The 56,506-nt window shown below is 67.5% G+C and carries 49 protein-coding genes (2 of these 49 running past the window's edge); 27 read left to right on the top strand and 22 right to left on the bottom strand.

Going from position 1 to position 56,506, the window contains the following annotated elements; translation table 11 throughout:
• The 4 genes from gltA to gluQRS all read left to right on the top strand — a co-directional run.
• Positions 1 to 259: the 3' portion of a citrate synthase gene (gene gltA, locus ACZ9AQ_RS08425; protein WP_429203310.1), read on the top strand. 1,043 nt of this gene lie to the left of the window's left edge; 259 of the gene's 1,302 nt are visible here — the last part of the coding sequence; its start codon lies off the left edge, out of view; the stop codon is at positions 257 to 259.
• A gap of 656 nt (positions 260 to 915) precedes the next feature.
• Positions 916 to 1,323 carry a nucleoside diphosphate kinase regulator gene (gene rnk / locus ACZ9AQ_RS08420; protein ID WP_429203309.1) on the top strand — a complete coding sequence of 136 codons (408 nt, stop codon included), beginning with the start codon at positions 916 to 918 and terminating at the stop codon, positions 1,321 to 1,323.
• Between the two features lie 77 nt (positions 1,324 to 1,400).
• Positions 1,401 to 1,895, top strand: coding sequence for a nuclear transport factor 2 family protein (locus tag ACZ9AQ_RS08415; protein WP_429203308.1), 495 nt, complete (start codon positions 1,401 to 1,403; stop codon positions 1,893 to 1,895).
• A gap of 104 nt (positions 1,896 to 1,999) precedes the next feature.
• Positions 2,000 to 2,911, top strand: coding sequence for a tRNA glutamyl-Q(34) synthetase GluQRS (gene gluQRS, locus ACZ9AQ_RS08410; RefSeq protein ID WP_429203307.1), 912 nt, complete (start codon positions 2,000 to 2,002; stop codon positions 2,909 to 2,911).
• A 154-nt stretch (positions 2,912 to 3,065) separates the two neighbouring features.
• On the opposite strand, the gene ACZ9AQ_RS08405 is transcribed toward gluQRS, so the two are convergent.
• A complete protein-coding gene (locus ACZ9AQ_RS08405; protein WP_429203306.1) occupies positions 3,066 to 3,668 on the bottom strand; it encodes a CHRD domain-containing protein in 603 nt (200 codons plus the stop codon).
• Positions 3,669 to 3,834: 166 nt separating this feature from the next.
• On the bottom strand, positions 3,835 to 4,299 hold the full coding sequence (locus ACZ9AQ_RS08400) for a DUF421 domain-containing protein (protein WP_429203305.1): 465 nt from the start codon (positions 4,297 to 4,299) through the stop codon (positions 3,835 to 3,837).
• Between the two features lie 147 nt (positions 4,300 to 4,446).
• On the opposite strand from ACZ9AQ_RS08400, the gene ACZ9AQ_RS08395 reads away from it, so the two are divergent.
• Positions 4,447 to 5,382: a LysR family transcriptional regulator gene (locus ACZ9AQ_RS08395; RefSeq protein ID WP_429203304.1), complete on the top strand. Its 936-nt coding sequence runs from the start codon at positions 4,447 to 4,449 to the stop codon at positions 5,380 to 5,382.
• Positions 5,383 to 5,411: 29 nt separating this feature from the next.
• On the opposite strand, the gene ACZ9AQ_RS08390 is transcribed toward ACZ9AQ_RS08395, so the two are convergent.
• From ACZ9AQ_RS08390 to ACZ9AQ_RS08335, 12 genes are all read right to left on the bottom strand, one after another.
• Positions 5,412 to 6,500 carry a porin gene (locus ACZ9AQ_RS08390; protein ID WP_429203303.1) on the bottom strand — a complete coding sequence of 363 codons (1,089 nt, stop codon included), beginning with the start codon at positions 6,498 to 6,500 and terminating at the stop codon, positions 5,412 to 5,414.
• A 36-nt stretch (positions 6,501 to 6,536) separates the two neighbouring features.
• On the bottom strand, positions 6,537 to 7,988 hold the full coding sequence (locus tag ACZ9AQ_RS08385) for an aldehyde dehydrogenase family protein (RefSeq protein WP_429203302.1): 1,452 nt from the start codon (positions 7,986 to 7,988) through the stop codon (positions 6,537 to 6,539).
• A 17-nt stretch (positions 7,989 to 8,005) separates the two neighbouring features.
• Complete coding sequence (locus tag ACZ9AQ_RS08380) at positions 8,006 to 8,812, bottom strand: enoyl-CoA hydratase/isomerase family protein (protein WP_429203301.1); 807 nt, start codon at positions 8,810 to 8,812, stop codon at positions 8,006 to 8,008.
• Between the two features lie 30 nt (positions 8,813 to 8,842).
• On the bottom strand, positions 8,843 to 9,457 hold the full coding sequence (locus ACZ9AQ_RS08375; RefSeq protein ID WP_429203300.1) for a UbiX family flavin prenyltransferase: 615 nt from the start codon (positions 9,455 to 9,457) through the stop codon (positions 8,843 to 8,845).
• A complete protein-coding gene (locus ACZ9AQ_RS08370) occupies positions 9,454 to 10,923 on the bottom strand; it encodes a UbiD family decarboxylase (protein ID WP_429203299.1) in 1,470 nt (489 codons plus the stop codon). The genes ACZ9AQ_RS08375 and ACZ9AQ_RS08370 overlap by 4 nt, the downstream gene beginning before the upstream one ends.
• Positions 10,920 to 12,479, bottom strand: a complete 1,560-nt coding sequence (locus tag ACZ9AQ_RS08365; RefSeq protein ID WP_429203298.1) for an AMP-binding protein — start codon at positions 12,477 to 12,479, stop codon at positions 10,920 to 10,922. The genes ACZ9AQ_RS08370 and ACZ9AQ_RS08365 overlap by 4 nt, the downstream gene beginning before the upstream one ends.
• 38 nt (positions 12,480 to 12,517) lie before the next feature.
• Positions 12,518 to 13,111 carry a (2Fe-2S)-binding protein gene (locus ACZ9AQ_RS08360; protein ID WP_429203297.1) on the bottom strand — a complete coding sequence of 198 codons (594 nt, stop codon included), beginning with the start codon at positions 13,109 to 13,111 and terminating at the stop codon, positions 12,518 to 12,520.
• On the bottom strand, positions 13,108 to 13,926 hold the full coding sequence (locus ACZ9AQ_RS08355) for an FAD binding domain-containing protein (RefSeq protein WP_429203296.1): 819 nt from the start codon (positions 13,924 to 13,926) through the stop codon (positions 13,108 to 13,110). Before ACZ9AQ_RS08355 ends, ACZ9AQ_RS08360 begins: the two co-directional genes overlap by 4 nt.
• The gene (locus ACZ9AQ_RS08350; RefSeq protein ID WP_429203295.1) at positions 13,923 to 16,946 is read right to left on the bottom strand and encodes a xanthine dehydrogenase family protein molybdopterin-binding subunit; all 3,024 of its coding nucleotides are present in this window, start codon (positions 16,944 to 16,946) and stop codon (positions 13,923 to 13,925) included. The genes ACZ9AQ_RS08355 and ACZ9AQ_RS08350 overlap by 4 nt, the downstream gene beginning before the upstream one ends.
• A 4-nt stretch (positions 16,947 to 16,950) precedes the next feature.
• Positions 16,951 to 18,306 carry an MFS transporter gene (locus ACZ9AQ_RS08345; protein WP_429203294.1) on the bottom strand — a complete coding sequence of 452 codons (1,356 nt, stop codon included), beginning with the start codon at positions 18,304 to 18,306 and terminating at the stop codon, positions 16,951 to 16,953.
• An 88-nt stretch (positions 18,307 to 18,394) separates the two neighbouring features.
• A complete protein-coding gene (locus tag ACZ9AQ_RS08340) occupies positions 18,395 to 20,161 on the bottom strand; it encodes a GMC family oxidoreductase (protein WP_429203293.1) in 1,767 nt (588 codons plus the stop codon).
• A gap of 112 nt (positions 20,162 to 20,273) precedes the next feature.
• Positions 20,274 to 21,089: an alpha/beta fold hydrolase gene (locus tag ACZ9AQ_RS08335; RefSeq protein ID WP_429203292.1), complete on the bottom strand. Its 816-nt coding sequence runs from the start codon at positions 21,087 to 21,089 to the stop codon at positions 20,274 to 20,276.
• Positions 21,090 to 21,562: 473 nt separating this feature from the next.
• Here ACZ9AQ_RS08335 and ACZ9AQ_RS08330 point away from each other — a divergent pair, with 473 nt between their 5' ends.
• The gene (locus ACZ9AQ_RS08330; RefSeq protein ID WP_429203291.1) at positions 21,563 to 21,898 is read left to right on the top strand and encodes a KGG domain-containing protein; all 336 of its coding nucleotides are present in this window, start codon (positions 21,563 to 21,565) and stop codon (positions 21,896 to 21,898) included.
• Positions 21,899 to 21,959: 61 nt separating this feature from the next.
• Here ACZ9AQ_RS08330 and ACZ9AQ_RS08325 read toward each other — a convergent pair whose 3' ends face one another.
• The 5 genes from ACZ9AQ_RS08325 to ACZ9AQ_RS08305 are packed head-to-tail and all read right to left on the bottom strand — an operon-like array spanning position 21,960 to position 26,451.
• The gene (locus tag ACZ9AQ_RS08325) at positions 21,960 to 23,303 is read right to left on the bottom strand and encodes a sulfite reductase subunit alpha (protein WP_429203290.1); all 1,344 of its coding nucleotides are present in this window, start codon (positions 23,301 to 23,303) and stop codon (positions 21,960 to 21,962) included.
• Positions 23,300 to 24,310: an FAD:protein FMN transferase gene (locus tag ACZ9AQ_RS08320; RefSeq protein WP_429203289.1), complete on the bottom strand. Its 1,011-nt coding sequence runs from the start codon at positions 24,308 to 24,310 to the stop codon at positions 23,300 to 23,302. Before ACZ9AQ_RS08320 ends, ACZ9AQ_RS08325 begins: the two co-directional genes overlap by 4 nt.
• A 5-nt stretch (positions 24,311 to 24,315) precedes the next feature.
• Positions 24,316 to 25,131 (bottom strand): DUF4198 domain-containing protein, encoded by an 816-nt coding sequence (locus ACZ9AQ_RS08315; protein WP_429203288.1) that lies wholly within the window; start codon positions 25,129 to 25,131, stop codon positions 24,316 to 24,318.
• Between the two features lie 29 nt (positions 25,132 to 25,160).
• Positions 25,161 to 25,673 (bottom strand): DUF2271 domain-containing protein, encoded by a 513-nt coding sequence (locus tag ACZ9AQ_RS08310; RefSeq protein ID WP_429203287.1) that lies wholly within the window; start codon positions 25,671 to 25,673, stop codon positions 25,161 to 25,163.
• Between the two features lie 40 nt (positions 25,674 to 25,713).
• Complete coding sequence (locus tag ACZ9AQ_RS08305) at positions 25,714 to 26,451, bottom strand: PepSY-associated TM helix domain-containing protein (RefSeq protein ID WP_429203286.1); 738 nt, start codon at positions 26,449 to 26,451, stop codon at positions 25,714 to 25,716.
• Between the two features lie 309 nt (positions 26,452 to 26,760).
• On the opposite strand from ACZ9AQ_RS08305, the gene ACZ9AQ_RS08300 reads away from it, so the two are divergent.
• The 6 genes from ACZ9AQ_RS08300 (at position 26,761) to ACZ9AQ_RS08275 (ending at position 34,847) form a co-directional block, all read left to right on the top strand.
• Entirely contained in the window at positions 26,761 to 29,616 is a 2,856-nt protein-coding gene (locus ACZ9AQ_RS08300; RefSeq protein WP_429203285.1) for a 2-oxoglutarate dehydrogenase E1 component, read from the top strand.
• Between the two features lie 83 nt (positions 29,617 to 29,699).
• On the top strand, positions 29,700 to 30,968 hold the full coding sequence (odhB, locus tag ACZ9AQ_RS08295; RefSeq protein WP_429203284.1) for a 2-oxoglutarate dehydrogenase complex dihydrolipoyllysine-residue succinyltransferase: 1,269 nt from the start codon (positions 29,700 to 29,702) through the stop codon (positions 30,966 to 30,968).
• Between the two features lie 69 nt (positions 30,969 to 31,037).
• Entirely contained in the window at positions 31,038 to 31,406 is a 369-nt protein-coding gene (locus ACZ9AQ_RS08290) for a PspC domain-containing protein (RefSeq protein ID WP_429203283.1), read from the top strand.
• Between the two features lie 15 nt (positions 31,407 to 31,421).
• Positions 31,422 to 32,858: a dihydrolipoyl dehydrogenase gene (gene lpdA / locus ACZ9AQ_RS08285; protein WP_429203282.1), complete on the top strand. Its 1,437-nt coding sequence runs from the start codon at positions 31,422 to 31,424 to the stop codon at positions 32,856 to 32,858.
• Between the two features lie 163 nt (positions 32,859 to 33,021).
• Entirely contained in the window at positions 33,022 to 34,119 is a 1,098-nt protein-coding gene (gene zapE / locus ACZ9AQ_RS08280; RefSeq protein ID WP_429203281.1) for a cell division protein ZapE, read from the top strand.
• A 14-nt stretch (positions 34,120 to 34,133) separates the two neighbouring features.
• Positions 34,134 to 34,847 (top strand): hypothetical protein, encoded by a 714-nt coding sequence (locus ACZ9AQ_RS08275; RefSeq protein ID WP_429203280.1) that lies wholly within the window; start codon positions 34,134 to 34,136, stop codon positions 34,845 to 34,847.
• Between the two features lie 171 nt (positions 34,848 to 35,018).
• On the opposite strand, the gene ACZ9AQ_RS08270 is transcribed toward ACZ9AQ_RS08275, so the two are convergent.
• Positions 35,019 to 35,816, bottom strand: a complete 798-nt coding sequence (locus ACZ9AQ_RS08270) for a PP2C family protein-serine/threonine phosphatase (RefSeq protein WP_429203279.1) — start codon at positions 35,814 to 35,816, stop codon at positions 35,019 to 35,021.
• Between the two features lie 206 nt (positions 35,817 to 36,022).
• On the opposite strand from ACZ9AQ_RS08270, the gene ACZ9AQ_RS08265 reads away from it, so the two are divergent.
• Positions 36,023 to 36,223 carry a YdcH family protein gene (locus ACZ9AQ_RS08265; protein ID WP_005666222.1) on the top strand — a complete coding sequence of 67 codons (201 nt, stop codon included), beginning with the start codon at positions 36,023 to 36,025 and terminating at the stop codon, positions 36,221 to 36,223.
• A 34-nt stretch (positions 36,224 to 36,257) separates the two neighbouring features.
• Complete coding sequence (locus ACZ9AQ_RS08260; protein ID WP_429203278.1) at positions 36,258 to 38,336, top strand: DNA repair helicase YoaA; 2,079 nt, start codon at positions 36,258 to 36,260, stop codon at positions 38,334 to 38,336.
• A gap of 8 nt (positions 38,337 to 38,344) precedes the next feature.
• Here the strand turns inward: ACZ9AQ_RS08260 and ACZ9AQ_RS08255 are convergent, their stop codons facing one another.
• Complete coding sequence (locus tag ACZ9AQ_RS08255; protein ID WP_429203277.1) at positions 38,345 to 39,319, bottom strand: NADPH:quinone oxidoreductase family protein; 975 nt, start codon at positions 39,317 to 39,319, stop codon at positions 38,345 to 38,347.
• 176 nt (positions 39,320 to 39,495) lie between these two features.
• Here ACZ9AQ_RS08255 and ACZ9AQ_RS08250 point away from each other — a divergent pair, with 176 nt between their 5' ends.
• The 9 genes from ACZ9AQ_RS08250 (at position 39,496) to ACZ9AQ_RS08210 (ending at position 52,011) form a co-directional block, all read left to right on the top strand.
• Positions 39,496 to 40,104 (top strand): toll/interleukin-1 receptor domain-containing protein, encoded by a 609-nt coding sequence (locus tag ACZ9AQ_RS08250; protein WP_429203276.1) that lies wholly within the window; start codon positions 39,496 to 39,498, stop codon positions 40,102 to 40,104.
• 8 nt (positions 40,105 to 40,112) lie between these two features.
• Positions 40,113 to 42,599, top strand: coding sequence for a tetratricopeptide repeat protein (locus tag ACZ9AQ_RS08245; protein WP_429203275.1), 2,487 nt, complete (start codon positions 40,113 to 40,115; stop codon positions 42,597 to 42,599).
• Positions 42,600 to 43,188: 589 nt separating this feature from the next.
• Complete coding sequence (gene surE / locus ACZ9AQ_RS08240) at positions 43,189 to 43,938, top strand: 5'/3'-nucleotidase SurE (protein ID WP_429203274.1); 750 nt, start codon at positions 43,189 to 43,191, stop codon at positions 43,936 to 43,938.
• Entirely contained in the window at positions 43,935 to 44,801 is an 867-nt protein-coding gene (locus ACZ9AQ_RS08235; RefSeq protein WP_429203273.1) for a protein-L-isoaspartate(D-aspartate) O-methyltransferase, read from the top strand. Before surE ends, ACZ9AQ_RS08235 begins: the two co-directional genes overlap by 4 nt.
• A gap of 36 nt (positions 44,802 to 44,837) precedes the next feature.
• Positions 44,838 to 45,713, top strand: coding sequence for a peptidoglycan DD-metalloendopeptidase family protein (locus tag ACZ9AQ_RS08230; RefSeq protein WP_429203272.1), 876 nt, complete (start codon positions 44,838 to 44,840; stop codon positions 45,711 to 45,713).
• Between the two features lie 7 nt (positions 45,714 to 45,720).
• Positions 45,721 to 46,761 carry an RNA polymerase sigma factor RpoS gene (rpoS, locus tag ACZ9AQ_RS08225; protein WP_429203271.1) on the top strand — a complete coding sequence of 347 codons (1,041 nt, stop codon included), beginning with the start codon at positions 45,721 to 45,723 and terminating at the stop codon, positions 46,759 to 46,761.
• Positions 46,762 to 46,906: 145 nt separating this feature from the next.
• Entirely contained in the window at positions 46,907 to 48,319 is a 1,413-nt protein-coding gene (gene rlmD / locus ACZ9AQ_RS08220) for a 23S rRNA (uracil(1939)-C(5))-methyltransferase RlmD (protein WP_429203270.1), read from the top strand.
• 145 nt (positions 48,320 to 48,464) lie between these two features.
• A complete protein-coding gene (locus tag ACZ9AQ_RS08215) occupies positions 48,465 to 50,384 on the top strand; it encodes a hybrid sensor histidine kinase/response regulator (RefSeq protein ID WP_429203269.1) in 1,920 nt (639 codons plus the stop codon).
• A gap of 34 nt (positions 50,385 to 50,418) precedes the next feature.
• Positions 50,419 to 52,011, top strand: a complete 1,593-nt coding sequence (locus ACZ9AQ_RS08210; protein WP_429203268.1) for a PQQ-dependent sugar dehydrogenase — start codon at positions 50,419 to 50,421, stop codon at positions 52,009 to 52,011.
• A gap of 46 nt (positions 52,012 to 52,057) precedes the next feature.
• On the opposite strand, the gene ACZ9AQ_RS08205 is transcribed toward ACZ9AQ_RS08210, so the two are convergent.
• Positions 52,058 to 52,744, bottom strand: coding sequence for a Bax inhibitor-1/YccA family protein (locus ACZ9AQ_RS08205; protein WP_429203267.1), 687 nt, complete (start codon positions 52,742 to 52,744; stop codon positions 52,058 to 52,060).
• Positions 52,745 to 53,001: 257 nt separating this feature from the next.
• On the opposite strand from ACZ9AQ_RS08205, the gene ndk reads away from it, so the two are divergent.
• The 4 genes from ndk to ACZ9AQ_RS08185 form a co-directional block, all read left to right on the top strand.
• Positions 53,002 to 53,427, top strand: a complete 426-nt coding sequence (gene ndk / locus ACZ9AQ_RS08200) for a nucleoside-diphosphate kinase (RefSeq protein ID WP_005666240.1) — start codon at positions 53,002 to 53,004, stop codon at positions 53,425 to 53,427.
• A gap of 124 nt (positions 53,428 to 53,551) precedes the next feature.
• A complete protein-coding gene (rlmN, locus tag ACZ9AQ_RS08195; protein ID WP_429203266.1) occupies positions 53,552 to 54,721 on the top strand; it encodes a dual-specificity RNA methyltransferase RlmN in 1,170 nt (389 codons plus the stop codon).
• Positions 54,721 to 55,542: a type IV pilus biogenesis/stability protein PilW gene (gene pilW / locus ACZ9AQ_RS08190; protein ID WP_429203265.1), complete on the top strand. Its 822-nt coding sequence runs from the start codon at positions 54,721 to 54,723 to the stop codon at positions 55,540 to 55,542. Before rlmN ends, pilW begins: the two co-directional genes overlap by 1 nt.
• 49 nt (positions 55,543 to 55,591) lie before the next feature.
• Positions 55,592 to 56,506, top strand: partial view of a helix-turn-helix domain-containing protein gene (locus ACZ9AQ_RS08185; RefSeq protein WP_429203264.1) — the 5' portion only. It continues 174 nt past the right edge of the window; only the first 915 of its 1,089 coding nucleotides appear in the window; the start codon lies at positions 55,592 to 55,594; its stop codon lies off the right edge, out of view.

Below are 56,506 nucleotides of genomic sequence, written 5' to 3'. Positions count from 1 at the left end.
GGAAAAGATCGCCCTGAACGACGAATACTTCGTGTCGCGCAAGCTGTACCCGAACGTCGACTTCTACTCGGGCATCGTGCAGTCGGCCCTGGGTATCCCGGTCTCGCTGTTCACCGGCATCTTCGCCATGGCCCGCACCATCGGCTGGATCGCCCAGTGGAACGAAATGATCGCCGATCCGGAGCAGAAGATCGGCCGTCCACGTCAGCTGTTCATCGGTTCGCCGGTGCGCGACGTGCCGAGCATCGACAAGCGTTAATCACAACGCGGTGTCATCGGAAAGCGGGCCTTGGCCCGCTTTTTTTTTTATGGTGCTGTCCTGTTTAGCTGTGGATGAGCATTGATCTACTGAGCTGATGCGCGGTCCAATTCCGGTCGTCATCGATCGGGAGCGTACGATGAAAGCGCCGCAGTTTGCGCAACTGTTCGCCCAGCTGCCAAAGCTGAACCAGCCACAGCGCTGGCAGGTGCTCGCCGCTCTCGTCAGCAAGGCAGCTGCCAGCAAGTAAGCAAGTAAGCAAGTAAGCAAGTAAGCAAGTAAGTAAGTAAGTAAGTAAGTAAGTAAGTAAGTAAGTAAGTAAGTAAGCGTTGAGGCCAGCCGCCGGTTGACTGGAAAACAAAGCGCGCTATACTGGGCTAATCGTCTCAGCCGACCGCCATGAATCCATTCCGCCTGCCACCGTTTGACGCCGCATCGCCCCTGGGCGATGGTGGCGTTCGCGTGCGCGTGGCAGCGCGCCGAGCGGCGCATCTTTCCAGCCTCGACCTCGCCCGGCTTTCCCTGGCTCGGTGAGGAACCACGGCAGGCCAGCGCCTGTCCATCCTCCCGGGCCGCCTCCATCTACTGCATCGCCGCATCGATCATGCGGCGCCGTCATCAATCTTGACCTTATCCGGTCATTTTGTGGAGAACACATGAAACCATCCATCGTCGTATCCTGGCTCGACCTCGAGCGTCTCGAACGCATCCTCGACCGTCTCCCCGCCGCGCAAGCCACTGCGCGCGACGCCCTGCTGGACGAACTCGGGCGTGCTGAAATGGTCGAGCCGTGGGAGATGCCGCCCGACGTCGTCACCATGAATTCGCGCGTGCGTTTTCGCTTCGCCGGCTCGGACGAAGACGTGACCATGACCCTGAGCTATCCGAAGGACATGAAGGACAGCGGCGAGCAGCTGTCCGTGCTGACCCCGGTCGGCACGGCCCTGCTGGGCCTGCGCATCGGCGCCAGCATCACCTGGCAGCGCCCGGGCGGCGGCACCTTCGAAGCCACCGTGCTCGACATCGACTACCAGCCGGAGCGGGCGGGCGAGCTGCACCGGTAGCAGGCGTGGGCGTGGTGTTGCTTACACATTTGCATGTGTACAATAACCGCGCTCACACTCCATCGAAGGGATCTTTCGTGAAACGCTTCCTGACCGCCTGCTTCCTGTGCCTGGGTTTGATCGGCGCCGCCAATGCTGCCAATGCCGCCACCGATGCCGAGCTGACGAAGCAGGTCAATGCCTTCGTCGACGAGTGGCATGACGACGCCGCCAACACGCGGATGGCCTATTTCGACAAGATCGCCAAGGACGGCGTCTACATCGGCACCGACCGCAGCGAGCTGTGGACCCGCGACGAATTCAAGGCCTGGTCGAAGAAGTATTTCGACGCCAGGTCGGCCTGGACGTTCAAGGCCACCCGTCGCCACGTCTATGCGTCCGCCGACAAGTCGCTGATCTGGTTCGACGAATTGCTCGACACCAGGAACATGGGCCATGCGATGGCAAGCGGCGTGATCCGCAAGACGGCGAAGGGTTTCGAGATCGTTCACTATCAACTCTCGCTGGCGGTGCCGAACGAGGTGATCGACCAGGTCACCGGCATCATCGCCGGGCACGAAAAGAAGAAGTAGGGTGGACGCGTCTACCGTCCGCACGTCCAGGTGCACGCAGGATTTGAACGCGTGGACGGTGAGCCGTCCACCCGACGCAATTTACCTAGATTGAGCGACGCCACTTGAAACTTCCGTATATCGGCCGCTTCGCCCCATCGCCCTCCGGTCCGCTGCACGCCGGCTCGCTGGTGGCGGCGCTGGCCAGCTACCTCGACGCGCGCTGGCACGGGGGCGCCTGGCTGGTGCGCATCGAAGACATCGACGAGGGCCGCAGCGTGCCTGGCGCGGCCGAGGGCATGCTGGCGCTGCTCGATGCGCTCGGCATGCATGCCGACGGCGAAGTCGTCTGGCAGAGCCGGCGCAAGCGCCTGTACCAGGCCGCCGCGGAGCGCATCGCGCAAGACACCTATCCCTGCGGCTGCAACCGGCGCGAGATTGCCGATTCGCGCCTGGGCTTCGCGCCCGACGGCGCGGCGATCTATGCCGGCACCTGCCGCCACGGGCTGGGCCCGGGCCGCGCCATGCGCAGCCTGCGCGTGCGCGTGCCCGAGGCCGGCCATGATGAAATCACCTTCATCGACCGGTTCGCGGGCAAGGTCACGCAGCACCTGGCGCTCGACTCGGGCGACTTTCTGCTCAAGCGCGCCGACGGGTTCTGGGCCTATCAGCTGGCGGTGGTGGTGGACGATGCGGAGCAGGGCGTCACCGACGTCGTGCGCGGCGCCGACCTGCTCGACTCGACGCCGCGCCAGATCTACCTGCAGCGCCTGCTTGGCGTGCCGACGCCGCGCTACCTGCACGTGCCGGTGGTGCGCAATGAAAACGGTGAAAAGTTGTCGAAACAGACCGGTGCGCTGGCGGTGACGGCGGGGGACGAGCCCGCGGCCGTCGCCGCACTGCTGGATGCGGCGCGCTTTCTCGATCTGGATCTTGCGTTCGGGTTGGCGCCGCCGCGCTCGCGCGACGAGTTCTGGCAGGCCGCGATCCCGGCCTGGGGCCGCCTGCTGGCGCGCCGCGCAGGCGCCGGGCCCTAAGTACTCACCCATAAATAAATCTGTTTTTGGCTGCCAGAACCGGCGCGTTGCTGCGTTGGCTCGTGCTTGCAGTGCTCGCACTGCGGCGCAGTCGCCGCCTTGCACCGCATCCGGTTCTGTTTGCCAAAATTCACATTTATTTCCGGCTGAGTACTTAGATCGCCCGCCGTGGCTGCGGCATGACGCGGCGCCGCGCCAGCAGCGTCAGCACGCCCAGTCCCATCCCCATCATCGCCCAGGTGCCCGGTTCCGGAATCGGCGCCGCGACCGCGAAGCCGCGGATTTCGCCGTCCGGATAAGCGGTGCTGTGGATGTTGAGGTAAGCCTGGTCGCCGTTGAACGCATTGATGAGCGCCCCGCTTGCCAGCTGCGGCGTGCCGCCGTTGGCCGCGAGGAAGTCCGGATCGTAGACGGCCGGGTTGCCCAGGTCGAAGGCGGCGGAATAGGAACCGGCCGTCACGTCCAGCGGGAAGTCCGTGAGGGGGATGGCGACCGGCGCCACGCCGCGGAAGGCATCCACCGTGCAGCAATGGATGTGGGCGCTGATGGTCGGCGCGGACAGGTCGCGGAACGGCACCTCGGCGCGCAGGATGAGGTCGTCGATCTCGAAGCTTGATACGCTCGACCCGGGCGAGCCGTTGGGTATCTCTTCGGCGGGGCCGCTGGCAACCGCGCGGTAATAAACCGGCGCGGCCTGGCTGGTGGCGGCGACCAAGGTCGACGCGGCCAGCGCTAACACGGTGAGGACTCGTTTCATGGTAGACCTCCTGATCAGGAAAGAAACCAATCGCGCCGCCGAATTGGCAGCGGTGCCCAAAAAATTAGCACAGGAGGCGTGGCCCGCCCACACCGTACGGGTAGTAAAAGGCTGTTGAGAAATCTCGGCCGTTCAGGCAAGCGCGCTGCGGCAAGTTACGGCCAGGCTATTCTGGATTGCGCAGAACGCTGATCCGCCCGTCCGCTTCGAGAAAGGCGCATTTCATCCTGGGCCGGGGGCAGTCGGCTTCGCGCAGCGCTTCCTCGACATCGCTCTCGGAAAGACGGCAGCGCTTCATGACTTTTTCGAAGAACACGCCGTCGCGGCCAATCAGCACCGGGCTTCCTTCGATGAGTTCCTCGAGTTTCTTGTTGCGCGACGTGAGGAAGGCGAACAGCACGGTCAGCGCGACGAGGGTCGCGGCGATGATGAGGCCGCCGAGCAGCGATTCGTCGCCGCCGGTCATCGAGTTCGACACCGCTTCCGACAGCAGCATCACCACCAGCAGGTCGAACGGCGTGAACTGGCCGACGGTGCGGCGGCCCGACAGGCGCATCATGACCAGCAATGCGCAATACACGATGGCGCCGCGCGCAATGAATTCCCACCAAGGAAGATCGAGATCGAGCATGAGCCCTCCGCAGGCATGAGTCTGTTCAGTCAATTCTAATCACTTTGTTAACAATTCACCGTTCAAGCGTGCGTGTGCTTCCAGTCAGCAGTTCTCCCTCAGGTATGATGTTCCTTTCAGTCAGCTCCAGCGCGCACTGTTTCGTCCATGGACTTCCGTCAGATTCATTATTTCATTTCCCTGTACGAAGAAGGCACGGTCACCCGCGCGGCGCACCGTCTTCATATCGTGCAGCCGGCGTTGAGCATGCAGATCGGCCGGCTCGAAGAGCATCTCGGCCAGAAGCTGTTCGAGCGCACCAAGAACGGCATGGTGCCGACCGACGCGGCGCGCCAGATGTACCGGCTGTTTTTGCCGATCATGCGCGACTTCTCGAACGCCGAGGCGCAGATGCTGAGCAGCGAAGGAGACATCCGCGGGCATGTCAATATCGGCCTGATCGCTTCCATCACGCAGGGCGTGCTGGTCGACACGCTCGGCGCGTTTTCACGCCAGTATCCCGGGGTCGACGTGTCGGTCAGCGACGGCTACACCAGCGTACTGGCGGACCGGGTCGCGGAAGGGCGACTCGACGCGGCCATCGTCAACAAGCCGCGTCGTCTGCTTGCGCTCGACGTCGAACACATCATCGATGAAGAAATGGTGCTGATCGTCGGTCAGCGGTTCGAGGGCAGCCTGTCGCCTTGCCTGACGCTGCGCGAGATGGCGGGGAGCGGGCTCGATCTGGTGCTGCCGACCCGCGGCCACGGCTTGCGCGCCAATATCGACAGCTTTTTCGAGAGCGAGAACATCGAGCTGGCGCCCAAGTTCGAGATCGATTCGCTGGTCGCGACGATCAAGCTGGTGGAACAGACCCGGATGGCGAGCATCGTGCCGCGCGTGGCGGTGCACCGGCAGCTCTACGACGGCAGCCTGCGCGCCCACAGCATCGTCTCGCCGCGCCTGGTGCGGCGCGTGGTGAGCGTGTCCAATCCCCGGCGGCCGCTCAGTCCGGCCACCAGGCTGTTCATTTCGATGCTGGCGGCGAACCTGCGTTTGCGCGCGCCTGGCGCCGGCGCGGACACGCCCGACACCGGGGCCTAGGCCAGCCCCGGCGCCGGGAAGCGCCTGGCTCAGAAGTGGTGGCGCAGGCCCATCATGACGCCGGTCTGCGCCATGCCGACCCCGACCGTGCCGCCGGCATCCAGGGCCACCGCCGACGCGCCGTCGTTGTCCATGTGGCCCAACGAGGCGTAGACGTGGCTGCGCTTGGACAGGGAATACGTCAGCCGCGCCACCAGCATCGACACGTCGGACGGCGAGTCCTTGAGGTCGCGCCTGGCCCACTGGGCGTCGAGCGTGAACGGTCCCATCGGATGGCTCGCACCGACGTACCACAGGTTCGACAGCGACTGGCCGGTGGCGGCGTCGGTGTCACGGTGGATGACGCCGGCGCCGAGGCGGGTGGTTCCCAGCATCAGGTAGCCATTCAGGGTGGTGCGCACATCGCTACGCGCGCTGCTGGTCAGGCCGAAGGCGGCGCCGCTGTTGCCATGCAATTTGTCGTAAGAGCCGATCACGCCCCACTGTTTGGTGTCCCAGCCCAGCAGGGCCGTGTACTGGCGGCAGGCCTTGGCGTCGCCCGCCACTTCTCCGGCGCAGTTGGTGGCGGCCGGCCCGCCGGCGCTGGAGGCGTCGCGGCCGAAACTCCAGGTGGCGCCCGCCACCAGGTTGCCGAAATTGCCCATGTAACCGATCGCGTTGTCGGAGCGCGCGTTCGGCAGGTAGCCGTCGATGCTGCTGATGGCAAACAGGTTCGGCCCCATCACGTCGGTCTTGATGGTCGCGATGTACGTCATATTGACCTGGCGCCCGACCGTCAGCGTGCCCCAGTCGCTTTTCAGGCCGACGTGGGCGGCGCGGCCGAACAGGCGGTTGCCCTGGCCGAGCGCGCCGGTGTCCATGGCCAGGCCGCTTTCCAGCACGAAGAAGGCTTGCAGGCCGCCACCCAAGTCTTCGGTGGCGCGAAAGCCGATGCGCGACGGGAAGGAGCCGGTCAGCGACGGCACCTTGGTGATCGAGTCGCCCTCGGCGTCGGCATTGGTGGTGTGGACGACGCCGCTGTCGACGATGCCGTAGATCTGGACCGCGGATTGCGCGCTGGCGCTGGACGCGGCGATGCTGCAGGCGAGCGCGAGCGCGCCTCTGGTGAGGTGGTGCATGGTGTCTCCAGTTGTTGTAGTTTTATGGTGCGGTGTTCAGAGCAGGCCCGCGTCCCGGAAGATGTGCTTGGTTTCCAGGAAGTCCGCCAGTCCTTCATAGCCATGCAGGCGGCCGATGCCGCTGCGCCGGTATCCTCCGGTTTCGGCTTCCGCGAACAGGCGGTTGTGGTCGTTGATCCAGACCGTGCCGTTGCGCAGGGCGCGCGCCAGGCGCATGCCGCGGTCGCCGTCGCCGGTCCAGACGCTGGCCGACAGGCCGAATACGGTGTCGTTGGCGCGCGCCACCGCCTGCTTTTCGTCCTCGAAGCGTTCCAGCACCACGAACGGTCCGAAGATCTCCTCCTGCGTGAAGAACGCCGAGGCGTCGGCATGCGCCACCAGCGTGGGCGTCATGAAGTGCCCGCCGGCAGGCATGCCGTCGGGCCGGCCGCCGCGCAGCACGACTTCGTCGCACAGGTCCAGCGCGCGCGCCACGTCGGCCGACACGCGCAGGTGGGCGTCGGCGTCGATCAGCGGTCCCATGCCGGCGCCCGGCGTCGTTCCCGGCGCGACCACGATCGCCGCCAGCGCGTCCCTGAGCGCGTCCTTCATGGCGTCGTAGCAGGCGGCGTGCACCAGCACGCGGCGGGCCGCGGTGCACTGCTGGCCCGAGATGATCGTCGCCGCGGTCGCCAGCCGGCGCGCGACCGCCCCGACGTCGGCGTCGGGGAACACCAGGCAGCTCGACTTGCCGCCGAGCTCGAGCGACAGCTTCTTCATGGTCGGCGCGGCCGCGGCCATGATGCGCTGGCCGGTCAGGTTCGAGCCGGTGAAGCTCAGCACGTCCACGTCGGCCGAGGTGGTCAGTTCCTGGGCGGCCTCGCTGCCCTGTTCCAGCACCAGGTTCAGCACGCCGCGCGGCAGCAGCTCGACCGCAGCCAGTTCGTGCAGGACGGCGGCGCTGATCTGCGCGGTCTGGTGCGCGGGCTTGACCACGACCGTGCAGCCCGCCGCCAGCGCCGGCGCCAGCGACCGGATCAGCAGCACGATCGGCGCGTTCCACGGGATGATCAGGGCGGCCACGCCGGCCGCTTCGCGCAGCGTCGCCGAATAGGCGCCCGGCTCGACTTCCATGAAATGGCCGGGAATGTGGCGCGCAAGACCCGCGTAATAACGGATCTCCGAGATGGCCGCCGCCATTTCGCCGCGCGCCTGGGGCAGCACCTTGCCGTTCTCCAGGGTCAGCAGGGACGCAAGTCCAGTGCACCGCTCCAGGCGGTCGGCCCATTGCAGCAGCACCATCTGGCGCTGGCGCGCATCGTGGGCCCAGTGCGATTCGTCGAAGGCCCGGCGCGCGCTGGCGATGGCGCGCCGGGCGTCGTCCTTTGTACTCGCGGCGAAGCGGCCGATGACGGCGCCGCTGGCCGGATCGTGGCTGGCGCCGGTGGCGCCGCCAGCCGCGTCCTGCCACTCGCCGTCGATGTAGTTCCGTGCGTGCAGATCGCTCATGTAGGCGCTCTCCCCGCTCAAGTGCCGTTGAACACCGGAGGACGCTTGGCGTGGAATGCCTCGACGCCCTCGCGGAAGTCGTTCGACGAACGCAGGCGGCTGTAGCAGTGGCCCTCCAGCTCGATGGCGATCGACAGCGGCGAATCCTCGGTATCGTTCAGCAGCTTCTTGGCGGTGCGCTGGGCGATCGGCGAGAACGCGCGCAGTTCGTCGACCAGGCGGTCGGTGGCCGCTTCCAGTTCGGCGTCGGGCACGCATTCGGTGGCCACGCCCCAGTCGTAGGCCTGCTGGCCAGGGATGCGGCGCGAACGCATCACGATGTCCTTGGTGCGGGTGATGCCGACCATCTTCTGCAGGCGCGCCGAACCGCCCGAGCCCGGGATCTGGCCCAGCTTCTGTTCCGGCAGCGCGTAGAAGGTGGTGTCGGTGACCAGGCGGAAGTCGCAGGCCAGCGAGATCTCGAAGCCGACGCCGAAGCAGAAGCCGCGATTGGCGGCGATCACCGGCTTGCTGCAGCGGGTCGGGGCGGCGACGTTCCAGGCCAGCTTCGACACGTGCTCGGGGCTCGCCTCCAGGAAGCCGCGGATGTCGCCGCCGCTCGAGAAATGCTGGCCGTCGGCGCGCAGCACGATCACGCGCACGCGCTCGTCTTCGTCGAGCGACTCGAACACCAGGCGCAACTGCTCGCGCTGGGTCATCGAGATGATGTTGAACGGGCCGTTCGACAGGATGATGTCGGCGCGCTGGCGCCCGGCGTCGATCTCGACCCGGAAGCCTTCGAGATTTGCCAGCAGGCTATGGGCGGGGTGGTTCAGTTGGGTCATGTGGTTCTCCTGGTGTTATCGGTTGTATGGTTAGAATCTGTCCGTGCGCGCAGCGCCGTCGGCGCCGGCCCTGGCCATGCCTTCCCAGCGCTTCACGAGGCCCTGGTGCGGCAGGTCGAACAGGTCGAGCAGGCGCCCGACGGTGTGGTCGACCAGCTCGTCGAGCGAGTCTGGCCGGGTGTAAAAGGCGGGCACCGGCGGGAACACGATCCCGCCCATTTCGGTCACCGCCGTCATGTTGCGCAGGTGCGCGAGATTGAGCGGCGTCTCGCGCGCCACCAGCACCAGCTTGCGGCGCTCCTTGAGCACCACGTCCGCGGCGCGCGTGACGAGGTTGTCGGCCAGCCCGTGGGCGATGCCCGCCAGCGTCTTCATCGAACACGGCGCCACGACCATGCCGGCCGAGCGGAACGAGCCGCTGGCGATGGTGGCGCCGATGTCCTTCACGTTGTGCACCACGTCGGCCAGCGCCTCGATGTCGGCGCGCCGCAGGTCGAGCTCCTGCTGCGCGGTCATCACGCCGGACGCCGACATCACCAGGTGGGTCTCGGCGACGCCGGAGGCGCGCAGGTGCTGCAGCAGGCGCACGCCGTACACCGCGCCGCTGGCGCCGGTGATCGCGACGATCAGGCGCGGTCGGTTCATGCGCGCACCGCCGCGTCGCTCCAGTTGATCGTGGCGCCGCGTACTATTTCCTGGTCGAGATCGATCTCGCGCTCGCCGGGAATGGCGACCTTGGTGAAGACGTGGCCGTGGTAGGCCACCGGCTTGGTCGCGTCCAGCCCCATCTTGGCGCTGATTCCCTGCAGGTGCGGCGGCGCGACCTCGCCGTCGTGCATCTGGCCGATCGTGGTCGAGGGATCGAGCGCCGAACCCTGGGCACCGGCGATGACGATCAGGTCGCGGTCGGCCTGGAAGCGCGTGGCCACCGCCCATTCGACCTGCTGCGGGTCGTGCACGTCGACGTCATCGTCGACGATCGTGACCTGCTTGATGTCGTAGTGGGCGCCGAAGGCGCCGAGGATCACGTTGCGCGGCTCGCCTTCGCGCAGCTTGCGGAACTTGACGAACAGGTGGTAACGGCCGACGCCGCCGACCGACAGGTGCACGTCCAGCACGTTCGGGAAGCTGCGTTGCAGGTGCGCCAGCATGGTCGCCTCGCGCGGGATCGAGCCGAGCAGCAGGTGCTCCATCTCGGCCGGCACGATGGTGTGGAAGATCGGCTGGCGGCGATGGGTCACCGCGGCGACCGCGATCACTTCGCGGTTCTCGCGTGCGCTGTAGTATTTCGGGAATTCGCCGAACGGGCCTTCGGGCTCGCGCACTTTCGGCAGCAGCTTGCCCTCGATGACGATTTCGGCGCTGGCCGGCACGCGGATCTCGCTGGTGCGGCACTTGACCACCGGCAGCGGCGCGCCGTGCAGGGCGCCGGCGATCTCCAGTTCGTCGAAATCGATCGGCGTGATGGCCTGCGAGGCGAGCAGGGTGAGCGGATCGGCGCCGATCACCACCGCCACATCCAGCGCCTGGCCCTGGTCCTCGGCCGCCTTGTAGAACGCCAGCAGATGGCGCGGCAGCATCAGGATCGCCATGCGGTCGGGACCGTGCACCTGGATGCGGTTGATCGATACGTTCTGCACGCCGGTGACGGGATTGCGGGCGATGACCAGGCCGGCGGTGATGTAGGGGCCGTTGTCATGTTCGCTGTGCGTCGGGATCGGCAGCAGCGCATGCAGGTCGCCGGCCGTTGGGCCGCCGAAGTCGTGCACCACCTGCTGGCAAGGCGCGGCGGCGGCATCGACCTCGCGCCACGGCAGCGGATTGTCGACGGCGCGGCGGAATGCGCCGAGCAGGTCCGCCTGCTCGACGCCCATGGCCTCGGCGATCCAGGCGCGGCGCGCCACGAAGCCGGACACGACGGGCAGGTCATGGCCGTCGGGGCGTGGGAAGAAGGCAGCCTGCTTGCCGTCGAGGCGCTTGGCGATCGCCGCCAGCGTGTGCCTGAGCGGCACGCCTTCGCGGATCACGGCCAGGCGGCCGGTCGCTTCGAGGTGGGCCAGCCAGTGGCGCAGGTCGCGCGCCTTGTGGTTCGGGAGCTCGGTGTTGTTCATGGCTTGGTGTCTCCAGGTTCGGTGGCGGCCGGCGCCGCCACGACGTCGTACTCGCCCGCCACCAGCTTGCGGCGCAGGATCTTGCCGACCGGCGACTTCGGAATCTCGCGCACGAACACGTATTCGCGCGGGCGCTTGAAGTTGAGCAGGTCGGAATTGCGGCAGTATTCGTTGAGCGCTTCGGCGCTGACGGCGCCGTGCAGCTTGACGAAGGCCACCACCTTCTGGCCCCAGCGCTCGTCGCGCAGGCCCGCCACGGCGACTTCGTCGACCGACGGATGCAGCGACAGCACCGACTCGATGTCGACCGGCGAGATGTTCTCGCCGCCGCTGATGATCATGTCGTCCATGCGGCCGGTGACGAACAGGTCGCCGTCGGCGTCGATGTAGCCCGTGTCGCCGGTGAAGTACCAGCCGGCGCGGATCGACTTGGCGTCGGCGTCGGGGCGGTTCCAGTAGCCCTCGAAGGATTCGTCGCCCTCGAGGTCGCAGATGATCTGGCCCTCTTCGCCCGGCGCCGCCAGGGTGTCCGGTCCCTCGGCGGTGAGCGGCACCACGCGCAGGCGCGTGTTGATGCCGGCGCGTCCGGCGCTGCCGGCCTTGCGCGTGGCGTCCTGGTCGATCGCGAAGGTGTAGACCTCGGACGAGCCGTAGTGGTTGACGAACAGCTCGGGCTTGAAGGTCTCGGTCAGGCGCTTGAGCAGCCCGTCCGGCATCGGCGCGCCGGCGAAGCCCAGCTTGGTCACCGACGAGATGTCGGCGCCGTTCTTTTCGCGCCAGGCCAGCATGTCGTGGTACAGCGTCGGCACCAGGTACAGGTTGGTGACGCGTTCCTGCTCGATTGACTGGAATGCGGCGGCGCAGTCGAATTTGGGAACGCACACGAAGCGGCCGTCGATCAGCGCCATCGCCAGCAGCGAGCGCACGCCCATCGTGTGATAGAGCGGCATGACGCCGAGCGTGCATTCGCCGCGCCGGTACAGGTTCTGCGCCACGTGGCCGAGCGCGGCGGCGCGTTCGGCGCGGTGACGGCGCGGCACACCCTTGGGCTTGCCGGTCGTGCCCGAGGTGTACAGCATCAGCGAGATGTCGTCGCTGCGGGCCTGCAGGATCGGCGCCGCGGGCGCCTGCGCCAGCAGGTCGTCGTAGGCGAGGGTGCCGCCGTCTACGCCGCCGACGGCGATGCGCGGCAGCGCGCTGGCGGACAGGCTCGCCAACACCGCCGGCGCGCTCACTGCTTCGAACGCGACCGCCTTGGCGCCCGAGTCGACCGCGCAGTACTCGACTTCGTCGGGCTTGGCGCGCCAGTTGAGCGGCGTGGCGATCACGCCCAGGAACTGGCAGGCCCAGTGCAGCGTCGCCATTTCGATGCGGTTCTGCAGCACCAGCAGCAGATGGTCGCCGCGCCGCAGGCCGAGCGCCGACAGGCCGTTGGCGACCCGTTGTATCCGTTCATGCCATTCGGCATAGGTGAGGCGCTGCTCGCCGTCGACGACAGCCAGCGCATGCGGGCTGCGTTCGACGCTTTGCAGGAATGTGCGTCCAAGATCGAGCACGGTGTTCTCCTTGTCGTTGTTGTGATGTGGGGGCGGCGTCAGGCGTCGACCAGGCGCGCCTGCTCGGCTGCGCCGATGCCGGCGTGGCCGGGGCCGTCGGGGTGGGCGCCGGGGGCGCGCGGCTTGCCAAGCCGGTCGGCGGCGGTTTCCAGCACCGCGCGCACGATGTTGGTGTAGCCGGTGCAGCGGCACAGGTGGCCCGACAGCATCGCGCGCACCTCGTCTTCGCTCGGATCGGGATTGCGGCGCAGGTAGTCGCTGCACGACATCATGATGCCGGCGGTGCAGAAGCCGCACTGCAGCGCGTGATTGCGGCGAAACGCTTCCTGGAGGTCGGACAGGCCGTCTTCGCCCGCGGCCTTGCGCGCGCGGTCCAGGCCCTCCACCGTGTCGATGCTGCAGCCTTCGGCCTGCACCGCCAGCGTCATGCACGAACGTCCGGCGACGCCGTCGATGGTGACCGTGCAGGCCCCGCAGACGCCGTGCTCGCAGCCGACGTGGGTGCCGGTGGCGCCCAGTTCCTGGCGCAGGAAGTCCGACAGCAGGGTGCGCGGTTCGCAAATGCCGCTGCGCTGCTGGCCGTTGAGCACCAGCGCGATGCGCACGACGTCGTTCTTGCGGTAGGTCTTCATGTGGAGGCTCTCCGGATCGCGGTGGCGCCGAGGTGGCGCACCAGTTGACGCCTGAACTTGGCCGAGGCGTGATGATCGTCCTTCGCCTCCAGTTCCCAGGCGAAGTCATTGATGGCGTGGTCGAGGTCGGCGCCGGACAGGCGCGGCCAGGTCTTCATGCGCGGGCGGTCCGATACGCCGCCGACCGCCAGCCGGATGCCGTCTTGGCCGACCACGGCCGCCACCGCGCATACGGCGAAGTCGCCGTGGCGGCTGGAAAATTCCTCGAATGCGTAGCGCTCGCCCGCACGCGCGAGCGGGTAGCGCGCTTCCTCGACCAGTTCGTCGGGTTGGCGCGCCGTCATCAGCATGCCCTGGAAGAAATCGGCGGCGGCGACGACGCGCCGCCCGCGCCGGCTGCGCAGCGCGACCTCGCCCTGCAGGGCCAAGAGCGCCAGCGGCAGCTCGGCGCTCGGATCGGCATGGGCGATCGAGCCGCACACGGTGCCGCGGTTGCGGATCTGGAAGTGCGAGATGTGCGGAAACGCCTGCGCCAGCAGCGGCACCTCGGCGGCCAGTTGCGCGCGCCACTCAACGGCGCCCTGGGTCGCGGCGGCGCCGATCGCGAGATGGGTGTCGCCGGCGCGCACGTAGTTCAGGTCGGGGACCCGCGAAATGTCGATCAGCACGCTGGGCTGGGCCAGGCGCAGGTTCAGCACCGCCATCAGCGACTGGCCGCCGGCGAGGATGCGGGCGTCGTCGCCGGCCTCGGCCAGCAGCGTCACCGCCTCGTCGGCGCTGTCGGGGCGCGCGTAGTCGAATGCTTGTGGTTTCATCGTTGTACTCCAATCAGGGCCAGCAGACGGCGCCACAGGCCGCGCTCCTGGCCGGCGCCGGCCTGCGGCAGTGCGCCCTGGCCGCCGGCTTCGCGGCCGAGCTGCTCGAACAGCTGGCCCAGGACGATCTTGGCCGCGCCTTCGAGCATGCGGCTGCCCACCGCCGCGACCTTGCCGGACACTTCGGCCGAATAGTCGTAGCGCAGCAGGGTGCCGCCATCGGCCGGTTCGAGCGTCACCAGGCCGCTGCCGCTGGCGCTGCCGACCGCCGACAGGCCGGAGCCGGCCAGGCGCAGGCTGCGCGGAGGATCGAGTTCGGACAGCGCCACTTCGGCCGCGTAGCGTGCCTTGATCATGCCCACGCCGACGCTGACGTCGGCGCGGTAGCGGTGTTCGCCGGCCGGTTCCAGCGCATTGCAGCCGGGGATGACCTTGGCCAGCGCGACCGGGTCGAGCAGGACCCGGAACACGGCCTCCGGCGGCGCCGCCAGCACGACTTCGCCGCGCGCGGACAGCGCCTTGCCGCCCTTGCCGGCGGTGGCCGGCGCGGGCGCCGGCATCGCCTGGCGCAGGGCCGCGGAGGGCGGCGGTTCGTCGGCGCCGATCAGCGCCATGACTTTCGACGGCGTCAGCGGGAGCACGATGTCGGCCACGCCGAGCGCATCGGCGACCGCGTTGCCGATGCAGGGCGGCGTGCTCATGTTGTTGCCTTCGCCGAGGCCCTTCGCGCCCAGCGGCGTGAACGGCGACGGCGTCTCGATGTGGATGATCTGCGGCTCGGGCACCTCGCAGGTGGTTGGCACCAGGTAGTCGGCGAAGGTGCCGGACTGGAAGCTGCCGTCTTCGCCATAGCGGAATTCTTCCATCAGCGCCGCGCCCAGGCCCTGGGCGAACGCGCCGCGGATCTGGCCGTCGGCCAGCGCCGGATTCAGGATCTTGCCGGCGTCGTGGGTGGTGACGTACTTGTCGATCGTGACGCGGCCGGTGTTACGGTCGATCTCGACCCCACACACGTCGAAGGCGAAACCATAGGCGGCCGAGGTGTTGACGCGGTCGTCGTCGTCGGGCGCGCCCAGTTGCGGCGCGCTCCAGAACGCGGTTTCGCGCAGGCCCAGTCCGACGCCCTCCGGCAGCAGCGCCGGCGCCCAGTGCGGGTTGGCGGCCATGCGCGGGAACGGCAGCGCGCGCGCCGGGTCGTCCTTGGCGTGCACGAGGCCGCCGGCGAACACGACATTGGCGGCGTCGACCCCCAGCTGCGGCGCGGCGATGGCGGCCAGCTTGTCGCGGATCTGCATGGCCGCCAGGTGCACGGTGCCGGCCACCGCGCCGGCGAAGCGGCTCGAATAATTGCCGGCGGCGACCGACCAGGCATCTTTCTGGGTGTCGAATTCGACGTTCACCGCCACCTGGTCGGGATCCACGCCCAGCACGTCGGCCACCACCTGGGCGCAGACCGTGCGGTGGCCCTGGCCGGCGGGCGCCGACGCGATCGTGACATTGATGCCGCCCAGCGGATCGATGGCGACGGTGGCCGAGGCGATCGCGCCGTTCTTCGGTCCTGCCTTGGCGCGCGCTTCCTTGGGCAGCGCGTTGGTGATGTAGCCCATGTTCGAGATCGACGGCTCGATGATGGCAGCGAAGCCGATGCCATACAGCCGGCCCTCGGCGCGCGCGCGGTCGCGCTTCGCGTACAGCTCGGCCAGGCCGCCTTCGCTGGCGACCAGTTCCAGCGCCCGCTGGTAGTTGCCCGAGTCGATCAGGGCGCCGGCCGCGGCCGGATAGGGGAAGGCGTCGGCCGGAATGAAGTTGCGGCGGTACAGGTCGACGGGGTCGATGCCCAGCTCGACCGAGATGCGCTGCATCAGGCGTTCCAGCGCGAAGTACACCTGCGGGCCGCCGAAGCCGCGCACCAGCCCGGCGGGAGTCTTGTTGGTCAGCACCACGCGGTTGCGCACCGCCAGGTTCGGGATCGCATAGGCGCCGGTCAGGCAACCGTGCATGCGGTAGAAGGTGGCAGGTTCCGGCGCCCGCAGGTAGCCGCCGACGTCGTCGAGCTGGTCGTAGTCAAGCGCCGTGATGCGCCCATCCGCCTCGACCGCGGCGCGGATGGTGGACTGGCGGCTGGTGGCCGAGGTCAGGCCGCCGAGGTGCTCGAGGCGGTCTTCGACCCATTTCACCGGCGCCCCGGCCTTGCGCGATGCCAGGCACATCAGCACCGCGTACTGGAACACCGCCTGCTTGACGCCGAAGCTGCCGCCCGAATCGCGGAAGGTGCGGTGGCGCAGCTTGTGGCCCGGCACCCGCAGCGCCAGCGCCATCACCGTGTGCAGCGAGAACGGTCCCATGAAGTTCGAGGCGACGTCGTAGCCTTCCTCGGCCGACAGGTAGTCGGCCACCACCACCGCGCACTCGATCGGGGTGCACGAGTTGCGCGGGTAGCGCACGCTCAGTTCGACCGTGTGCGCGGCCCGGGCGAACGCCCCTTCCGGGTCCCCGTAGCGAAAGCTGCGGTCGCTCGCGATATTGGTGCCGACGCCGTCGTGCAGCACCGGCGCCTCTGGCGCGATGGCGGCATCGATCGAGGTGACCGGCTCGAGCCGGGTGTAGTCGACCACCAGCAGGTCGGCCGCATCCTCGGCCAGGTAGCGTGTGTCGGCCACAATCACCGCCACCGGTTCGCCGGCATAGCGCACCCGTTCGCGTGCCAGCGCCCACATTTCCATCGACGCCTTGACGCCGACGACGAACGGCTTCGACCAGGCGGCCAGGTCATCCCCGGTCAGCACCGCCCGCACGCCGGGGGCTTGAGCCGCCCGCGTGCTGTCGATGCCGTTGATCAGGGCATGGGCATGCGGCGCCCGGACGATCGCCGCGTGCAGCGTGCCGGGCTTGACGCCGACGTCGTCGCCGAACTGGCCGCGGCCGGTCAGCAGCGACGCGTCTTCGATACGTTGCAGGGAACGCCCGATGAAGGGCGCCGGCGGCTGCCGCTCGGCGGATCGAGCGTTTGTGTTTTCCATTCTGTCAGGCTCCAGGCGCGGCAGGTTCGTCGAGCTTGCCGATGGTTTCGGGAATGACCAGGGCGCCGATCAGGAAGATCACGCTGATGCCCGCCAGGAACAGGGCCAGCGACATCGGCACGTCGGACGGCATGGGCGAGGCCAGCGACACGAAGGTCGGCAGCACGCCGCCGATGGCGAAGCCGATGTTCCATGACAGGCCGGTGCCGGTGGCGCGGATCTCGGTCGGGAAGCGTTCGTTCAGGAAGATCAGGAGCGGCGCATAGCCCATGCTGCCGAGCATGCTGAACACGATGACGTAGATGGCCAGCGTGAAGGTATCGGTCACGCCGGGCATCAGGAGCGCGATGGCGGGCAACATGATCAGGCGCGCCACGCCGACCCAGACGAAGGTCTTCTTGCGGCCGATGAACGTACTGAGGTGGCCGGTAGCGATCGACGCGACGATGACGCCGACGCTGGCCAGCATCAGGATGAAACCGGCGGTCTCGGAAGGCGTGCCGTTCACCACTTTCAGGAAGGTCGGCAGGAAGCCCGAGGTCAGGTAGTAACCGGCGCCGCCGCCCAGGGTCAGCAGCAGGTTGACCAGCAGGATGTTACGGTATTTGCCGGTGAACAGGGTGCGGACCGGGTTGGCGGTCGGTGCTGCGGTGGCCTTGCGGAGCGCCTTTTCCGCCTGCAGCTTCTTGAACATCGGCGACTCTTCGAGCTTGCCGAAGATGGTGATGCCGAGCACCGCGCTGATGATGCCGGTGAAGAACATCCAGCGCCAGCCCCATTCGTCGAACTGTTCGCCCGGGAAGATGGCGGACAGCACCCAGAAGGTGAACGACGCGAACAGGGCGCCCAGGCCGGCGCCGCCGCCGCCGATCAGGCCCGAGACCGCGCCGCGCCAGCGCGGCGACACCGATTCGGTGCCGATGGTGTGGGTCGATGCGACCACGCCGCCCACGAACACGCCCTGGATCAGGCGCAGGAGGATGAACAGCACCGGCGCCATGACGCCGATGCTGGCCACCGTCGGCAGCAGGCCGAAGGCGGCGGTGGACACGCCGACGCCGACCATCGAGGCGATCATGGCGGCCTTGCGGCCCTTGCGGTCGGCGTAGGAACCGAACAGCGCCGAGCCGAGCGGGCGCATCAGCAGGGTGACGCCGAACGAGGCGTACACCGCCGCCAGCGACAGCATCGCGTGCTCGGACGGGAAGAACAGGCGGCCGATGATCGGCGCCACGTACAGCAGGATGAACAGGTCGTACAGGTCGAGCGACCAGCCGACGCACGAGGCCACGACGGCCCTGAACGTGTTGCGGTCGTTCTCCTTTGCGGTTGTTACAGTATCGGGTGTTGCCAGCGCCATGGTTGTCTCCTGTGGAATGATTATGGTCCCGGCGCCTCGGGGCGCCGTGGTGGTGGTCTCGACTGCGTGTGTGCCGCCTGGTGCGGCCTCAGGAATCGTCGGCCAGGGCCGGTTCGCGCAGCACGCTGCCGCGGTGGCCCCGTGCGCGAATGGCGTCGGCGATTTTCTCGGCCATCATGATCGTGGGAATATTGGTGTTCGCCGAAGGCAGGCTCGGCATCAGCGAAGCATCGACGACGCGCAGGCCCGCCACGTCGTGCACGCGGCCTTCGGCGTCGGTCACCGCGCCCGGGTCGCCGGCGCTGCCCATGCGGCAGGTGCCGCTGGCATGCCAGACGCCGAAGACGGCCTTGCGGATGAACGCATGCAGCGCCGCGTCGTCGGCCAGGAGCGCGCTCATGCGCTGGCCGCCGGTCACGAAACGTTCGATGATCCAGCGCCGCAGCGGCGCCGGGGTGTCGAGCCCCAGTCCCAGCGCCCGCGTCAACAGCGCGTTGCCCGGCGTCACGCGGCTCAGTGCCTTGACGCGCGGCGAGAAGGAGGCCGGGAAGAAGTCGCCGGCATGGCGGTGCAGGTCGCTGTGCATGACCACCGCGGCCAGCTTGCGCACCCCGATCGCCATGCGCAGCAGATCGCGTTCGTCGTTCAGCAGGTTGAGGTCGACCTCGGGGTGCGCGAGCGGATCGGGCGAGGCGAGCCGCACTTCGCCGCGCGAGTAGGGCCGGTTACACCACAGGAAGAACAGGCCGAGGCGGTTGCCCAGCGCGTGCCAGGCGGCGCGCGTCGAGCTCGACATATACATGTCGGACGCGTCGCAGCCGGCCAGTTGCGACGAGAAGCGCGCCGCCGTCATGCTGGCGCGGCGGCGCGACAGCGGCATCCGGAATTCGGGCGCCAGGAAATGGCAGAAGGTCAGCGAAGGATGGTCTTGCAGGTTGCGGCCGACGCCGGGGCGGTCGGCCACGACCGGGATGCCCAGGCGCCCGAGGGCGGCGGCGTCGCCGATGCCGGCATGCAGCAGCAGGGCCGGCGATTGCAGGGCCCCGGCGCACAGGATCACCTCGCGGGCGTCGAAACGCAGGGAATGGCCGGCGCCGTCGCGCGCCTGCACGCCGGTTGCGGTGCGCCCCGCCATGATGACGCGCTCCACCCTCAGTCCGGCATGGATGCGCAGATTCGGCCGTGCGCGCGTCGCCGCGTCGAGGTAGCCCGCGGCGCTCGATACGCGGCGGTCGTCGATGTTCGAGAAGGCCGCCGGAAACAGGCCGTCGCCAAAGTCGGCGTTCTGGTCGTCCATGTAGGCCAGGCCGTTGGCTTCCATGCCGCCGGCGAACGCGTGGCAGAAGCGCGGCCAGTCGGCGCGGGCGATGCGGCGGATCGGGATCGGACCGCGGTCGCCGTGCAGCGGCGCGCCGCCGAAATCGAGATCGCGTTCGAGCTTGCGGAAATACGGCAGCACTTCGTTCCAGCCCCAGCCCGCGGCGCCCTGGCCGACCCAGCCGTCGTAGTCGCGCGGCAGGCCGCGGTTGGCCGCCTGCACGTTGATGCTGGAACCGCCGCCCATCACGCGGCCCTGTTCATAGGTCTTCAGCGGAGAGGTCGGGGTGGCGCGCGCCTTGAGTTCCGGCCAGATGAAGCGGTCGCCGCAGAACAGCGGCATCGGATAGCTGTCGAGGATTTCGGCCGGCTCGCGGCCTGGCGGGGTGTCGGATCCGGCCTCGATCAGGGCGACCCGCACGGCGGGGTTGTCGGACAGGCGGTTGGCCAGAACGCAGCCGGCGGAGCCGCCGCCGACGATCAGGTAATCATAGTGTTCCTGCACATTGCTCACACATGTCTCCTTGCTGTGCAGCATCGCCGGTTTCCGTCGTGCCGCTACTTGTATGCAATGAGATTAACGTGGTTTCTTCATCTGCTCTAATAATGTTTAATGATCCGTGTTATCACTCCTTATGATATTTCGCTGTTCAGATTTTCCCATCCCGCCCCATGGCGGAAATGAACTGGCCGCCAGCGGCGATGACCTCGGCGCTGCACTCGCGCTGCGGCGAATGCCCGCAGCCGGGCAAGACCAGCAGTCGGGCATGCGGGACCAGGCGCGCGATCGCGTGCAGCTGGTCGAGCGTGCCGTAGGGGTCGTCCTCGCCCTGGATCGCCAGCAGCGGGGCCGTGATCGCCGCCACGTCGGCGCGGATGTCCCAGTCGCGGAAGGCAGGATCGAGCCAGATGTCGTTCCACCCGCGAAACGCCGCGTCGACGTCGTCATGGTAGGGCGCCAGCCGCGCCCGCAGCGCACCGTCGCGGTAGGCCTCGCGCGCCGCCGCGATCGCCGCCAGTGCGCATTCCTCGACGTACAGATGGGGCGCGGCGACGATCAGCCCGCTCAGCTCGGCACTGTGGCGTGACGCGTACAGCAGGGCGATCGAGGCGCCGTCGCTGTGGCCGAAGAGCCAGGGTTGCACGATGCCCAGCCGCGCGAGCAGCGCGGGCAGGACTTCATGCGCCTGCTGGTGCATGTAGTCGGGCGTCAGTGCGGCAGTGCGCGCACTCGAGCGGCCGTAGCCGAAGCGCGAGAACACGAGTCCGCGCAGCCCCTGTGCGCGGCAGAATTCATCGGGAAAGTCTCTCCAGTGCGAAACGGATCCGAGCCCTTCGTGCAGGAACACGACGGTCGGGCCCGCCGACGCCGGGGCGCCGACCCACTGCGCCTCGAGCTGGATGCCCTGGCCGCGCCAGGGGAGGTCGATGAAGAAGGGTTGAGTGTATGGGACGGGCTTTGTCATGGTGCGCATGCTACCGCAAGCACGAGGCCGCCTGCCACTGCTGCGCCAGGCGCCGGTCAGTCGTCGAGGCGGTAGCTGCGCAACTGAAACACCATCCTGCCGTCTTCCCGTTCGCACGCTGAAGCGACGCGCCTGCGGCAGCCTACCGAGTTGGCGCCTGGCTGAATGCCACCGTCACGGCGACGAAAAGACGGTGGCCGATGTCGCTGTTCATATTGCGCCAAAGATATATAGATGTCTCAAGCTAGCTTGTTTCTTCCCAATAACTGCCATATTGATAATTATCATTCTAAAAACTGGCAAATACATATCGAATTTTTCTTCCGGAATGCCAGTCCACACGTATCCACCAATGCGGCGAATTCCTACAGGATGACTGCCGGTTTTTGGTGTTCAGCGCGCTTTCAGGTGGCTACGATGGAGTCCTTCGCGTCAGCACCGCTGACATTGTTCACGATGAAAAGGAGTCAATCATGGCAAACAATTCGCGTAACAACAACCCGCAGGGCAATAACCAACACTCGCAGCAAGGCAATAGCCAGAGCGGCAACCAAGGCAACCAGAGCAACCAAGGCAACCAGGGAAGCGGCAAGCAAGGTTTCGCCTCGATGGATCCAGAGCGCCAGCGTGAAATCGCCAGCGAAGGCGGCCGCGCTTCGCATGGTTCGGGCAACCAGCAGAGCAATCTGAACCAGGGCAGCCAGCAAAGCGGGCGCAACCAGGGCAGCCAGCAGAAGGGCGTCCAGGGCGGCACGCCGGAACAGCACGCCGAAGCGGGGCGTCAAAGCCACAAGAACGACAAACGCTGACGCTGCTCAGCACAGCAAGGTCGATCGATTCCGCCGGCAGCGCCGGCGGTTCTCTTTTTTCCTAGTACACGTCGCGCCGGTAGCGTCCGTCGGCGATCAAGGCCTCGACCCGTTCGGGGCCGAGCGCCGACACCAGCGCATCGTGCACGCCGCCGGCCATGCCTTGCAGGCTGCCGCACACATAGATGGCTGCGCCATCCACGACCCAGCGGCGGAGTTCTTCCTGGTGCCCATCCAGCAGGTGCTGCACGTAGCGCGCCTTGTTCTCGTCACGCGAAAACGCCAGGTCGAGCCGCGTCAGCATCCCATCGGCGCGCCAGGCTTCCAGCTCCTCGCGGCACAGGAAATCGTGGGCCGCATTGCGCTCGCCGAACAGGAGCCAGTTGCGATCGATTCCGGCGTCGATGCGCGCCTTGAGCAGCGAACGCAATCCTGCCAGGCCGCTGCCGTTGCCGATCGCAATCAGGGGCCGCCCGGCATTGCTTCCCAGCCGGAAGCGCGCGTGGGCGCGCACGCGCAGGCGGATCGTGTCGCCCGGGGTCGCGCCCACGCACAGCCAGCCGGAGGCCGCGCCCGGTGCGCCGTCCGCGCGCGTCTGCAAACGCACCAGCAGGTCGAGCCGGCCTTCGCAGGGCGCCGAAGCGATCGAATACTCGCGCGGATGGCCCGGGTCGAGCGGCGCGCTGACCTGGGCCAGGTCGCCCGCTTCCCAGGCGGGTAGCAGGCCGGCGCGCGGCGCGAGGGCGATGCGGTACAGCGGCGCGCCGGCGCTGCCCGGGTTCAGGTGGATGCGGCTGGCGATGCGCCACTCGCCATAGGCGGGCGCATCCCAGTCCGGCACATCGCTGGTGCCGGCCAGGCGGCTCAGCTGATGCTGCCAGGCCGCCAGCGCCTCGGGCGCGCCGCGGTCGACGTCGATCCGGTCGAACAGCGGCGTGGCGCCGCGCCCGCGCAGCCAGGCGTCCAGTGCGCGGCCGAAGCCGCAGTAATTGGCATACGTCGCGTCGCCCAGCGCCAGCACGCCATAGTGCAGCCGCGAGAGGTCGGGCGCCTGGCCCATCGTGTGGCCGGCGAAGCGCGCGGCGGTATCCGGCGCATCGCCTTCGCCATAGGTGCTGCAGACGAACAGCACGCGCGAGGCGGCGGCCAGCTGCGCGCCGTCCACGCGCGACATGCAGGCGGCGCGCGCGTCAAGGCCGCCCAGCGCCAGGGTGGCGGCGGTGCGTTCGGCCAGGAATTCGGCGCTGCCGGTCTGGCTGGCGTGGACCACGAGCCAGTCGGGCGCGCCGCCGCCGGACCGGGTGCGCGCCAGGCGGCTGCGCCAGATGCCGAGGCACATGGCAAGATAGACCGCGGACAGCGCGAGCGCGCCGCCCCAGCGCAGCGGGTCGATCGTCAACATCATTGCAATAGAGCGCGCCAGGCGCTGGACGCGGTGTCGACCAGGCCGCCAGGCGCGCGCGCCAGGAAGCGCGCCGCGATGGCGCGCGCCTCGGCGAAGGCCAGGCCTTCGTCGGGACCCAGCACGGTCAGCGCAGTGGACAGCGCATCGGCCGCCATGCAGGTCGGCGCCAGCACCGTCACCGAGGCCAGGCCGTTATCCACGGGATAGCCGCTGCGCGGATCGAGGGTGTGCGCGGCGCGCCGGGCGCCATGTCGATAGTAGCGGCGGTAGTCGCCCGAGGTGGCGATCGCCAGGCCATGCAGCGCCACCACGGCCTGGGTGGCGGATCCCCCGGCATCCGGCACCGCCTCGATTTCCACCCACCACGGTTCGCCATTGGCCTTGACGCCGGCGCCGCGCAGCTCGCCGCCGGCCTCGACCACGTAGTGGCGCACGCTGCGCTGCTCGAGGCAGCGCGCCATGCAGTCGACCGCATAGCCCTTGGCGACGGAAGAAAAATCGAGGAGGGCGCCGCCCGGCTGCAGCAGGCGGCGCGTGGCGCGGTCGAGCAGCGGTTGACGGGCGCCGCGCTGCGCCAGCACGGCGCCGATCGCGGCCGCGTCCGGCGCATGAAAGCCGGCCTGGTCGTACCGCCGGGTGGCGCCGAACCCCCACAGGTTCACCAGTTGCCCGCCGGCCGGATCGTAGGCGCCGCCGCTGTCGTCGTGAACCCGCAGCGCGTAGTCGGCGACGTCGAAGCATTGCGGCGGCAGCGCATGCCAGCTGCCGGCCGGGGCATGGTTGTAGCGCGACAGGAGGGAGTCGGGCTCCCAGTGGCTCATCTGCGCGACGATCTCGTCCAGTTCGCGCCGCAGGGCAAGCGTCAGGGCGGCGCCGTCGGCGCCGGGCGGCAGCATCAGCCGCGCCGACCAGCCGGTGCCCATCGCCGTGCCCGAAGTCGTGTACAAGGTGCTGCCGCCGGGCGGCAGCGCCATGTCGACCTGCAGCGGAACGAGAACGTCGCGCATCGGGCTTATTGCGGCAGGACTTCGAGGGTGGCCGCGTAGCTGTAGCGCCTGGCGCCCGGCTGCGGCTTGCTGTCGCCGAACGGGAAGCCGGCGCTGAGCCAGTACATGTTCGCCGCCGGCACCGTGAACGACGCTTCGCCGTTGGCGTCGGTGTTCAAGCGCTGCTCGCCCGAGGCGCCACGGTACTTGACGGTGCCCTGCACGATGCTGAACGGCAGGTTGGCGACCGGCTTGCCGTCGAGGTGAAAGCGCACGCGGATCGGCTCGCCGACGCGCAGGTCGGACGGATTGGTCAGCGGGATCATTTCCAGGCCTTCGCCGACCGGCTTCAGGGCAGTCTCGCTGAGCTTGTTGGCCGAGACGAAGGTCTCGTTGCGCGAGTGGACGGCGGTGGTCTGCACGTCGGTGGCGCCGGCGGGGATCGCGACCGCCGGGCTGCCGGCGACGCCGCGGAAGCGCTTGGTCTCGCCGTTCAGCTTGTAGCTGCCCGTCAGGTTGTTGTTGACGATGGCCAGGCGATAGGTGCCGTCCTTCGGCAGGCGCAGGTCGAGCGTGCTGCGGTATTTGCCAACCACGGCGCCTTCGGCCCTGGCCTGCACGCCGTCCGGATCGGTGACCATCAGGTTGTCCAGGCGCAGCGGGTGGTGGTTGAACTCGAACACCTCGTTCGAGATCGCGGCATCGATCGTGACCCAGGCTTCCTTCGAATCGACCATGGCGGTATTCGGCAGGATCCAGGCGCGGTGGGCCTGGGCCGTCATCGAGGCGCCGGCGAGCATCAGGCCGACGATGGCGGCTCGGTAAAGTTTGTTCTGCAGCATGTGGTTCTCCTGATTGTGTGTATTGGTCGTTACTGGATCTGGAGCGAGACGGCGCCCAGTTCTTCCTTGCCGGCCGCGTTCGCCGCCAGCTTGCCCTTGCCGGCCCAGGTGAACGGCACCTTGACCACTTCGCGTCCGCCCGCCTCGCGCGCCGCTTCGACCACCAGCTTGTAGTCGCCGGCCGGCAGCTTGTCGATGCCGTGCCTGGCGCCGTTGAACTTCATGGTGTGGGCGCCGGGCGCGCGGGTGGCGCCGCTGACGCCGTCGATCGGCAGGGTGGCGTCGCGGCCCGCCTTGCGCCACCAGGTGCGCAAGTCCTTGACCCATTTCTCGCCGCCCTTGTCCTTCATCTTGACGTCGTACAGCACGGCCAGGTTGGAAGCGATGCTCTGGTCGGCATGCTCGATCCAGATCGCGACGTAGGGCTTGTGGTACTCGGCCACGTTCAGCTGCGGCAGTTCGAACTTGACCGACAGGTCGGCGCCCATGGCCGAGCCCGACGCGAGCGGGAGGGCAAGGGCGAGCGAATAAGACAGTTTCATTCTTGGTCTTCTCTCAGGTTGATGGGGCGGTGGGCAAAACTCAGTGAACGAACAGGAGGGCCAGCACGATCGGCAGCACGACGCCGAAACCGACCACCGGCCAGGTCGACGGCCGCTTGGCCGCGTGGTACTTCAGGATCAGGAAACCGGTGATGCAGAACACCACGCAGGCCACGGCGAAGAGGTCGATGAACCAGCTCCAGGCCGCGCCCGTGTTGCGCCCCTTGTGCATGTCGTTGAGCCAGGAGATCCAGCCGCGGTCGGTCCGCTCGAATTCGGCGCTGCCGTCGACGGCGATGCGCAGCCAGGCGTCGCCGCCGGGGCGGGGCAGGGCGACGTAGGCGTCTTCCTCGCTCCATTCGGCGCGCTTGCCGCGCACGTCGACCGGGAAGGCGCCATTGGTCCAGTCCGCGATCTCGCTCGGCAGCGGCACTTCGGCGTCGACGTGGTCTTCCGCATAGGCCTGCAACTGGGCCCGCAGCGGCTCGGGGAGGGTCGCCTTCAGGCGCGTGACCACGGGCCTGGCCTCGACCAGGGTGGCGTTGTTCAGGGTCAGGCCGGTAAAGCTGAACAGCAGCATGGCCATCAGGCAGATGGCCGAACTGATCCAGTGCCACTGATGCAGCTGCTTGAGCCACATGGCGCGGCCGGCGCCGGGCAAGCCGCTGCCGGCCGCGGGGCTGGCAGGCGTCACGAATGCGGCGGTGGCGGCAGGCGCGGGCGCGGCCTCGGGGGCAGGCCCGGGTTGATGGTCGAGGGGAGGCGCGGATGAAGACATCAGCAAATGATAACGATTATCATTTACACGGTCAACCCGGCAGTGAAATAGTTGCTGAAATCACCACGCCGGAACATACATTTTGAAATAAATAATTTCTTGGGCCAGAATCTGCCTCGGCCGAGATCATGCGTTACAATAATATGCGCAAATTGGCAGGATTTTGCACAAGTATTTTGGTACCGAACAGTCCTTCCCCCACAACTTGATGTCTTGAAGTGCAATCCGCTAACCGGTCAGGCCGTGTCGCGGAAGGTTTTAAACAACCCGCCCAAACCTCGCGAAGCGCGAAAAGAAAGGTGAGCAAGAATGATGCAACAATCTAACGCCAACTCCTACCTGTTCGGCGGCAATGCCCCGTACGTGGAAGAGTTGTACGAGGCCTATCTGGACAACCCGACCTCGGTGCCCGAAAACTGGCGCGCCTATTTCGACCAGATGCAGCACGTGCCGGCAGTCGACGGCTCGAACCGCCCCGATGTGGTGCACTCCTCGGTGGTGGCCTCGTTCGCGGAACGCGCCAAGCAGGGCCCGATCCGTACCGTCGTCGCTTCGGCCGACTCAGAACTGGGCCGCAAGCGCGTCGCCGTCACCCAGATCACCGCCGCCTACCGCTACCTCGGCTCGCGCTGGGCCAACCTGGATCCGCTGCAGCGCCAGGAACGTCCACCCCTGCCGGAACTCGACCCCGCCTTCTACGGCTTCACCGAAGCCGACCTCGACACCGTCTTCAATATCAGCAACACGTATTTTGGCCAGGAAACCGCGCCGCTGCGCGATATCCTGAACATGCTGCGCGATACGTACACCCGTTCGATCGGCGCCGAGTTCATGTACATCAGCGACCCGACCGAAAAGCGCTGGCTGCAAGAGCGCCTGGAATCGATCCGCTCGACCCCGACCTTCAGCGCCGAGAAGAAGAAGCACATCCTCGAGCGCCTGACCGCGGCCGAAGGCCTGGAACGCTACCTGCACACCAAGTACGTCGGCGCCAAGCGCTTCTCGCTGGAAGGCGGCGAGTCGTTCATAGCCTCGATCGACGAAGTGATCCAGCGCGCCGGTGAAAAAGGCATCCAGGAAATCGTGATCGGCATGGCCCACCGCGGCCGCCTGAACGTCCTGGTCAATACCTTGGGCAAGAGCCCGGCCGACCTGTTCGAAGAATTCGAAGGCAAGCACGCCGACGACCTGCCGGCCGGCGACGTGAAGTACCACCAGGGCTTCTCGAGCGACATCTCGACCCCGGGCGGTCCGGTCCACCTGTCACTTGCTTTTAACCCATCTCACCTCGAGATCGTCAACCCGGTCGTCGAAGGCTCGGTCAAGGCGCGCATGATGCGTCGCGGCGACAAGAAGGGCAAGGAAGTGCTGCCGATCCTGGTGCACGGCGACGCCGCGTTCGCCGGCCAGGGCGTGGTCATGGAAACCCTGAACCTGGCGCAGACCCGCGGCTACGGCACCGGCGGCACCGTCCACATCGTCATCAACAACCAGATCGGCTTCACCACCTCGGATCCGCGCGACGCGCGTTCGACCCTGTACTGCTCGGACGTCGTCAAGATGATCGAGGCGCCGGTGCTGCACGTGAACGCGGACGATCCTGAAGCCGTGGTGCTGGCCAGTCAGATCGCCCTCGACTACCGCGCCGAGTTCGGCAAGGACGTCGTGGTCGACATCATCTGCTACCGCAAGCTGGGCCACAACGAGCAGGACACGCCGGCGCTGACCCAGCCGCTGATGTACAAGAAGATCGCCAAGCACCCGGGCACCCGCAAGCTGTACGCCGAGAAGCTGGCCGCGCAGGGCACGATCGAAGCCGATGGCGGCGACAAGCTGGTCGCGGCCTACCGCGACGCCATGGACGCCGGCAAGCACACGGTCGATCCGGTGCTGACCAACTTCAAGGGCAAGTACGCCGTCGACTGGGCGCCGTTCCTGAACAAGAAGTGGACCGACGCCGCCGACACCGCCGTGCCGGTCACCGAACTGAAGCGCCTGGCCGAACGCATCACCAAGGTGCCTGAAGGGTTCAAGCCACATTCGCTGGTCGAAAAAGTGCTGGCCGACCGTGCCGCCATGGGCCGCGGCGAGGTCAACCTCGACTGGGGCATGGGCGAGCACCTGGCCTTCGCCTCGCTGCTGGCCTCGGGCTACGCGATCCGCCTGTCGGGCCAGGACGCCGGCCGCGGCACCTTCGTGCACCGCCACGCCGTGCTGCACGACCAGAACCGCGAGCGCTGGGACCAGGGCATCTACCTGCCGCTGGCCAATGTCTCCGACAACCAGGCCGACTTCACCGTGATCGACTCGGTGCTGTCCGAAGAAGCGGTGCTGGGCTTCGAATACGGCTTCTCGACCGCCGAACCGAACACCCTGACCATCTGGGAAGCCCAGTTCGGCGACTTCGTCAACGGCGCGCAAGTCGTCATCGACCAGTTCATCGCCTCGGGCGAAGTGAAGTGGGGCCGCGCCTCGGGTCTGGTCATGATGCTGCCGCACGGCTACGAAGGCCAGGGTCCGGAGCACTCGTCGGCCCGTATCGAGCGCTTCCTGCAGCTGTGCGCCGACAACAATATGCAAGTGGTGCAGCCGACCACGGCGGCCCAGATCTTCCACCTGCTGCGCCGCCAGATGGTGCGCCAGTTCAGGAAGCCGTTGGTGATCTTCACGCCGAAGTCGCTGCTGCGTAACAAGGATGCCGGTTCGCCGCTGACCGACCTGACCAAGGGCGGTTTCCAGACCGTCATCGGCGAATGCGACGACAAGGTCGATGCAGGCAAGGTCAAGCGCGTGGTCGTGTGCTCGGGCAAGGTCTATTTCGACCTGGTCAATGCACGCAAGACGCGCAACAGCGCCGACACCGCGATCATCCGTATCGAGCAGATGTACCCGTTCCCGCACAAGTCGTTCGCCGCCGAACTGAAGAAGTTCCCGAACGCGACCGAAGTGGTCTGGGCGCAGGACGAGCCGCAGAACCAGGGGCCATGGTTCCAGATCCAGCACAACATCTTCGAAGGCATGGAAGATGGCCAGCGCCTGGCCTACGCCGGTCGCGCCGCGTCGGCTTCGCCGGCGGTGGGGTATGCGGACAAGCACATCGCCCAGCAAAAGGAACTGCTCGAAACCGCGTTCTCGAAGCTCAAGGGTTTCATTCTGACGAAGTAATCTCGTCAGATAGGGTAAAACCACGACCCCCACGTTCCGTGCGTGGGGGTACTTGCAAAGAATAATTACTGGAGTTTTAGAAAATGGCACAAATCGAAGTCAAGGTACCTGTTCTGTCGGAATCCGTTGCTGAAGCAACCCTGCTGTCGTGGCACAAGAAAGTCGGCGAATCCGTCTCGCGCGACGAAAACATGATCGACATCGAGACCGACAAGGTGGTCCTGGAACTGCCGGCGCCGAGCGCCGGCGTGATCGTGCAGCTGCTCAAAGCCGACGGCGATACCGTCGTCGCTGGCGAAGTCATCGCGGTCATCGATACCGAAGCATCGGCCCAGACCAGCCCGATCTCGGTCAAGGCCATTCCATCGGCGGCGCCGAACGCATCGATCTCGGCCGCACCAGCGGCGAGCGCGCCGGCGGCTGACCAGTCGAAAGCGGGTGTGGCCATGCCGGCCGCCGCCAAGATCCTGGCCGACAACAACATGAGCGCGTCGAACGTCGAAGGCTCGGGCCGCGATGGCCGCGTGACCAAGGGCGACGCCCTGGCTGCTGTCGCCGGCAAGCCGGCCGCCGCACCTGCCGCCGCACCTGCCGCCGCGCCAAAAGCAGCCCTGCAGCAAGTCGCCGCTCCGGCGCCAGCCAGCCTGGGCGACCGTCCGGAAGAGCGCGTGCCGATGAGCCGCCTGCGCGCCCGTATCGCCGAGCGCCTGCTGCAGTCGCAATCGACCAACGCCATCCTGACCACCTTCAACGAAGTGAACATGGCGCCGGTCATGGACCTGCGTAACAAGTACAAGGACAAGTTCGAGAAAGAGCACGGCGTCAAGCTGGGCTTCATGTCCTTCTTCGTCAAGGCCGCCGTTGCCGCGCTGAAGAAGTACCCGATCCTGAACGCCTCGGTCGACGGCAACGACATCATCTACCACGGCTACTTCGACATCGGCATCGCCGTCGGTTCGCCACGCGGCCTGGTGGTGCCGATCCTGCGCAACGCCGACCAGATGTCGATCGCCGAGATCGAGAAGAAGATCGGTGAGTTCGGCCAGAAAGCCAAGGACGGCAAGCTGACCCTGGACGACCTGTCGGGCGGTACCTTCTCGATCTCGAACGGCGGCGTGTTCGGCTCGATGCTGTCGACCCCGATCATCAACCCGCCGCAGTCGGCGATCCTGGGCGTGCACGCGACCAAGGACCGCGCCGTCGTCGAGAACGGCCAGATCGTCATCCGTCCGATGAACTACCTGGCAATGTCGTACGACCACCGCATCATCGACGGCCGCGAAGCCGTGCTGGGCCTGGTCGCGATGAAGGACGCGCTGGAAGATCCGGCCCGCCTGCTGCTGGACCTGTAATCCACCCCGTGCCGGCGCCGCGTCGGTGATCGAACCGCGGCGCCGGCTTGCTGTTTGCCGGAGAACGCCATGCTGTCAGACGAAATCAAGCGGCTGCACGAGCTGCACCAGGCCGGCGCGCTGTCGGATGCCGAATTCGAGCAGGCCAAGGCGCGCATCCTGTCGGGTGCGTCGACCGTGAGTCTCACTAAAGAGCCGACCTTCAGGGAGCCGCCGGCCAGCGAGCGGATTTCGTTCGACCGGCACCGCGACGACCTGCTGAGCGGCCTGCGCCGCTCGCGGATCGACCGCTGGCTGGGCGGCGTGTGCGGCGGCCTGGCGCGCACCTACGGTCTCGAATCGTGGGTCTGGCGCCTGATCTTCGTGCTGTTCGTCCTGACGTTCGGCTTCGGCATCCTGATCTACCTGCTGTTGTGGGTATTCGTTCCGGAAGAATAAAGAGGAATCAAAGTAATGAGCGATAAACAATTTGACGTCGTCGTGATCGGCGGCGGTCCTGGCGGCTACATCGCCGCCATCCGCGCGGCCCAGCTGGGCTTCAAGACCGCCTGCATCGACGAGTGGAGCACCGCCGCCGGCAAGCCTGCCCCGGGCGGCACCTGCACCAACGTCGGCTGCATCCCGTCCAAGGCGCTGCTGCAATCGTCGGAACACTTCGAGCACGCCGGCCACGCCTTCGCCGACCACGGCATCAAGGTCTCGGGCCTGGAGCTCGACCTGGGCACCATGCTCAAGCGCAAGGACACCATCGTCAAGCAGAACAACGACGGCATCCTGTTCCTGTTCAAGAAGAACAAGGTCACCTTCTTCCACGGCCGCGGCGCGTTCGCCGGCAAGGCGGAGGGCGATGCGGGCTACACCATCAACGTCAGCGGCCCGACCACCGACACCATCACGGCGAAAAACGTGGTCGTCGCGACCGGTTCGAACGCACGCCAGCTGCCGGGCGCGGAATTCGACGAGAAACTGATCCTGTCGAACACCGGCGCCCTGGCGATCGACGCCGTGCCGGGCAAGCTCGGCGTGATCGGCGCCGGCGTCATCGGCCTGGAAATGGGCAGCGTGTGGCGCCGTGTCGGCGCCGACGTCACGGTGCTGGAAGGCCTGCCGACTTTCCTGGGCGCGGTCGACGAGCAGATCGCCAAGGAAGCGCACAAGCTGTTTACCAAGCAGGGCCTGAAGATCAACCTGGGCTGCAAGATCGGTGCGATCACCAAGGGCGCCAACGACGTCACCGTGGAATACGCGGATGCGACCGGCGCTTCCTCGACGGCCACTTTCGACCGCCTGATCATCTCGATCGGCCGCGTGCCGAACACCAATGGTCTCGGCATCGAGACCGTGGGCCTGCAGTTGGATGAGCGCGGCTTCGTGGTGGTCGACGACGAATGCCGCACCAGCCTGCCGGGCGTGTGGGCGGTGGGCGATGTCGTGCGCGGCCCGATGCTGGCGCACAAGGCCGAAGAAGAAGGCGTGGCGGTTGCCGAGCGCATCGCTGGCCAGCACGGCCACGTCAATTTCAACACGATTCCCTGGGTGATCTACACCTCGCCGGAAATCGCATGGGTCGGCAAGACCGAGCAGCAGCTGAAGGCCGAAGGCGTGCAGTACAAGGCCGGCACCTTCCCGTTCATGGCCAACGGCCGTGCGCGCGCGCTGGGCGACACCTCGGGCATGGTCAAGTTCCTGGCCGACGCCACGACCGATGAAATCCTGGGCGTGCACATCGTCGGCCCGATGGCCTCCGAGCTGATTTCGGAAGCCGTGGTCGCGATGGAGTTCAAGGCGTCGTCGGAAGACATCGCCCGCATCTGCCACGCGCACCCGTCGCTGTCGGAAGCGACCAAGGAAGCCGCGCTGGCGGTGGACAAGCGTTCGCTGAACTTCTAATAAAGCGAAATCGGCTGGCGCTCCGGCGCCGGCAAATCGTAGGGTGGACGGCTCCGCCGTCCACGCGTTCAACCCGCGCGGGCATGGTCACCATCGTGGCGCCACGCCGTTCGTTGAACGCGTGGACGGGGGACCCGTCCACCCTACTTTTGGCAACTCCCATATGAACGTCCAAGAGTATTACCAGCACGCGCTGAACGAGCGCGGCTTCAAGTCCGACCCGGCGCAGCAGATGGCGGTCGACCGCCTGCAACAGGCGTACGACGACTGGGTCCATTACAAGGCCCAGCGGTCGTCCGCTTTCAAGCGCCTGATCAACCGTCCCGACGTGCCCAGGGGCGTGTACATGTGGGGCGGGGTAGGGCGCGGCAAATCCTTCCTGATGGATTCGTTCTACCTGGTGGTGCCGGTGGTGCGCAAGACGCGCCTGCACTTCCACGAGTTCATGCGCGCCGTGCATGGCCAGCTCGATGAGCTCAAGGGCGTGGCCGATCCGCTCGACGAAGTGGCCAAGCGCATCGCCAGGAAATACCGCCTGATCTGCTTCGACGAGTTCCACGTGTCGGACATCGCCGACGCGATGATCCTGTACAACCTGCTCAAGGCCCTGTTCGACAACGGCGTGAGCTTCGTGATGACTTCGAACTACGAACCGTCGACCCTGTATCCGGACGGACTGCACCGCGACCGCATGCTGCCTACCATCGCGCTATTGCAGGAGAAACTGGATGTGCTGAACGTCGATGCCGGCAATGACTACCGCAAGCGCGCTTTGGCCCAGGTGGAGGCCTATTACATGCCGCTCGATGCGGCGTCCGACAAGGCGCTGCGCGACGCCTACGCCAGGGTGGCCGATACCGCCGACGAGTCGCCGGTGGTCTATATCGAAAAGCGCGAGATCCGCGCGCTGCGCCGCGCCGGCGGCGTGATCTGGTTCGACTTCGCCACCCTGTGCGGCGGCCCGCGCTCGCAGAACGACTACCTGGAACTGGCCAGCCAGTTCCATACCGTGATCCTGTCCGGCATCCCGGCGATGTCGGCCGCCCAGTCGTCCGAGGCGCGCCGTTTCACCTGGCTGATCGACGTGTTCTACGACCACAAGGTCAAGCTGATCATGTCGGCCGCGGTCGAACCGGAAGAGCTCTACACCAAGGGCCAGCTGGCGAACGAATTCCACCGCACCGTATCGCGTATCATCGAGATGCAGTCGCGCGAGTACCTGCTCGCCGAACGGCGCGGCGCGGCCGACGCCATTGCATGATCGAAAGGAACACCATGAGAAGACAACCGATGCTGCGCGCCGCCGCAGTGGCTGCATTGACCCTGTTGCTGGCGGCTTGCGCGGGCCCCGAGCTGGCGCTGCAGGAGGCGCCGCCGGCGCCCACGACGTCGCCCGAACAGGCCGAACAGCGCCTGGCCACGGTCGCCTCGGAACGCGCCGCGATCGAGGCCCGCTTTGCCGAGCGCGAGGTGGTTTGCTACGAGAAATTCTTCGTCAATCGCTGCCTGGACGAAGCGCGCGAAGTGCGGCGCGCGGCCCTGGCGACGCAGCGTGCGATCGAGATCGAGGCCTCGCACTACCTGCGCCGCCTGAAGGTCGAGGAGCGCGACAGGGCGATCGCCGAAGCCGATGCCGCCTATGCGCAAGAAGAAGCCAGGCTGGCCGCCGAGCCGCCGCCGGTGAAGAAACCGGCCGCCGCCGCGCCGCCGGCGAAAAAACCGGCCGCCGCCGCGCCGCCGCGCGCCAGGTCGGGCGACTCGCGCGTGGTGCGCGGCCAGCAGCGGGCCCAGGAAAGCACGGCGAACGCCGAGCAGGAAGCCGCCGAGCGCGCGGCCAATGTCGCGGCCTATGAAGAGCGTCGCCGCAAATCGCAAGAACGCCAGAAGGAAGTGGCGCGCCGCGTGGCCGAACGCGAAGCCAAGGCGGCCGAGCGCGCGGCCGACGAAGCCAGGCGCGCCAACGGCAACCAGCCGGCGCCGACGAACTAGCCCTTAGCTTAAGTACGTCGTTCCCGCGCAGGCGGGAACCTCATTCGCATGCGCGGCCACAAGGTCGAACGTAGCCGTCGTGCGAGCAGGCTTGGATTCCCGCCTGCGCGGGAATGACGTGCCTGGGCAGCAGGGAGGGGGAACTCGCGCCTGTTCAGGTCGGTTCGTTGTTCACGCCGACGGCGATCTTGGCCCTGCGAACGACCCGTCCTGCGCCGGCTTGACCAGTTTCACGATGGCCATGGTGCAATTGCCGCCCTTGCCTTGCGAGCGCTCGGTGGCCTTGTTGATGAGCATTTCGGAGGCCTGGCGCGGCGTCGTCCTGGCGGTCACGGCCGCCAGCTCGGCGTCGGTGAAGAAATGCCACAGGCCGTCCGAGCACAGCAAGAAGCTGTCGCCCGCCGCCAGCCCGCTATGGCTGCCGGTCGTGACGAAGGGCTCCTTGCGGCTGTTACCCAATACGTTGAGCAGGAGCTTGGAACGGCGGTGGTTGCGCGCCGCTTCCGGCGGCAGGCGGTCGCTGGCGACCAGGTGCTCGACGTAGGCGGTGTCGCCCGTGCGCACCACGCACTTGCCGTGCTCGAAGCGGTACAGGCGCGAATCGCCCACATGGGCCCAGACCGCCTCGCCGTGCGGGCTGATCACCAGGCCGACGAAGCTGGCGTGGATCTCGGTCTGCGTGGCCACGGCGTTCATCTTGATCACCGTGTGGGTCTCGCTGATCATCTCGTGCAGCAGTCGGGCCAGGCGCTCGATGCCGGGACCGTCGCCGGGTTTGAATTCGTCGAAGACCTGGCGCGCCGTGTGCAGCACCTGGTCGGCCCCGGCCGGGCTGGCGACCCCGTCCGACAGCACCGCGAGCACGTAGCCGGGCGCGCGGGCGCCGGTGAACAGGGCGGCGCGGTCGCTCTGCTGGGGGCGGTTCCCGATATGTTGCGCGGTGCCCGCTTCGATCTTGTAAGAAGTCATAAATCCGTGTTTTCCAGGACGCTAACGCCAATCTTTGTTGGCGGCAACCTCCGCCTCGATTAAACTATGCACTGAGAAGCCATCTGCTTGCAAGTTTATCTCGTAGCAACAACATGGCAAGCCCCGGCGCGCCGCGCCCGGCCGGCGCTGCCCGCCATTTTTTTCCCGCAACCGCATTTTTCACTGAACTGTTTGGAACAGTAAACATGACCGACGTCCAGGACATCCAGCGCCGTATTATCGAACTCGATGTGGAACACCGCGACCTCGACGCCGTGATCTCCCTGTTGACGGCGGACGGTCATGCCGACCAGTTACAACTGCGCCGCCTCAAGAAGCGTAAACTGCAGCTCAAAGATCATATTACGCTGCTGAAGATGCAGCTGGTACCCGATATCCCCGCCTGATGCATTGCCTTCAGGCACAACAGACCCACGTATTTTGACCGACCACCTACCCGAATCTCCCGTTGGCTCCGGCCTCGCCGCCGCGCCGACCGGGGCCGACGCTGCCGACGTCGTCGCAGCGTCGGCAACCCAGGCGCCCGCAGGCAAGTATGACGCCGACGTCGATCGCCTGTTCGGTGCGGGCGGCCCGCTCGCGCCCGCCGTCGGCACCTTCAAGCCGCGCCAGTCGCAGACCGAAATGGCCAAGGCCGTGGCCCAGGCCATCGCCGACCAGCAAGTGCTCATGGCCGAGGCCGGCACAGGCACGGGCAAGACCTTCGCCTACCTGGTGCCGGCGCTGCTGTGGGGCGGCAAGACCATCGTCTCGACCGGCACCAAGAACTTGCAAGATCAATTGTTCCTGCGCGATATCCCGACCGTGCGCGCCGCCCTGCGCGCGCCGGTCTCGGTCGCCCTGCTCAAGGGCCGCTCGAACTACGTCTGCCATTTCCACCTCGAGCGCACCCTGCAGAACGGGCGCCTGACCTCGCGCGACGACGTCGGTCACCTGCGCGAGATCTCGCGCTTCATCAAGATGACGAGCTCGGGCGACAAGGCCGAGCTGGCCAAGGTGCCCGAGACCGCCACCGTGTGGAACCTGGTCACGTCGACCCGCGACACCTGCATGGGCGCCGAGTGCCAGTACTACCAGGATTGCTTCGTGATGAAGGCGCGCCGGGAAGCGCAGCAGGCCGACGTGGTGGTGGTCAACCACCACCTGTTCTTCGCCGACGTGGCGCTGAAGGATACCGGCGTGGCCGAGCTGCTGCCGTCGGCCAATACCATCATCTTCGACGAGGCGCACCAGTTGCCCGACGTCGCGACCCTGTTCTTCGGCCAGTCGATCTCGACCTCGCAAGTGCTGGAACTGTGCCGCGACGTGCTGGCCGAGGGCCTGGCCCATGCGCGCGGCGGCCCGGACTGGGCCAAGGTGGTGACCGTGGTCGAGAAGGCGGCGCGCGACCTGCGCCTGTCGTTTGGCGACGGCAACCTGCGCCTGTCGCTGCCGCAGATCATGCCAAGTTCGCAGTTCTTCCCGGCGCTGGAAAAACTGAAGGAAGAAATCGCCGGCATGATCACGGTGCTGGAAGAAAACGCCGCGCGCGCCGAGACGATCGAAGCCTGCCGCCTGCGCGCGCACGAGCTGGCCGCCGCCTTCGAGGCGTGGAAGCCCGACCACAAGGCGCCGGCCAACGAGCAGGCGGTGCTGTGGGCCGAGGCTTTCTCGTCCTCGCTGCAACTGCACAAGACGCCGCTGTCGATCGCGCCGATCTTCGCCAGCCAGCGCGAGGGCACGCCGCGCAGCTGGATCTTCACCTCGGCCACGCTGGCGGTGAAGAACGACTTCAAGCACTTTTCCGACCAGCTGGGACTGACGGGCGAGCCGGCCAAGACCTGGCCCAGCCCGTTCGATTACCAGAACCAGGGCATCCTGTACGTGCCGACCGGCTTGCCGGAGCCGCAAGCGGCCGTGTACACCGACGCCGTGGTCGATGCCGCCTTGCCGGTGATCGAGGCGGCCGGCGGCCGCACCTTCTTCCTGTGCACGACGATTCGCGCCGTCAACAAGGTGGCCGAGCGCCTGCGCGTTGAATTCGCCGAGCGCGGCTGGGATTTCCCGTTGCTCGTGCAGGGCGAGCGTGGCCGTACCGAGCTGCTCGATTCCTTCCGCAATGCCGGCAACGCGGTGCTGGTCGGCAGCCAGAGTTTCTGGGAAGGCGTCGACGTGCGCGGCGAGGCGCTGTCGCTGGTGATCATCGACAAGCTGCCGTTCGCGCCGCCCGACGATCCGGTGCTGGCCGCGCGCATCGAGGTGATGGAAAAGCAGGGCATGAATGGCTTCATGCACCACCAGCTGCCCGAGGCGATCATCACCCTCAAGCAGGGCGCCGGGCGCCTGATCCGCGACGTCGACGACCGCGGCGTGCTGATGATCTGCGATCCGCGCATCATCACCAAGCCCTATGGCCGCCGCATCTGGCAGAGCCTGCCGTCGTTCAAGCGCACCCGGGTGCAGGAAGAAGTCATCCAGTTCTTCCGCCCGCTCGAACAGGCGGACGAGAGCGCGGCCTGAGCGGCGCGTCAGGGCACGATCACGACCTTGCCGATGACCTTGCGCGCCGCCATGTCGTTCAATGCCTGCGCGGTGTCGGCCAGCCGATAGCGCCGCGAGACCAGTGGTTTCAGGGTTCCTGCGGCGATCCAGCCGGTGATGCGCCGCATCGCCGCCAGGTGCGCGTCCCGTTCCTTGCGCGTGAAGTCGCCCCAGAACACGCCCACCACCGACGCCCCCTTCAACAGCATCAGGTTCCACGGCAGGCGCGGGATCTCGCCGGCCGCGAAGCCCACCACCAGGTGGCGCCCGCGCCAGGCGATCGAGCGCAGCGCCGGTTCGCTGTACTTGCCGCCCACCGGGTCGAAGACGACGTCCGGGCCGTGGCCATCGGTGGCGGCGCGGATCGCTTCGCGCAAGTCCCCTGCCTCGTAATCGATCAGCACGTCGGCCCCGTGCGCCTTGCACGCCGCCAGTTTCTCGTCGCTGGACGCGGCCGCGATCACGCGCGCGCCGAGGGCCTTGCCGATCTCGATCGCGGCCAGGCCGACGCCGCCGGCAGCGCCCAGCACCAGCATGGTCTCGCCGGCCTGCAAGGCGCCGCGGTCGGCGACCGCATGGTACGCGGTGCCGTAGGTGAGCGTGATCGCGGCCGCGACCTCGAAGTCCATATCGTCCGGCATGGGGAGGAAGGCGCTGCCTGGCGCCACGGCCTGCTCGGCGAACGCGCCGGTGCGGGTGAAGCCGATCACGCGCTGGCCGGGAACGAGGTCGCGCACGCCGGCGCCGACGGCGCGCACCACGCCCGCGAACTCGTTGCCCGGCGTGAAGGGAAGGGGAGGACGCACCTGGTACTTGCCCTGGACCGTCAGCACGTCGGGGAAGTTGACGCCGGCCGCCTTCACGTCCACCACGACGTCGTCGGGACCGGCGACCGGCGCCGGCAGGTCCTCGAGCACCAGGCTGTCTGGCGGTCCCCAAGCGGTGCAGCGTACGGCTTTCATTGCTTCCTCACAGTCTATTAGCGGAGTTATTGGCGGGGCGAATTATGCCCTAAGAAAGAGAGCGAATCTTCGTCCGCAAGGCCTGTGTCCGCTTGTCCGTCCGCAAAGCCGGCAGGGGACCGCGCGCTAGAGTCTTGAGATGCGGGCGCCGCGCGCGCCAGGACCAGAGGACAAGCATGGCAATCCGTTACGGTTGTTTCTTCAGTTACGCCCACGGCCGACACGCGCTGATGCAGCGCTTCAAGTCGGCCCTGGCCGACGCCCTGCGCTGCTATCTCGAACCTTACTTCGACAACGAAAACGAACTGTTTATCGATACCGAGCAGCTGGGCGGCGGCGACGACCTCGACCGCAAGATCGCACGCGCGATGTGCGAAAGCGTCTGCATGATCCTCATCTACACGCCCAAGTACGAGGCCCACGCCTACACGCGGCGCGAGTACGAGGCCATGCGCCTGATCGAGGCCGAGCGCGCCAGGTGGTATGCGCTGCCGAGCCGCCTGATCATCCCGGTCGTCATGACGCGCCACCCCGAATCGCTGCCGCCCCAGATCAGCGACGCGCGCTTCTACGTCGATTTCTCGCACTACACGATGGCCACGCCCGACCTGATGTCGAATCCAGACTTCTTGCCAGACATTGACAAGATGGTCAAGCGGATCGCAGCCCACTACGCATGTCAAAAAAAGCATGTGCCGCTCGACCACGACTGCAACCAATTCGTGCTTCCCGCTGTCCCACCCGAATGGCGCGATGTTCCAGAACTTACGTTTCCAAAAGAATGAGGAGCCATATGGACCAACAAGGTATCTCGCTCCAGCCGCTGGCCATGCCGGGCGCGGTGACGAGCTTCTATGCCTACGAGGGCGGCGCGGCGCGCAATGCCGTGCTGGCGGCGCTGGCGCTGCAGCTGGCGGGTGGGGACGCCGAGGCGCCGGTGCTGGTGATCGACTGGGATCTCGAGGCGCCGGCGCTGCACCGCCACTTCGCGGCGCCGGCCGATGAACCGTTTGCCGGCCCGCCTGTCGCCCTGCATGGCGCCGGGCCGGCGCCCGCCCACCCGGCGGCGCCTCCGGTCGCGCATGCCGCCGGCGACGACGCGGACGACCCGGCCCGGCCCGGGCTGCTCGAGTTCTTCGAGGCCTGCCGCGCGCGGCTGCGCAACACCGCCGGCCGCGGCGAGGAGCTGGCCGACCGCGTGATCGACGGCGTCGGCTGGCAGGCCTATCTCGAACGCGCCGACGGGCGCCGCCCGCTGTACCTGCTGCGCGCCGGACGCTTCGACGACAGCTATGCCGAACGCGCGGGCCGGCTCGATTACGCAGCCCTGTTCGACGCCTGTCCCGCGCTGTTCCGCCGCTTCGCGGCGCGCCTGGCGCAGCATTTCGGCCACGTGCTGGTCGCCACCGCGGCCGGGCGCTCGGCCGCCGTCAGCGTGTGCTCGACCCTGGTGCCCGACCGCCTGGTGGGCCTGTTCACGCCGGCGCCGGGCAGCATCGAAGGCATCGAAGGCGTGCTGCGGCGTGCAATCGATTACCGCTGCACCCATGAAGAAGAACAGCGTCCGCTGCTGCTCTATCCGCTGGCCTGCTCGGCCGACGGCGCGCGCAGCGATCCGCACGCACGCTGGCGACGCGGCGATGCGCGCCAGGGCCCGGGTTACCAGCCGCGCTTCGAGGCGTTGCTGCGCGCCAGCTATGGCTGGTCGCGCGTCAATCTCGACAGCTGGTTCGACGAGACCCAGCTGGCGCTGGCCGACGCCTTGTCCACCGCCGGCCCGGCCGGCGACCGCCGGGCGCTGGCGCGCCATGCCGCGCTGCTCGCCGAGTGGCTGGCGCCGGGGCGCTTCCCCTGGCAGTCGCTGGCCGAAGTGCGCCTGCGCGCCGCGGTCGCACAGGCGCGCCGTCAGGCCAGTGGCGACGAGATCGGCTCGCCGTCGCTGGCCGAACACCTCGGCCGCCTGGGCGAGCTGTGCCGCCGCGAGCGGCGCCGCGACGAGGCCCGCGCCTGTCTCGAAGAAAGCCTGGCCCTGCGCGAGCGCCTGCTCGGCGACGACCATGCGGCCACGCGCCAGGGCCGCGCCGCGCTGGCCGCGCTCCTGCTCGACGGCGGCGCGTTGCCAGAGGCGCGCCGCCACTACGACCTGCTGGTCCAGTCCTGCGCGCGCAAGGCCGGCCTTGAAGCGCCCGAGACGCTGGCGGCGCGCTCGCAGCTGGCGCGGGTGCTGGCCGCGCTGGGCGAGGGCGAGCGGGCGCTGGCGCTGCACGAGCAGGTGGTCTCCACCAGCGAACGCGCGCTCGGCGCCGAACACCCGTGCACGCTCGACTGCCTCGAAGACCTGGCGCACAGTCTGGTGCAGCAGCGCGAATTCGGACGCGCCCGGATCGTGGTCGAGCGGGTGCTCGACGCGCGTCGCCGGCGCCAGGGCAGCGAGCATGCCGACACCCTGCGCTGCGGCCAGCGGCTGGCGCTGCTGCTGGGCGAGACGGGCGAACTGGGCAACGCGCGCCGCATGCTCGAATCGGTGTTGCGGGCCTACGAGCGGCACGATGGCCTGGACGCCGCCGGCACGCTGTCGGCGCGCGAGGCGCTGGCCGAGATCCTGGCTGCCCAGGGCGACCTGGCGGCGGTACGCAGCATCCAGGAATCGCTGGCGCGCACCCGCGAGCGGCACCTGGGGGCTGGCCATCCTGAAACGCTCAATATGCAGCTGCGGCTGGCCTCGACCCTGGGCCAGCAGGGCGAGGCCGAAGCCGCGCGCCGCCTGCGCGAACAGGTGGCCGAGCTGCGCCAGCACCTGCGTGAAGTCGAAGGCGCGCCGCCCGATGCCGCGCCGGCGCAGGCAGGGCAAATGCGGGCACAGGCCGGGGCATCCGGCGCCAGCCTGTCGCCGGACTACGTGGCGCACGGCATGCCATCGTCGTCGACTGCGGCGAACGGCATTGCGGCGCACGGCCATCATGAATTGCCGGCATCGCGCGAGCACGCCGAAACCAGTCAGGCGGCCGACAACCTGGGCCACAAGCTCACCGAGCTGCAGAACCTGATCGACAGCCGCAGTCCCGAAGAAGCCAGGGCGCTGGCCGACAGCCTGCGCACCTCGGTGCTCAAGCCCAGCGCCTCCCATCCGCTGCGTCGGCGCGGCGCCGCCATGATCAAGCAGGTCTATCTGCAAGAGGGCGACAAGGACGCGCTGCTGTCCTTCACCCAGGACGAAGTGTCGCTGCTCGAAGGCGCCTTGATCGAGGCGGCGCGCGACAATCCGATGACGATGCGCTGAAAGCGCGGCGCGCTCTGCGCCGGCATTGACGCCCGGCGCCGCTCCGGGCGAGTGCTTGCACCGGCGCCCGTTCGCACGCGCCGGCTCGTCGGCCGCCGGATCGCCGGCACGCCGGCCCGCTCAACCGCAGACCGCCAGCCCACCGGGCCGCCGGCCCGCTCACCCGCAGACCGCCAGCCCACCGGGCCGCCGGCCCGCTCACCCGCAGACCGCCAGCCCACCGGGCCGCCGGGCCGCGCCTCGCCGCCTTGCCGGCCTGCGCGCCCGAGGCCGTCGCCCCCGGCCTGCCGGCAGGCAACCGCCATCGACTCCCGACGCCAGCTCGTCGCCGCCCGTCGACTGCACATCGACCTGCGCCGACATGTCATTGCCAGCGCGCGTCACGCCCCCCAATTAACGGCGCGACAAGCCACTTGCCAGGATGGCATCGCAGGAATGTCGCCGAGCTTGCCAGCCTTTCCAGTAAACTGTCGCATGGCTGCTGCACTGTTATAAGATGGTCCATTGACCGTCCCGGATCGTGAAATCCTGGCGTGAAATTCTCATGTCGGGTATCGATACGGGCGTTGCTTCAGGTAAAATCTCCGCCATGCGAATCTTGATCAGCAACGATGACGGTTATCTGGCGCCCGGGCTGGCCGCGCTGGCGGACGCGCTCGCGCCGATCGCCGACATCGTCGTCGTCGCCCCCGACAGCAATCGCTCCGGCGCGTCGAATTCGCTGACCCTGGACCGGCCGTTGTCGGTCTACAAATCGGCCAACGGCTACTATTTCACCAATGGCACGCCGACCGACTGCGTGCACATCGCCCTGACCGGCATGTCCGATGCGCCGCCCGATCTGGTGGTTTCTGGTATCAATAATGGCCAGAATATGGGCGACGACACCCTGTATTCCGGCACTGTCGCCGCCGCCACTGAAGCCTTCCTGTTCGGTCTGCCGGCAATCGCCTTCTCGCAGGTGCACGGCGGCTGGGCCCATGTCGATTCGGCCGCCCGGGTGGCGCGCGACATCGTCGAGCGTTTCGCCGCCGGTGGCTTCGACATGCTGCCCAAGCCCTTCCTGCTGAACGTGAACATCCCGAACCTGCCGTACGAGGACATCGGCCCGCTGACGCCGACCCGCCTCGGACGCCGCCACCAGGCCGAACCCGTGATCCGTGCGCAGGATCCGCGCGGCCGCGAGATCTTCTGGATCGGCGCGCCCGGCGCCTGCCGCGACGCGGGCGAGGGCACCGACTTCCACGCGACCGCGCAGGGCCGCGTGTCGATCACGCCGCTGCAGATCGACCTGACCCACAAGACCCAGTTGGCCCTGCTGGCGGGAGGGCTGGCATGAAGGATGCGCGACCGAACTTTCCGCTGCCGCTGTCCTCGGTGACGAGCGGCGCGCGCAAGCCCGGCACGCCGGCGCCGGTGCAGACGCCGCAGACCGCCACCCGCAACGCCACCACCTATACCGGCGCCAGGACGCCGCCGTCCCCAGGCCCGGCGCCGCGCACGCCCGGCTATGTGCAGGTGGCCGGCAGCGCGCCGGCTGCCCGGCGTTCCGACCTGGAGGCCACCGAAGCGGTGCGGCGCGCGATGGTGGGCCGAATCGCGCGCCAGGGCGTGGCCGATCCGCAGGTCCTGAGGGCGATGGAAACCGTGCCGCGCCACCTGTTCATCGAACCGGCCATGTCGGGCCAGGCCTACGTCGACGCCTCGCTGCCGATCGGCCACAACCAGACGATTTCCCAGCCCTATATCGTGGCCCGCATGATAGAAGCAATGCGCGAAGCGATGCCTCCCGGCGCCATGCTGGGAAAAGTGCTGGAGATCGGCACCGGCTGCGGCTACCAGGCCGCGGTCCTGTCGTTCGTCGCAAAAGATGTGTATTCGATCGAGCGCATCAGGCCCTTGCACGAGCTCGCGAAGACCAACCTGCGGCCGCTGCGGATATCGAACCTGCGTTTGCAGTATGGGGATGGTATGCTAGGCTTGCCACAGGTCGCGCCTTTCGATGGCATTATCCTCGCCGCCGCCGGCCTCGAGGTGCCGCGGGCCTTGCTCGAGCAGCTGGCCATCGGCGCGCATCTCGTGGCGCCGGTCGGCGCCCAGGTCCAGCACCTGCACCGTATCACCCGCACCGGCAAATCCGAGTGGACCAGCGAAATGCTGGAAGCGTGCCACTTCGTGCCGCTGCGCCCAGGCACCATCTGAAACCCCGTTGTACGCCGTAAATACAAAAGAATGCCAATGACACAAGCACCGCGTTTAGCCCTCCTGACGATCTTCATCGGCCTCATGGCCGGTTGTTCCACCACTACCCGCCAGGCGCCGGTCGTCGAGCGCCCCGTCAGCGCCGCGCCAAGCCGGCCAGCTCCCGCACGCGTGGAAGAAGCGCCGAAACAGGACGAGCGCGGCATGTACACCGTGCGCAAGGGCGACACCCTGCTGCGCATTGCGCTCGACTTCGGCCAGAATTACCGCGACCTGGTGACCTGGAACCACCTGGCCAATCCGGACGACATCAAGGTTGGCCAGGTATTGCGCGTGACCCAGCCGGAAGGCGAGCGCACCGCGAATGTGCAGACCCAGCCGGTGCCGATGCCGCCGTCGGCCAGCGTGCCGCGCAAGACCGAGCCGCGCGCCGACAAGACCCCCTACAGCGAAGGCAAGGTGGCTGCCGCCACGCCGCCGGCCACCACCGCTCCGGCCGCGCCGCCGGCGCCTGCGAGCTCGGCCCCGGCCACCAGCGACGAAGCGCGCCTGAGCTGGATGTGGCCCTCGGAAGGCCGCGTCATCGCCACCTTCGACGATGGCCGCAACAAGGGAATCGACATCGCCGGCAAGCTGGGCCAACCAGTGGTCGCCGCCGGTTCGGGCAAGGTAATGTATGCTGGCAGTGGCATCCGCGGTTATGGTAATCTCGTCATCGTCAAGCACAGCAACAGCCTGTTGTCCGCGTATGCCCACAACCGCAAGATCGTGGTCAAGGAGGGTGACAACGTGAGCCGTGGCCAGATGATCGCCGAGATGGGCGACTCCGATGCCGATGCGGTCAAGTTGCATTTCGAGATTCGCCAGCAGGGCAAGCCGGTCGACCCGACGAGGTTCTTGCCCGTTCGTTAGGAACGGTATGACGCACCCGCCGCACTCGCTGGACCAGGAGGATACGGACGAGTTTCCGGATGAGCCGGAAAGCGAGCGCGCGCATGCTGACGACGAGACCGACCGGGTCGGGCGCATCGACGGCGCGGCCGGCGTGGCGGGCGAGGAAGCGCTCGCGTGCCACGCCAGCACCGAGACGGTCGACGAGTTGCGCAAGGTCTTGCAGGCCGAGCTCGCGACCGACACTACCCAGCACTACCTGAACCAGATCGGCGCCAGGCCGCTCCTCACGCCCGGCGAGGAAGTCCACTTCGCCACCCTGGCGAAGTCCGGCGACTTCGGCGCGCGCCAGAAGATGATCGAGCATAACCTGCGCCTGGTCGTCTCGATCGCCAAGCACTACATCAACCGCGGCGTGGTCCTGCTCGACCTGATCGAGGAGGGCAATATCGGCCTGATGCGCGCCATCGACAAGTTCGAGCCCGAGCGCGGCTTTCGTTTCTCGACCTATGCCACCTGGTGGATCCGCCAGAGCATCGAGCGCGCCATCATGAACCAGGCCCGCACCGTGCGCCTGCCGGTGCACATGGTGCGCGAGCTCAACGGCGTGCTGCGCGCCAAATACCACCTCGAGGCCCAGAAGCACGACGGCAAGGAAGCCTCGAGCGAGGACATCGCCAGCCTGGTCGGCCGCCCGGTCGAGGAAGTGCAAGACATCCTGACCCTGTCCGAGCACGCGACCTCGCTCGATGCGCCGCTCGACAACGATCCGCAATCGAGCCTGATGGACATGCTGCCCGACGACGGCGAAGGCAGTCCCGACGCCCACGCTGAGCAGCAGGAGGTGGCGCTGCTGGTGCGCGACTGGCTGACCCGGCTGCCGGACAAGCAGCGCCTGGTCGTCACCCGCCGTTTCGGCCTCGACAACGACGATCCGGCGACGCTGGAAACCCTGGCCGAAGAGATGGGCGTGACGCGCGAGCGGGTGCGCCAGATCCAGCAGGAAGCGCTGGTCAAGCTCAAGCGCGCGATGGCGGCGCGCGGCGTGGTGCGCGATTCCCTGCTGTGACGGCAAAGCCGTCCGGTAGCGCCCACCCCGATTCCTTGTTATCATGCCCGCCGGGCCGTTTCGGCCATTTTCTTTTTGCGCGGCCGGCCATGCGCGCCCCGCCGGCCGGGGCCTGAGCCAGCCTTCACTCCACTTTCTCATCACCATGCAAGAAATCTTCATCGACATCAAATCCCTCGACATGGACGGGCGCGGCGTTGGCCACCTCGAGAACGAGGACGGCTCGCCAGGCAAGGTGGTCTTCGTCGAAGGCGCGCTGCCGGGCGAACGCGTCAGCTTCGAGACGCTGCGCAAGAAGAAGAACTGGGAATCGGGCCGCATGGTCACCCTGCAGCGCGCCTCGTCGATGCGGGTCGAGCCGAAGTGCCGGCATTTCGGCTACTGCGGCGGCTGCTCGATGCAGCACCTGGAGCCGGCTGCGCAGGTGGCGATGAAGGGGCGCGTGCTGGAAGACAACCTGTGGCACCTCGGCAGGGTAAAGGCCGAGATGATCATGCGCCCGATGTACGGCCCGACCTGGGACTACCGCTACCGCGCGCGCCTGTCGGTGCGCCACGTGCCGAAGAAGGGCGGCATCCTGGTCGGCTTCCATGAGCGCGCCTCGTCCTATGTCGCCGACATCACCACCTGCGAGATCCTGCCGGACCACGTCGCACGCCTGCTGGTGCCGCTGCGCGAGCTGATCGGCGCCCTGTCGATCTACAGCCAGGTGCCGCAGATCGAGGTGGCGATCGGAGAAGAGACGACGGTGCTGGTGCTGCGCATCATGGCGCCGCTCAGCGCCGCCGACGAGACCCTGCTGAAAGCCTTCGCCGACGGGTGGGAAATCCAGTGGTGGCTGCAGCCGAAGGGCCCGGACACGGCCTATCCGTTCTACCCGTTGGGCAAGGAACTGGTTTACACGCTGCCCGAGTTCGGCATCCGCATGCCGTTCAAGCCGACCGACTTCACCCAGGTGAACCACCACATCAACCGCGTGCTGGTGTCGAAGGCGCTGCGCCTGCTGGACGTGCAGAAGGACGACCGCGTGGCCGACCTGTTCTGCGGCCTGGGCAACTTCACGCTGCCGCTGGCAACCCAGGCGCGCGAGGTGGTCGGCATCGAGGGCAGCACGGCGCTCACCACGCGCGCGCTGGAGAACGCCAGGGCAAACGGCCTGGCCGGGAAGACCGCGTTCTCCACCCGTAACCTGTTCGAAGTCACCAAAGCCGACCTGGTGGCGCTGGGCCGTTTCGAGCGCATGCTGATCGATCCGCCGCGCGACGGCGCCATGGCCCTGGCGCAGGCGCTGGCCGAACTGCGCGAGACCCACGAACACCTGATGCCGCAGCGCATCGTCTACGTCTCGTGCAGCCCGTCGACCCTGGCGCGCGACGCCGGCATCCTGGTGCACAAGGCGGGCTATGTGATGACGAAGGCGGGGGTGGTGAACATGTTCCCCCACACCTCGCACGTCGAATCGATCGGCGTGTTCGAGCTGGGCGACAAGCCGGCGCGCCCCGCCGATGGCGCGGCCTATGTGCCGGCCGACGTGCCCGCGACGCCGGACCTCGCCTGAGGGCCGCGAGCGGCGGGATCATGCCGCCGGCCCGGTTCTGCCGGGCCGGCGGTTTGACGTTTTGGCCAGCAGCTGCTACGGATGAGCGACACCGTACAGACCAGCCTATCCATCTCGGTTTTACTGTAGGGAAACAGAGGTGCGTATGGACATGACCAAACACGGCGATCACGACGGGCGTCAAGGCGCGCGTTTCTGGCGGTTTTCCCAGGAGTTGCTGGTCGTCGTCGCGCGCGATGGGACGATCGAAGCGGTCAATCCGGCATGGCTCCGGCTGCTGGGCTATGCCGACGACGAGATCGTCGGCCGCAAGTTCATCGAGTTCACTCATCCGGCCGACCTGGACGCGACGCTGGCCGTGTTCGCGGGCGTGCTTGAGCGCCCCCTGGTGACGCCCCATGAATACCGCTTGCGCCACAAGGACGGCTCATGGCGCTGGTTCGGCTGGACCGGCGCCTTCCAGGAGGGCAGGGTGGTTGCCGCCGGGCGCGACCAGACGCACGGGCGCCGGCGCGAGACAGCCTTGCAGGACGCCGAGGACTTTACCCGCCTTGCCCTGCGCTCGGTAGGCGGCGTCGGCATCTGGACCGCCGACCTGCAGGCGCGCACCTGCACCTGCGATGCCGCGATCGCCGACCTGTATGGCGTGGAGCCGGTGCGCGCCGCCGGCGGCGTGCCGGTCGAGGAACTCATGGCCAACGTCCATCCGGACGATCGTCCGGGACTGATGGCCGAGATCGCGGGCAGCCTCACCTCGGGCAAGGACGCGAACTTCGAATACCGCCTGCTGCATCCCGACGGCGCCGTGCGCTGGGTGCATTCGCGCTGGCGCACCTATCTCGACGAGCACGGGCAGCCGCTGCGCCGCACCGGCATCGGGATCGAGACGACGGCCCAGCGCAACCTGGAAGAGCAGCTGCGCCAGGCTCAAAAAATGGAGGCCGTGGGGCAGCTCACCGGCGGCCTGGCCCACGACTTCAACAACCTGCTGGCGGGGATCACCGGCGCGCTCGACCTGATGCAGATCCGGATGCGCCAGGGGCGTTTCAGCGATTTCGAGCGCTACGTCGCGGTGGCGCAGGGCGCCGCTCGCCGCGCCGCCGCGCTCACGCACCGCCTGCTGGCCTTCTCGCGGCGCCAGACGCTGGCGCCGACGCCGATTGACGTTAATGCGCTGGTGTCCGGCATGGAAGAACTCATCCGGCGCACCATCGGGCCCCAGATCACGCTCGAGGTGGTCGGCGCGGTCGGACTGTGGCCGACCCTGGTCGATGCCGGCCAGCTCGAGAACGCCTTGCTGAACCTGTGCATCAACGCGCGCGACGCCATGCCCGACGGCGGCCGCATCACGATCGAGACCGCCAACAAATGGCTCGATTACTCGGCTTCCAGGACGCATGACATCCCGGAAGGCCAGTACCTGTCGCTGTGCGTGACCGATATCGGCACCGGCATGACGCCGGAGATCGTGGCCAAGGTGTTCGAACCGTTCTTCACCACCAAGCCGATGGGCGAGGGCACCGGTCTGGGCCTGTCGATGATCCATGGTTTCGCGCGCCAGTCGGGCGGCCAGGTGCGCATTTATTCCGAGCTGGGGAAGGGCACCACGGTGTGCATCTACCTGCCGCGCTATTATGGCGAACTCAAGCCGGAAGACATCGGCCTGCCGCCGGCGCCGCAAGCGCCGGCCGGCCAGGGCGAGACGGTGCTGGTGGTCGACGACGAGCCGTCGGTGCGCATGCTCGTGACCGAGGTGCTGGAAGACCTGGGCTACGTGGCGCTGGAGGCGGCCGACAGCGTGGCCGGACTCAAGCTGCTGCAGTCGGATGCGCGCATCGACCTGCTGGTGACCGACGTCGGCCTGCCCGGCGGCATGAACGGGCGCCAGATGGCCGAAGCCGGCATCGAGCGCAGGCCAGGGCTGAAGGTATTGTTCATCACCGGCTACGCCGAGAACAGCCTGATCGGCAACGGCCACCTGATGCCGGGGATGCAGGTGCTGACCAAGCCGTTCGCGCTGGACGCGCTGGCGGTGCGGATCAAGGAACTGGTCGCGGTGCGATGACGCGTCCGGCCCGCGCAACATCGGAAGGAATCGAATGAAACACCTCACCCGGCACCTCGCCGCCTGGCTTGCCGCCGCGGTGGCCACGGCGGCCGTCGCCAGCGTCGTGCAGACGCAGATCAATCTCGGCGAACTCACCGCGCTCGGTGCGCCGGTCGGCCTGGCGGAGCGGCTGCGGGCCACCCTGGGCGACCTGGCCGGCTTTGGCGCGGTCATGACCGGCATCGCGCTGGTCGCGCTGTTGCCGGCGTTCGGCGCCGGGCACCTGCTGGCGCAACGCGCGCCGTCACCCTGGCGCAGCGCCATCTTCGCGCTGGCGGCGGTCGTGGCCCTGTGGGTGGCGTTCTGGCTGATGCTGCACGTGATTCCCATGCCGGCCATCGCCGCGACCCGCGGCGCCGCCGACCATGCGCTGATGGCCGCGACGGGGTTCGTCGGCGGCCTGCTGTATGCCCGCATGAGCGCGCCGGCGCGCGGCCCCGGCAAGCGGCGGCGCCACGCGGCGCTGGCGGCCATGCTGGCGCTGGTGCCGGCCTTGCTGTTCCTCGTGACGTCGCCCGGCGCGGCCGGGCGGCTCGATGCGGTCGATCCGGCCAGCTACCGCGTCGCGACGGTCGCGCGGGGACTCGAGCGGCCATGGTCGCTGGCCTTCCTGCCGGACGGTCGCCTGCTGGTCACCGAGATGGGCGGGCGCCTGCTTGCCATCGGCGCCGATGGCGGTTCGACGCCGATCGCGACGGACGGCCTGCCGCCGGTGTTCCAGCGTGGCCGCACCATCGGCCTGATGGACGTCGCCATCGATCCCGACTTCGAACGCAACGGCTTGCTGTACCTGACGATGGGCCACGGCGGGGAGGGCGCCAACGGCACGCGCCTGGTGCGCGCCAGGCTGGCGGGCGAGCGGCTCGCGGACGTCCGGGTGCTGTTCAGCTCCACGCCGAAGCCGCGCGCCGGCAACAACGGCGGCCGCATCGCCTTCCTGCCGGACGGCACGCTGGCGCTGACGGTCGGCGACGGCAACTGGCGCCGCGAAGAGGCGCAAAACCCGGCCAATCACCTGGGCACGGTCGTCAGGCTCGACCGCGAAGGCAGGGCGCCGGCCGACAATCCTTTCGTCAACCGCCCCGGCGCCGCGCCCGAGATCTACAGCCTCGGTCATCGCAATGCGCAGGGCATCGCCGTCGATCCGGCCAATGGCGACCTGCTGCTCACCGAACACGGCGCCCGTGGCGGCGACGAGATCAACCGGATCGCGGCAGGCAAGAACTACGGCTGGCCGCTGGTCACGGCCGGCATCGACTATCCGTTCGGGCGCGTCACGCCGTTTCGCCGCCTGGCGGGCTTCGAAGCGCCGCTGCTGGAATGGACGCCGTCGATCGCGCCGGCGGGCCTGGCGGTCTACCGGGGCGACCAGTTCCCCGGGTGGCGCGGCGACCTCCTGGTGCCGGCGCTGAAGGCGCGCGCGGTTTACCGTGTCGTGCGCGATGGGGGCAGGATCGTCGGCCAGCAGACGCTGTTGGCGGAACTGAACCAGCGCATGCGCGACGTCAAGGTCGGCCCTGACGGCGCGATCTACGTCCTGACCGATGGTCTGGATGCCAGCCTGCTGCGTGTGACGCGCCCATGAAAAAACCGGCCCGCGGGCCGGTTTCTTGTCGAGAGACAGCGATCGGTCAGTCGTCGCCGCCCACGATGCCCAGCAGGCGCAGCAGGCTGGTGAAGATGTTGAATACGCTCAGGTAGATCGACAGGGTGGCGGTGACGTAGTTGGTCTCGCCGCCGTTGACGATGCGCTGCACGTCATACAGGATGAAGGCCGAGAAGATGCCGATCGCCAGGACCGAGATCACGATCGACATCACCGACATCTGCAGGAAGATGTTGGCGACGACGGCCAGCAGCAGGACGACGACGCCGGCCATCAGCCAGCTGCCCATGCCCGAGAAATCGCGCTTGGTGGTGGTGGCGATGCTGGCCATCACGGCGAACACGGCGGCGGTGCCGCCGAAGGCGGTCATGATCAGGCTGGCGCCGTTCGAGTAATTGAGCGTGTGGGTCAGCAGCGGCGCCAGCATCAGGCCCATGAAGAAGGTGAAGCCGAGCAGCAGGGCGACGCCCAGGCTGGAATCCTTGTTCTTCTGGATGGCCCACATGAAGCCGAAAGCGATCGCGAGGAAGATCACGAAGCCCATGATGCCGGTGAAGGCGATGCCCAGGGACATGCCGGCAACCGCGCCGAGCACGGTAGGAATCATCGACAGCGCCAGCAGCCAATACGTGTTGCGTAACACTTTGTTACGCGTGGCCTGACCACCCTTGCTCAGGTCGATGGTACTTTGCTGTTGGGTACTAGGGTACATATAGTGCCTCCGGTTTAGATAAATGGTACGTGCGAGTGCTACGCAAGGTACGTCACGTTGATCCTAACTCATTTTTCTTAACTGAAGATGAAGAACAGATCACATTGGACGGACTTTTGCCGCCACTGTAACACCATGCTTGCCACTACCGCAATATCGGAGATCCGGGGCAGGTATGGTAAAATTGAAGGTTGATTGAGTCTCAAAGTTCACGCGAATTTCTCAGTTCATAACCTTTCACTTATTGGAGTTTTCTCATGGCAATCGAACGCACCCTGTCCATCATCAAGCCGGACGCAGTTGCAAAAAACGTGATCGGCAAGATCTATAGCCGTTTCGAAGAAGCCGGCCTGAAGATCGTGGCTGCCCGCATGGTGCAACTGTCGCGCGCTGAAGCCGAAGGCTTCTACGCAGTGCACGCCGCGCGTCCGTTCTTCAAGGACCTGGTCGACTTCATGATCTCGGGGCCGGTGATGATCCAGGTGCTGGAAGGCGAAGGCGCGATCCTGAAAAACCGCGACCTGATGGGCGCTACCGATCCGAAGAAAGCCGACGCCGGCACCATCCGCGCCGACTTCGCCGACTCGATCGACGCCAATGCCGTCCACGGTTCGGACGCTGCCGAAACCGCGGCTGTGGAAATCGCTTACTACTTCCCGGCGCTGAACGTCTACTCGCGTTAATTAGTAAGGGGGAGCGCAGTCCGGGCGTTCCCCGGTGTACTTCCCCGGACTAATTTAAATGAGTAACCCGCTTGCCCGCAGCCCAGGGCTGGCGCAAGCGGGTTCAGGAATATAGGATTACATCATGACTACTCTCACCAATTTGCTGGACTTTGATCCCGCGCAACTCGTCGCCTACTGCGCCGACTTGGGTGAGAAACCGTTCCGCGCCAAGCAGTTGCAACGCTGGATCCACCAGTTCGGAGCAAGCGACTTCGACAGCATGACCGACCTGGCCAAGTCGCTGCGCGAAAAGCTCAGGTCGCGCGCCGAAGTGCGTGCGCCGGCCATCGTGAGCGACAAGACGGCCAGCGACGGCACCCGCAAATGGCTGGTCGACGTCGGCAACGGCAACGCGGTCGAGACCGTGTTCATTCCGGAAGAAAACCGCGGCACGCTGTGCATCTCCACGCAAGCCGGCTGCGCCGTCAACTGCCGTTTCTGCTCGACCGGCAAGCAGGGCTTCAACCGCAACCTGACGGTCGCCGAGATCATCGGCCAGCTGTGGATGGCCGAGTTCGAGCTGCGCCGCACCAAGGGCATCGAGCCGGGTCCGAAAGGCGAGCGCCAGATCACCAACGTGGTGATGATGGGCATGGGCGAGCCGCTGCTGAACTACGAGCCGACCGTCACCGCGCTCAAGATGATGCTCGACGATAACGCCTACGGCCTGTCGCGCCGCCGCGTGACCCTGTCGACCTCGGGCGTGGTGCCGAATATCGACAAGCTGTCGCAGGACGTGCCGGTCGCCATGGCCGTGTCGCTGCACGCCTCGAACGATGCGCTGCGCGACATCCTGGTGCCCCTCAATAAAAAATACCCGCTGCGCGAGCTGATGGCCGCCTGCAAGCGTTATCTCGAATTCGCGCCGCGCGACTTCATCACCTTCGAGTACTGCATGCTCGACGGCTTCAACGACAGCGACGAGCATGCGCGCGAATTGATCGCGCTGGTGAACGATCCGGTGGTCGGCGTGAACTGCAAGTTCAACCTGATCCCGTTCAATCCCTTCCCCGAGTCGGGCCTGACCCGCTCCAAGAACCCGCGCATCAAGGCCTTCGCCGAAGTCCTGATGAACGCCGGCATCGTGACCACCGTGCGCAAGACGCGCGGCGACGACATCGACGCCGCCTGCGGCCAGCTGGCGGGCGAGGTCAAGGACCGCACCCGGGTGGCCGAGCGCATGGAAAAGATGGCCGAGTACCAGAAGAAATTCGGCGCCGACTTCGGCCGCATCGTGGAGATCCCGACCTGATGAAATTCGCCGCCGCCTGGCTCGCATCCGCATCGATCCTGTCCCTCGTTGTGCTGGCCGGCTGCGCCGGCACGGGGCCGGGCGGCGCGGCGACGACGCGCGGCGGCGAACTCAGGACCGCCTCGGACCAGACCGCGCTGGAAAAGCGCGCCTCGATCCGGGTGCAGCTGGCGGTCGGCTACTACCAGGAGGGCAAGCACGAGATCGCCCTCGACGAAGTCAAGCAGGCGCTGGCGGCCGATCCGAACTACGCCGACGCCTATGGCCTGCGGGCCCTGATCTATACGTCGATGGGGCAGTTCCCGCTGGCCGACGAGAACCATCGCCACGCGCTGCGCCTCGAACCGGGCAATCCCGAGTTCGCGAACAACTACGGCACCTTCCTGTGCCAGTCGGTGAACCGGCCGCTCGAGGCGCTGCGGTATTTCGATGCCGCCCTCAAGAATCCCGCCTACCAGACGCCGCTCTCCGCGCTGATCAATGCGGGCGCGTGCAGCATCAAGAACCGGAATCTCGACGCGGCCGAGCGCTACCTGCTCGAGGCCCTGCGCTTGAGCCCGGCGCTGCCGGCCGTGAATGCCGGCCTGGCGCGGGTGTACTACGAGCGGCGCGACATGCAGCGCGCCGGTTTTTTCGTGAATCGCCTGATCGAGACGGCCAGCATCGAGGCACTGCCGGCCGACGCGCTCTGGCTCGCGCTGCGCGTACAGCGCCATCTGGGCGACCGGACCCATGAAGCGACGCTCGCGGCCCAGCTGCGCCGGCGCTTCCCCGGTTCGCCCGAATACGCGGCATTCGAGCGCGGCGCTTTCGACGAGTAGGCACGAAGACAAGCTCAACTAGAAGCTCACACGGACAAGGACGAGGACAATGAACGAGCAAGCAGATCAGCCGGCTACGCCGGGCAACCAGCCCGGCATCCCTGGCAAGACCCTGCAATCCCAGCGCGAAGCGATGGGCTGGAGTGTGGAACAGGTGGCGGACCAGCTGAAGCTGGCGCCGCGCCAGGTAGTGGCGCTGGAAGCGGGCGATTACGCCGCGCTGCCGAGCCCGGCCGTGACACGCGGCTTCGTGCGGGTCTATGCCAAGCTGCTCAAGATCGACGCCGCGCCGCTGGTATCGATGATCGAGTTGAACATGCCGCCGGAAGCCCAGGCAGGCGCTCCCGTCAACACCAGCGCCGTGCGCCGCGAACAGCGGCCGGCCACGTTTTCCCAGACCCGTTTCCCGATCGCCGGCCGCCGCAACCGCCTGCCGCTGGGCTGGATCGTGGCCGCCGTGGTGGCGGCCGGCGCCGCCGTCGCGGCCTGGCAGTTCGACCTGATTCCAAGCCTGCAGCGCGATGGCGCGACGGGTGACCCCATGGTGCTGGACAACCCGGCCGCCGGCGTCGTTGCCCCGGGCGCGACCGCGCCGGGCGCGGCGCCCGCGCCTGACGCCCACCCGGGCCTGCTCAATCCATCGGTGCCGTTGATCTCGGTGCCGGCGCCGGCCGGCGAAGGTGCGCCGCCGGCGGCAGCGCCCGGTTCCACGCCGGCCACTCCAGGGGGCGCCCCGGCGGGCACCCCGGCGGCCGCCCCGACCGCCCCGGCGCCGGCCGTGCAGCCGCCGGCCAGCGCGCCGGTGGGAACGCCGAGCGCCGCGGCGCCGGGCGCGACGCTGGCCCCGGGCGTCTCGACCGCCGCCGCAGCGGTCACCGCCGTGGCGCCCGCCGCCGGCGCCAACACCCTGGTGCTGAACGTGCGCGAGGATTCCTGGATCGAAGTGCGCCCGAGCGCCGGCGGC

It is taken from the genome of Massilia sp. UYP34, from assembly GCF_056279385.1.
This window is presented reverse-complemented; position numbering and strand designations above follow the sequence as displayed.

Excerpts from the sequence above, each read along its gene's own strand:
- rnk (WP_429203309.1), top strand. The coding sequence starts at position 916 with ATGAAACCATCCATCGTCGTATCCTGGCTCGACCTCGAGCGTCTCGAA.
- ACZ9AQ_RS08405 (WP_429203306.1), bottom strand. The coding sequence starts at position 3,668 with ATGAAACGAGTCCTCACCGTGTTAGCGCTGGCCGCGTCGACCTTGGTC.
- ACZ9AQ_RS08400 (WP_429203305.1), bottom strand. The coding sequence starts at position 4,299 with ATGCTCGATCTCGATCTTCCTTGGTGGGAATTCATTGCGCGCGGCGCC.
- ACZ9AQ_RS08395 (WP_429203304.1), top strand. The coding sequence starts at position 4,447 with ATGGACTTCCGTCAGATTCATTATTTCATTTCCCTGTACGAAGAAGGC.
- ACZ9AQ_RS08390 (WP_429203303.1), bottom strand. The coding sequence starts at position 6,500 with ATGCACCACCTCACCAGAGGCGCGCTCGCGCTCGCCTGCAGCATCGCC.
- ACZ9AQ_RS08385 (WP_429203302.1), bottom strand. The coding sequence starts at position 7,988 with ATGAGCGATCTGCACGCACGGAACTACATCGACGGCGAGTGGCAGGAC.
- ACZ9AQ_RS08380 (WP_429203301.1), bottom strand. The coding sequence starts at position 8,812 with ATGACCCAACTGAACCACCCCGCCCATAGCCTGCTGGCAAATCTCGAA.
- ACZ9AQ_RS08375 (WP_429203300.1), bottom strand. The coding sequence starts at position 9,457 with ATGAACCGACCGCGCCTGATCGTCGCGATCACCGGCGCCAGCGGCGCG.
- ACZ9AQ_RS08370 (WP_429203299.1), bottom strand. The coding sequence starts at position 10,923 with ATGAACAACACCGAGCTCCCGAACCACAAGGCGCGCGACCTGCGCCAC.
- ACZ9AQ_RS08360 (WP_429203297.1), bottom strand. The coding sequence starts at position 13,111 with ATGAAGACCTACCGCAAGAACGACGTCGTGCGCATCGCGCTGGTGCTC.
- ACZ9AQ_RS08355 (WP_429203296.1), bottom strand. The coding sequence starts at position 13,926 with ATGAAACCACAAGCATTCGACTACGCGCGCCCCGACAGCGCCGACGAG.
- ACZ9AQ_RS08350 (WP_429203295.1), bottom strand. The coding sequence starts at position 16,946 with ATGGAAAACACAAACGCTCGATCCGCCGAGCGGCAGCCGCCGGCGCCC.
- ACZ9AQ_RS08345 (WP_429203294.1), bottom strand. The coding sequence starts at position 18,306 with ATGGCGCTGGCAACACCCGATACTGTAACAACCGCAAAGGAGAACGAC.
- ACZ9AQ_RS08340 (WP_429203293.1), bottom strand. The coding sequence starts at position 20,161 with ATGCTGCACAGCAAGGAGACATGTGTGAGCAATGTGCAGGAACACTAT.
- ACZ9AQ_RS08335 (WP_429203292.1), bottom strand. The coding sequence starts at position 21,089 with ATGACAAAGCCCGTCCCATACACTCAACCCTTCTTCATCGACCTCCCC.
- ACZ9AQ_RS08330 (WP_429203291.1), top strand. The coding sequence starts at position 21,563 with ATGGCAAACAATTCGCGTAACAACAACCCGCAGGGCAATAACCAACAC.
- ACZ9AQ_RS08325 (WP_429203290.1), bottom strand. The coding sequence starts at position 23,303 with ATGATGTTGACGATCGACCCGCTGCGCTGGGGCGGCGCGCTCGCGCTG.
- ACZ9AQ_RS08320 (WP_429203289.1), bottom strand. The coding sequence starts at position 24,310 with ATGCGCGACGTTCTCGTTCCGCTGCAGGTCGACATGGCGCTGCCGCCC.
- ACZ9AQ_RS08315 (WP_429203288.1), bottom strand. The coding sequence starts at position 25,131 with ATGCTGCAGAACAAACTTTACCGAGCCGCCATCGTCGGCCTGATGCTC.
- ACZ9AQ_RS08310 (WP_429203287.1), bottom strand. The coding sequence starts at position 25,673 with ATGAAACTGTCTTATTCGCTCGCCCTTGCCCTCCCGCTCGCGTCGGGC.
- ACZ9AQ_RS08305 (WP_429203286.1), bottom strand. The coding sequence starts at position 26,451 with ATGTCTTCATCCGCGCCTCCCCTCGACCATCAACCCGGGCCTGCCCCC.
- ACZ9AQ_RS08300 (WP_429203285.1), top strand. The coding sequence starts at position 26,761 with ATGATGCAACAATCTAACGCCAACTCCTACCTGTTCGGCGGCAATGCC.
- odhB (WP_429203284.1), top strand. The coding sequence starts at position 29,700 with ATGGCACAAATCGAAGTCAAGGTACCTGTTCTGTCGGAATCCGTTGCT.
- ACZ9AQ_RS08290 (WP_429203283.1), top strand. The coding sequence starts at position 31,038 with ATGCTGTCAGACGAAATCAAGCGGCTGCACGAGCTGCACCAGGCCGGC.
- lpdA (WP_429203282.1), top strand. The coding sequence starts at position 31,422 with ATGAGCGATAAACAATTTGACGTCGTCGTGATCGGCGGCGGTCCTGGC.
- zapE (WP_429203281.1), top strand. The coding sequence starts at position 33,022 with ATGAACGTCCAAGAGTATTACCAGCACGCGCTGAACGAGCGCGGCTTC.
- ACZ9AQ_RS08275 (WP_429203280.1), top strand. The coding sequence starts at position 34,134 with ATGAGAAGACAACCGATGCTGCGCGCCGCCGCAGTGGCTGCATTGACC.
- ACZ9AQ_RS08270 (WP_429203279.1), bottom strand. The coding sequence starts at position 35,816 with ATGACTTCTTACAAGATCGAAGCGGGCACCGCGCAACATATCGGGAAC.
- ACZ9AQ_RS08265 (WP_005666222.1), top strand. The coding sequence starts at position 36,023 with ATGACCGACGTCCAGGACATCCAGCGCCGTATTATCGAACTCGATGTG.
- ACZ9AQ_RS08255 (WP_429203277.1), bottom strand. The coding sequence starts at position 39,319 with ATGAAAGCCGTACGCTGCACCGCTTGGGGACCGCCAGACAGCCTGGTG.
- ACZ9AQ_RS08250 (WP_429203276.1), top strand. The coding sequence starts at position 39,496 with ATGGCAATCCGTTACGGTTGTTTCTTCAGTTACGCCCACGGCCGACAC.
- ACZ9AQ_RS08245 (WP_429203275.1), top strand. The coding sequence starts at position 40,113 with ATGGACCAACAAGGTATCTCGCTCCAGCCGCTGGCCATGCCGGGCGCG.
- surE (WP_429203274.1), top strand. The coding sequence starts at position 43,189 with ATGCGAATCTTGATCAGCAACGATGACGGTTATCTGGCGCCCGGGCTG.
- ACZ9AQ_RS08235 (WP_429203273.1), top strand. The coding sequence starts at position 43,935 with ATGAAGGATGCGCGACCGAACTTTCCGCTGCCGCTGTCCTCGGTGACG.
- ACZ9AQ_RS08230 (WP_429203272.1), top strand. The coding sequence starts at position 44,838 with ATGACACAAGCACCGCGTTTAGCCCTCCTGACGATCTTCATCGGCCTC.
- rpoS (WP_429203271.1), top strand. The coding sequence starts at position 45,721 with ATGACGCACCCGCCGCACTCGCTGGACCAGGAGGATACGGACGAGTTT.
- rlmD (WP_429203270.1), top strand. The coding sequence starts at position 46,907 with ATGCAAGAAATCTTCATCGACATCAAATCCCTCGACATGGACGGGCGC.
- ACZ9AQ_RS08215 (WP_429203269.1), top strand. The coding sequence starts at position 48,465 with ATGGACATGACCAAACACGGCGATCACGACGGGCGTCAAGGCGCGCGT.
- ACZ9AQ_RS08210 (WP_429203268.1), top strand. The coding sequence starts at position 50,419 with ATGAAACACCTCACCCGGCACCTCGCCGCCTGGCTTGCCGCCGCGGTG.
- ACZ9AQ_RS08205 (WP_429203267.1), bottom strand. The coding sequence starts at position 52,744 with ATGTACCCTAGTACCCAACAGCAAAGTACCATCGACCTGAGCAAGGGT.
- ndk (WP_005666240.1), top strand. The coding sequence starts at position 53,002 with ATGGCAATCGAACGCACCCTGTCCATCATCAAGCCGGACGCAGTTGCA.
- rlmN (WP_429203266.1), top strand. The coding sequence starts at position 53,552 with ATGACTACTCTCACCAATTTGCTGGACTTTGATCCCGCGCAACTCGTC.
- pilW (WP_429203265.1), top strand. The coding sequence starts at position 54,721 with ATGAAATTCGCCGCCGCCTGGCTCGCATCCGCATCGATCCTGTCCCTC.